The following is a 56,476-nucleotide window of genomic DNA, read 5'->3' as shown; positions in this document are numbered from 1 at the left end:
CGGCTTCGCGATGGTCGTCCACCCCCACGACCCGGACACGATCTTCACGTTCCCGATCGAGGCGGACGGCCGCCGCTTCCCGCCGGAGGGCAAGTGCCGCGTCTACCGCTCCCAGGACGCGGGCGCCACCTGGCAGGCCCTCGGCGAAGGCCTGCCCGACGACTTCTGGACGGCGGTGATGCGCGACGCCCTGTGCACGGACGACGCCGACGTCCCCGGCGTCTACTTCGGCTCCCGCTCGGGCGAGGTCTACGCCAGCCCCGACGAGGGCGAGACCTGGCACCGGGTGGCAGCCCACCTCCCGGACGTGATGTCGGTCCGAGCGGTGGTGATCCCGACGTGAAGGTGAAGGTCCTGATCCCAGGTGTCCTCCGCGCCGCCACCGACGGCGCCGCCCACCTGGACGTGGAAGTCCCGGACCCGGCCACCCTGGGAGCGGCCCTCGACGTCCTGGCGGACACCTACCCTCTGCTCGACCGCCGCCTGCGCGACGAACGCGCCGGCCTGCGCCGCTACGTGAACTTCTACGTCAACGGCGAGGAATGTCGCCGCCTGGCCGGTCCCGCCACCCCACTCCCGTCGGGCGCGGAGATCCAGATCCTGCCGTCGGTGGCGGGAGGCTGACGCCCCCGCCTGGCCGGGTCGCGCCGCACCGGGGATGGCGGCGCAACCCGGCGACGGCCGACTGCCCGGTGGTCGCCGTGGCTGCAGGGCGGCTGGTGTAGCCGGCAGCCGCTGTGACCGGTGTGGGGCTGTGACCGGTGTGGGGCTGTGACCGGTGTGGGGCTGTGACCGGTGTGGGGCTGTGACCGGTGTGGGGCAGTGACCGAAGTGGGGCAGTGACCGAAGTGAGGTGGTGACCGGGTAGGGCGGCAGCCGCTGCAGGGCTGTGACTGGGGTGGGGCGGTGACTGCAGCAGTCGCAGTTCAGCCATCCAGCAACCTTGTGGGCCAGGAAGCAGATGCCGCTTGCCTGCTGCCACTCCAGGTGCCGCCGTCACACCGGTTGCCGCTGCTCCGCTACCGGCTTGCCGATGCTTCGGCTGCCGTCACCCTGCCCGCGCCGTTCCGGCCGCTGCCGCCTCGACCGCAGCCGCCACTCCCGGCGACCGCCGCCACACGTCCACCCGCCCTGGCCGAGTCCAACCCCGGTCGCGCGAGCGGTCAGACCAGCAGCAGCGACTTGCCGAGGGTGGTGCGCTCTTCGAGCGAGCGGTGAGCCTTCTCGGCCTCCGCCAACGGGTACGTCGCGCCGATCACCGGCCGGAGCCTGCCCTGCGCGGTGAGAGTGAGTGCGTCCGTGAGGAGTGCGCGCACGGTCGCCGGGTCGGGTGGGCCGGCCGCCAGCGCGTTGTCCACGTGCACTTGCCTGCGGGCCGCCAGGTCCGGGTCGATGTCGGCGAAGCCGTCCGACGTGCCGTAGGTGACGAAGCGGCCGCCGTCGGCCACCGTCTCGAACACGGCCCTGCCGAGTAGGCCTCCCGCGCCGTCGAAGGCCAGGCTCACGCCGCCCGTCGCGTCGCGGACCCGGTTCTGCCAGCCGTCCAGCGAGTAGTCGACGGCCAGGTCCGCGCCCAGTTCGCGGCTCAGGGCGAGCTTGCGCTCGCCGCGGGCCGCCGCGACGACTCGTGCGCCCGCGTCGCGCAGGAGTTGTACGAGCAGCGAACCCGCGCCGCCCGTCGCGGCTGCCACCAGGACCCAGTCGTCCTTCTCGACCTCCACGCGGCGGGCGAGCATGAGTGCGGTGACGCCGTCGTGCACCAGGGCCGCCGCCTCGGCCGAGCCCAGGCCGTCGGGCACGGCGACGATCTCCTCGGCGGGGAAGAGCATCTGCTCCGCGTAGCCGCCCGGTCCGCGGCTGATGACGTGCCGGCCCACCCACGCCGGGTCCACGCCTTCGCCGACCGAGAGCACGTGGCCCGCACCGCCTCCGCCTGGCACGTAAGGAAGGGTCAGCGGGAAGTACTCGCCGCCCCAGCCGTTGCGCAGCAGGGTGTCGAGGAAGATCACGTCGGCGACCTCCACGCCCACCACCACCTGCCCCGGACCTGCCACCGGCGCGGGAACCTCCTCCGCGCGGAGAACCTCGGGACCACCGAACTCGTGCACACGGACAGCACGCACCGCAACCACATCCCCCACCTAGATCAACCTGGCTCGTCCCACCGTAAAAGCTCCAGTTTGGTGGAGATCAAGCCCGGATCTCAGCAGGCGGCGAAGTCGTCCAGCAGCGCGGAGGCGACCTCGACGTCCGGGCTGAGCTGGCGGTCGGACATGTCCGGGTTGAGCTTCGACTCGGCGGTCTCGAAGGCGGCCCGCAGCGACGGGGTCTGAGGCGTGATGCCGCGTAGCCGCAGGGCGCGGACGGCGGCCACGACCTCGCAGGCCAGGACGAGGCGGAACGCGCTCAGCGAGCGCAGGGCCTGGGACGCGGACTGGAAGGCGAAGCTCGAGTTCTCCTCCTGGCCGCGCGACACGACGGCGTTGCCGATGCTCGCGGGTTCGGCGAGGGTGCGGACCTCGGCCAGCGCGGAGTTGGCGCTGTACTCGAGGATCATCACGCCCGAACTGCCGGGCACGCCCTCGGCGAGGAACGGGCGCAGGCCGGTGAAGCTCGGCTCGACGAGCGTGGCCAGGCGGGCGGTCGAGATGTGGCCGGTGTGCAGCATCGAGAGCCGGAGCCGGTCGAGCGCCTGGCCCAGGTACGCGCTGTGGAACGCGCCGTGGTGGTAGGCGGCGTCGTCCTCCGGGCCGAAGTGGTCGGAGACGATCAGCGGGTTCTCGGCGGCGGCGTTGAACTCGACGTCGAGCACGCGGCCCAGGTCGGTCGCGGCGTCGACGGCCGGGCCGTGGATCTGCGGGAAGCAGCGGTAGCCGAACGGGTCCTGGATGCGCGCGGGCGGGCGTGGTGGTTCGCCGATCAGGCGGCGCATCTCGGCGGCCACCGCCACCTGTCCCGGGTGGGGGCGACCGAGGTGGACGCGTTCGTCGTAGGCCTCGGCGGCTCCGTCCACGGCGAGGAACGACAGCGCGGCGACGACGTGCGTGGCCTTGAGGAGCTGGTGCGCGTCCTGCCAGGCCAGGCCCGCCATGCCGATGGTGAGGGCGTTGCTGCTGATCAACGCCAGCGCGTCGCCCGAGTCGAGCTCGATCGGGTCGGGGGTCTGCGTGGAGCCGAGCCAGTAGCGCTCGCCGAGCAGGGTCAGGCCGGTCTCGGCGAGGGCGGTCAGGTCGCCCGTGCCGATGGCGCCGTACTCGTGGACACCGGGGTAGCAGCTGCTGTTCAGTGCGGCGAGCAGCGCGTCCGCCACGGCTCTGCGCACGCCGGCGCCGCCCGCGAGGAGCTGGTTGAGGCGCACGACCATCATGGCGCGCACCTGCTCCTCGGGGAGCATGCCGCCGAGCCCGCCCGCGTGGCTGCGCAGCAGGCGCAGGCCGTGCTCGGCCCAGCCCTCCGTGCTGACGATCTGGTCGCGGTTCGCGCCGACTCCGGTCGTGCGGCCGTACACCTGTCGTCGCACCACAAGGCGCTGGCTGGCACCCCACGACGCTTCGAGGCGTGCGACACCATCAGCGTGCAGCTCCACCGGCGAGTGGTACCGCGCGACGCGCACCACGTCGTCGGCGCTGAGGGACTGACCGTCCAGCACGACAGGGGAGTCTTCGACCATGGCGCCAATGTGAGCACATAGGGTTCAGAGGTGCTCGTACTGCATGGCCTGTGCACGACCGACGGCGTTCTCGCGCTGTGGGCCGAGGACTCCGGGCTGCCTGCACGCAGTGAGAGCACGCGACGGGACGCACCGCACCCCTTCGCGGCGTCGGCCGAATCGCTGGCCGCCGCGCTCGGGCAGGAACCGCGCAAAACGACCACGCGGGCGTTGCTCCTGCCGTCGTTCGCGTCGGGACCGATGGCGTCGCCCGAACTGGTGCGCGACCCACTGGCGGCGGGACGAGCGCAGCGCGGCAAGGTGCAGCTGCGGCAGTGGGGCGTGCCCACGATCCGCCTCGACGGTGCCCCGGAGCGCGCTGCCGAGGTGCGACTGAGCGACTCCGCGCGGTTCGTGTTCGACGTGGCCGGGTTCGCCGCCGACCTGGTCGACCGCGGCCGCGTGCTGCCGTCGGTCGCACCCGAGCGGGCCGTCGCGCGGTGGGCACCGGTGCTCTCGGGGACGGACTCGGCGCGGTTCGCGGCGCTGCAGGCCGCGATGCCGCCCGCCTGCAGGTGCGAGCAGATCGTCGGCGACCCTGCGGAACTCGTGCGCGCGGCGCTGACGACCGCGGTCGACGAACAGGTGCGGAGCCGGTTGAGCGGCACGACTCTCGCCCCGGCACGACGCGGCCAGGTGACGACGGCGGAGTCCTGGCTCGACGCGTTGACCGGTGAACCCGCGTTCGACGCGGACCCCGTCGAGCTCTACGAACTGCGCGAGCAACTGGACCGCTGGCGCGACAGCGCGGGCAACGAAAGCCCTGTGCGCACCTGCTTCCGGCTGCGCTCGCCGGAGCAGCGCAACGACGACGGGTGGGCCGTCGAGTTCCTCCTGCAGGCCGTCGACGAGCCGAGCGTTCTCGTGCCCGCGCAACAGGTCTGGTTCGCGGACGACGGCGTCCTGCGGCGCTGGATCCCGGCACCGCAGGAACACCTGCTGGCCGATCTGGGCCGCGCGAGCAAGCTGCACCCCGACCTGGACGAGGCGTTGCGCGGCTCGCACCCCGCCGAGATGGAGGTCAGCGCGGAGGGCGCGTACCGGTTCCTGACCGCCGCGCCGGTGCTGGCGCAGGCCGGGTTCGGCGTGCTGCTGCCGTCGTGGTGGCAGCAGACGACGAGGCTCGGTCTGAAACTCACCACGAAGAGCCGCGGCACGGCCGGAACCGTCGCCAAGGAGAGCGAGATCGGCTTGAAGTCCATCGTGGACTACAAGTGGGAGCTCGCCCTCGGCGAGGACACGCTGACCGACGCCGAGCTCGCCGAACTGGCCAGGGCGAAGGTGCCGCTGGTCAAGGTGCGCGGCCAGTGGGTGCAGGTCGACCAGAAGCGGCTCGCCGCCGGACTCGCGTTCCTCAAGCGCGGCGGTGGCCAGATGACCGCCGTCGAGGTCATGCTCCACAGTGGACTCACGGCGGAGGACGAGAGCCTGCCGCTCCCGCTGGTGTCCGTCGAGGCGGACGGCTGGCTCGGCGACCTGTTGTCCGGCAAGGCCGACGAGCAGCTCGAACCCGTCGATCCGCCGGAGAACTTCGGCGCGCGGCTGCGCCCGTACCAGCAGCGCGGCCTGGCCTGGCTCGCGTTCCTCGACAAGATCGGCCTGGGCGCGTGCCTGGCCGACGACATGGGCCTGGGCAAGACCGTTCAGCTGCTGGCGCTGGAAGCCTTGAACCGCGCCCACGGCAAGAGGCCGCCCACGTTGCTGATCTGCCCGATGTCGGTCGTCGGCAACTGGCAACGCGAGGCGGCACGGTTCACCCCAGGCCTCTCGGTGCACGTGCACCACGGCGCGGACCGCCTGAACGGTGACGCGTTGCGCGAAGCCGTGGAAAGCCATGACCTGATCCTCACCACCTACTCGCTGGCCGCCCGCGACGCCGACGCGTTGAGCGAGCTCACCTTCGACCGCGTGGTGCTGGACGAGGCGCAGAACATCAAGAACAGCGCGACCCGCCAGTCCCAGGCGGTGCGCCAGCTCAAGGCACGGCATCGCGTCGCGCTCACCGGCACGCCCGTCGAGAACCGCCTGGCCGAGCTCTGGTCGATCATGGACTTCGCCAATCCCGGTGTGCTCGGCACGGTCAACACGTTCCGCGCCCGCTTCGCCGTCCCGGTGGAGCGCCACAACGACCAGGACGCCGCCGCCCGCCTTCGCAAGATCACCAACCCTTTCGTGCTGCGCCGTGTGAAGACCGATCCGCGCATCATCAGCGACCTGCCGGACAAGGTCGAGATGCGCCAGCTCTGCAACCTCACCCCCGAGCAGGCCTCGCTCTACCAGGCCGTCGTCAACGACATGCTCGAGAAGATCGAGGAAGCGGACGAGGGCGTCGAGCGACGGGGACTCGTGCTCGCGACCATGTCGAAGCTCAAGCAGGTCTGCAACCACCCCGCCCACTTCCTCGGCGACGGCTCCCGCGTCGCCGGCCGCTCCGGCAAGCTCGCGCGCCTGGAGGAGGTGCTCGAGGAAGTGCTCGCCGAGGGCGACAAAGCGTTGTGCTTCACGCAGTTCACCGAGTTCGGCAGCATGCTCGTGCCGTACCTGGCCGCGCGCTTCGACACCGAGGTGATGTTCCTGCACGGCGGCACGAACAAGGCCTCCCGCGACCGCATGGTGGAGCGCTTCCAGGACAGCAAGGGCCCGTCGCTGTTCCTGTTGTCGCTCAAGGCCGGCGGCACCGGCCTCAACCTCACCGCCGCGAACCACGTGATCCACCTGGACCGCTGGTGGAACCCGGCGGTCGAGGACCAGGCGACCGACCGCGCGTTCCGGATCGGCCAGCGCCGCAACGTGCAGGTGCGCAAGTTCGTGTGCATCGGCACGCTGGAGGAACGCATCGACGCCATGATCGAGGAGAAGCGCGCCCTGGCCCAGCTGGTGGTCGGCGCCGGCGAGAACTGGCTCACCGACCTGTCCACCGCGCAGCTGCGCGACCTGCTGACGTTGTCCGGGGAGGCCATCGGTGAGTGAGCACTGGTCCGGCGAACGGCCCCGGTACGGCAAGACCATCAAGGTGGACAACGGTCTCAAGGCCAAGAGCAAGCGCGGCGACATCGGCGCCACCTGGTGGTCGCGCCGGTTCATCGAGGTGCTGGAGTCGTTCGGCATGGGCGGCCGCCTGACCCGGGGCCGCAACTACGCGCGGCAGGGCCAGGTGCTGTCGTTGTCGCTGTCCACGAGCATGGTCATCGCCTTGGTGCAGGGCTCGCGCCCCACGCCGTACAAGACGCGGATCGCGATCAAGTCGTTCACCGGCCAGGAGTGGCAGCGCATCGAGCACGCGCTGGCCGGCAAGGCCCTGTACGCGGCGAAACTGCTGGCCGGCGAGATGCCCGCCGACATCGAGACCCTGTTCGCGTCGCTGGGACTGCGGCTCTTCCCCGCGACGCAGCGCGAGCTGACGATGGACTGCAGCTGCCCGGACTGGGAGGTGCCGTGCAAGCACCTCGCCGCCACCTGTTACCTCCTCGCCGAGTCGTTCGACAACGATCCCTTCGAGATCCTCGCCTGGCGTGGCCGCAGCCGTGAGGACCTGCTCGACCGTCTCCGCGCGCTGCGCGGCACGGTGCGTGCCACCGTGGTCCGCGAAGAGGCGCCGCCGCTGACGAGGTGCCTGGACACGTTCTGGCAGCGGCAGACCACGTCGAACCTCCACTTCGGAGACCCCACGGCGGCGGTGCGCACCGACGCGGTGCTCGATCAGCTCGACGGCGTGCCGATCACCGTGGGCGGGTCGTCCCTGGCCGGCCTGTTGCGCCCGGCCTACCTCTCACTGAAGCCCGAGGAGTAGGCGAGCGTTCCGGCGGCGGACCCGTTGGTCGCTGCGCGGTCCGGGCGCGGTGGCTTGTGGGCGCGCGGAGGGCGAGCGAATCGGGTCTGTCGGTTGCCCTGGGGTCAGTGGACGAGCTTCTGCTGGGAGCGGTTGGCCCACAGGGTCACGCCGGCGCCGGCGAGGCCCACCTGCAGAGCCAGCTCGATCCAGTCGATCCCCCCGGTGTCGGCCACGCCCAGGACCGTGGCGGCCGCGGTGCCCAGCAGGGCGGCGACGATGCCCACGAGGACGGTCGCGAGGAGCGACACGTGTTGCCTGCCCGGGATCACCAGGCGGCCCAAGCCGCCGATGACCGCTCCGAAGAGCAGTGCGGTGAACAAGCCGTCGATCTCCACTGCGTACCCCCTGCGACTCTGAATGCCTGTCACTCCAGAGTCCGCTGTGCTGCGGGTTCGCGAATCAGGTCTTCCCCTGAACGCCCCCTGAGTTCGCCCCCAAGGGCGCGTGTCCCGTAAGTCCGTTCGATGAGAGTCGCGGTCGAGAGACCCGGAGGCGGTGCCGCCGCGGCGCCCTCATACCGGGCGTATTCGGGTGTTGCGGCGGTGCCGCCTCCGGGGCCCTCGGCCGCGACTGTCGCGGACGAGACTTACGGGACACGCCCTAGGAGCACGGCGGCTGTCGCGGAGAGTTCGCGGCCCGGCACGTCCGGGTCGCAGCCCACCCTGGCGAGGCGGGCCCGGATGGCCGTGGGGGAGCGCTCCATGGCGTCGGCCAGGGACCTGATCAGTTTCGGGGAGTCGGTCTCGGACGGGGTGAGCCAGGCGGCGCGCAGGTCGGTGTCGAGGGCTTCGGTCCAGGGCTGGTTGGCGTTCGCGTGGCGGGACGGGCGGGTGCGCAGGCGCGAGTGGGCGCCCAGGACCCGCGCGAGGAGCTTGCCGACCGTGACGCCGCCCTCGACCGGCAGGCGGAGGCGGCCGTCCGCGACCACCTCGCCCGAGTCGAGTGAGCCGCGCAGGTCGAGCACCATCGACTCGTCGGAGTCGGTCGTCGCGCTCAGCCGGTAGTTGACCTCGCCGAGCTTGATCTCGTTGTGGAAGGTGGATGTCATGGGGTCGACGTTAGGGAGGGGGTCTGACGGTTTTTCCGGGGTTGGGCGCCTGGGACCGTTGTGCTGCGGGGAGTTCACTCGAAGGGGTGGTGGCCACGCCCTAGCCCGAGGTCACGGACTTCCGGGCGGTCCCGATGTCGGCGGCGTCCGCGGCGGCGCGCCCCGCGCCCCACCCCGCGGCAGACCGCACCGTCACGCGCGAGGTGCGCGTCCGCGTGAACATCTGCTCGAACAGCGTGTCCACGGCCTGCTTGCGGTCCGCGAGCACCGGCAGCAACCGCTCGTCCGAGGCGATCGGGTCGTCCGGAGCGGCGGGTGCGGCGGCCATCGCCTCCAGCCTCTCCCCGATCCGCGACGCGTACGCCACCAGGAACGACTTCCGGAACGGCCGCGAGCGCGCCTCGCTGCCCTTGCCGGCCCGTCCGCCGACGGCGACCATCGCCCGTGTCGCCTGCACGAGCAGAGACGTCGACAGCAGCTCCACGCTCTCCAGGTCGACCTCGTCACCGACGAGCGCGATGAACCCGAAGCTGTCGTAAGCCACCGCCCGCGAGCGGAAGGCCTCCGACACGACGTGCACGAGCTGCGACTTCTCCTTGAAGTAGCTCTTGTCGAGCCACATCCGCCGCGACGTCGCCTCAGCAGGCAGGTCCGCGTCGAGCATCGCCCGCTCCAGCGCGTGCCGGTTCATCAGCTCCTGCGCCTTGGCCGACAGCGCCTCCGCCTCCTCGGGGAACGCCGTCGACTCGGCCTTCGCCAGCAGGCCGCGCACCCGGTTGAGCACCTTCGGGTCCAGTCCCGCGCGCACGGCCGACATCAGCACGTCGCCCGGCAACGGCAGGATCTGCGGCAACGAGGGCATCCGTCCGAGGAACTTCAGCAGCTCGGCGGCCGTGCGGTTCGCGTACGAGAGCGTCTCGATGTGACGCGTCGCCCACGCCTCGATCAGCGGCCCCTCCCACCACACCGAGGCGCCGATCTCCTCCAGCTGACGCTGCCACCGCGGGTGCACCGTCGCCGGCGCATGCGGCGAACAGGACAAAGCGATCACGTCCACCACGAGAGAGGCGGCCGACTCATCGAGCGAACGCGACACCATCTCGCGCACGTCGTACGGCAGCCAGCCGCGCTGCCAGAGCGCATCGACCGCTTTCACCAGTTCCACGCCATGCAGTATGAGACGTCCGCCATGTGCACAGGTCGGGGACCACCTGGTAGACACGGGATGTGATCGAGCTCCAGTTCCGCGGCCGGACCGTCGTCCGCGACCACGCGCTGGTGATGGCGATCATCAACCGCACCCCGGACTCGTTCTACGACAAGGGCGCCACCTACGCCGAGGACGTGGCCATGGAGGCCGTGCACCGCGTCGTGGACGAGGGCGCGGACATCGTGGACATCGGCGGTGTGAAGGCCGGCCCGGGCGATCTGGTCGACTCCGGCGAGGAAGTGCGCCGCGTCGTGCCGTTCATCGCCCGCGTGCGCGCCGCCTACCCGGATCTGATCATCAGCAGCGACACCTGGCGCGCGGACGTCGGCCGCCTCGTCTGCGAGGCCGGCGCCGACCTGCTCAACGACACGTGGGCGGGCGCGGACCCGCAGCTGGCCGAGGTCGCCGCGGAGTACGGCGCAGGCTACGTCTGCTCGCACACGGGCGGTGCGGTGCCCCGCACGCGTCCGCATAGGGTTAGTTACCCGAACCTCGTCGCGGACGTCATCGCGGAGACGACGTCGCGAGCGGAGAGGGTGGTCGCACTCGGTGTGCCTCGCAAGAGCGTGCTGATCGACCCCACACACGACTTCGGCAAGAACACATGGCACAGCCTCGCGCTGGTGCGGCACACGGACGAGTTGGTGGCGACCGGGTGGCCCGTGCTGATGGCTCTGTCCAACAAGGACTTCGTCGGGGAGACCCTCGGCGTGGAACTGCACGAGCGCGTCGAGGGCACCCTCGTCGCGACCGTGATCGCGGCGTTGGCGGGCGCCGCGGTCTTTCGCGCGCACGAGGTGGCGCGCACCAGACGAGTACTCGAGTCCGTCGCTCGACTCTGAGCTGGAGGTATCAGGTGGACGACGTCTTCGCCCGGTTTTCGGATGACCGGTGGGACGACTTCCTCGACGAACTCGACAAGATCCGCGTGAGCGTGGTGGATCCCGCGGAACGACAGCAGATGAAGGTCACCGCACGCCGCGACGCGCGAGAAGCGGGCTCTCAGCCGTTGCTCGTGCGGATGGCCCTCGCGGACCACTACCTGAACCTGCTCGCCATCGGCGTGTGGGCGGGCGACGAGAGCTGGCGTGCCGATCTGCGCGACCTGGTCATCTCTCTAGTGCCCGCGGACGACGAGTCACATGACGACGCGCTGCTGAGCTCTGTCATCGCCGTGGTGCTCGCACAACTGCTGCAGGACGCGCGCCTGCGCGGTGGTTCCGAGGCCGATGTCATCGCACGGTCGGCGTGGGAGAAGGCCCAGGAGTGGGCCGCCTACGCGGAGGACCGTCACGTGGAACGGCTCTTGTACGCCTCCACAGAGGGCGGTGCGCGCGTCGTGACGGCCTCGGAGGTGCAAGAGGTCATCGAGCTCGCCACGGCCGCGGCGGACGACCAGCACGCCGAGACGATCGCCGCTCTGGAGACGGAAGGCTTCACCGCGGAGTTCATGAACGGCGTGTGGGTGGTGGAGGGCGAGTTCCGCAACGCGGTGCGGGCTGCTGCGCGCGCGATCACGCTCACGGGCCACGGCTGCGTCCTCGCGCGCAACATCCGGTCATCGGCCGTGATGCTGTGGCACGAGAACACGCTCGCCATGGCGGACTCGAAGGTGCCGCGCTGGCGCGTCTACCCGATCCTCGCGCCCGTTACGCCGCAATCGAAGTTTTCAGGCGGTGAAGGCCTGCCGTTCACCCGCGAGACACACCCGTTGGCACCCGCTCCGGAAGTCGTGCGCCGGTTGGCGGACGCCGTTGGCGTCAACCTGTCCCATCTGCTGGCTGCATTGCGGTGAAAGGGTGATCTTTGACTTTCCGCAACCTCGACTCGTTATCTTGGTGTCATGCCCAGATTTGCCGAGTTCGATGTGGAAGGCCTGCGGAAATCCAGCGCCGTAGCGGACTTTCCCTGGTCAGAGACGTGGGTCACGTTGATCCGCGTCGATGCCAAGGGAGTTGTCCGGCAAGCCAAGTCGTTGACGGAGAAAGTTTCTTTGCTGACCGTCGCGTCGGACAAGGACCTCGTCATCGCGTCCTGTCCCGAGATTTACGCGGTCGACGACCTGTCGGCCGCCCGTGCCGCCGTCAGGGCTTCGGTCGCACGCGAAATGATCCCAAGCCTCGGATGAATGACTCCCTCCACTCGGGCTCAGCGGCGAGCACGAGTTCAGGGAAACGCCGGAGGAGCGTTCCGAACGCGATCTCACCCTCGATGCGAGCCAGCCGCGCTCCCACGCAGTAGTGGATCCCGTGACCGAACGCGACGTGTGGGTCTCGGCCCAGCTGCAGCACGTCCGGTTCGGAGTACCGGGACGGATCCCGGTTCGCCGCTCCTAGTGAGACGGCGACCTGCGAAGATTTCGGAATCGTGACCCCTCCGATCACCACGTCGGAAGTGGCGACACGACTCACCCCCATGGCCAGTGGACCGTCGAGGCGCAGGAACTCCTCGACGGCCTCCGGAATCATGATCGGATCGTCGGCCAGCGACCGCCGCGCGGCGGGATCGCGCAGCAGGGCGAGCAGTCCGTTGCCGATGAGCTGCACGGTCGTCTCGTGGCCCGCTGTGATGAGCAACACGAGGTTCATCACCAGGTTCGGTTCGTCGCGGAGCTCGGTGATGACGTCGTCACCGGGCTCCTTGGTGGCCACGAGGCGCTCCACGTACGCGGCGAACCTGCCGAAGGCCTCGGCCATGGTCGCGGGCACGAGCAGCTCCGCGGACAGGTTCCTGATCTCGTCTCTGTCCTCTTCGGGCACACCTAGGAGTTCACAGATGACGGTGATCGGCAGCGGGTAGGCGAACGTCTCGATGACGTCCACCTCCTCCGCGCCCTCCCACGCGTCGAGCAGCTCGTCGGCGATCTCCTCGATGCGCGGCCGGAGGGCCTCCATCCGCCGCGTGGAGAACGCACGTGCGATGGGCTTGCGCAACTGCGCGTGCTCCGGCGGGTCCATGTGGTTCAACATGCCGCCGGGGATGATGGCACTGCTGAGGTCCGGGTGGCTGAGAGCCTGCACGACGTCGTCGTAGCGGCTGATCATCCACGACTTCTGGCCGTCCGGGGTCTCGATCAGCGCGGGACCCCGCTCTCGCCACTCGTCGAAGTACGGGAACGGATCGGTGAAGAAGCTCATGCCGTTCATCGTGGTGTTCGTCCTGCTCAGAGGCATGAGTAGGCGATCACCCATCTTGCCGGCGGGAATCACCTAGCCTGACGGCATGGGGTGGCCGTTCGTGGGCAGGGACGCCGAACTCAGCGCGGTCCGGCGCGCGGTGCGAGGCGCGGGGCTGATCGTTGCGGGCCCCGCCGGCGTGGGCAAGACACGGCTGTTGGACGAAGTCGAGTGCGACGTCCGGCTGCGCGCCACGGCGGCGATGTCGGAGATTCCACTCGGTGTGATGGCGCCCTTCTTGCCGTCGGTGGAGGTCTCGCCGTTGGCGATGCTGACCGCCGCACGGACGGTGCTGCGCGATCGGGTCGTGGTGGTCGATGACGTTCACCTGCTCGACGATGCGTCGGCGGGCCTGCTGCACCAGCTCGTACAACATCGGGAAGCCGTCGTGGTGGCGACGTTGCGTTCGGGCGAACGCGCGCCGGAACCGGTGGTGGCGCTCTGGAAGGACGAACTGCTGCCGCGCATCGAGCTCGAGCCGCTCGGACGTGCGGCGGTGGTCGAGGTGCTGGAGACCGTGCTCGGCGGCGTGCTGGACAGCACGACGGCCGATCGGCTGTGGACTGCGTCCGCCGGAAACATGTTGCTGCTGCGAGAGATGCACTTCGCCGCGCAGTGGGTGTCGCACGGCGGTGTGTGGTCGTTGGACGGACCGCTGCCGTTGTCGCCGCGGCTGGTGGAGCTGATCGAGGCACACCTCGCCGCCGTGCCAGCCGAGGAACGCCGGGTGCTGGAACTCCTCGCGTTCGGCGAGCCACTGGACCTGGCCGCGTCGGAGTCGTTGGACGGCCTCGTGACCGTGACCGACGACGGACTGAGGCTCGCGCATCCGTTGTACGGCGAGGTGTTGCGCGCGCAGTGCCCTCCTCTGCGCAAGCGCAACCATCAGCGGTACCTGGCTTCCGTGCTCGACGATCCGTTGCGAGTAGCGGTGTTGCGCCTGGACAGCGGTACGGCGGACGATCCCGAACTGCTCCTGCGGGCCGCGAATCTCGCCAGTGCGACAGGTGGTGTCGTTCTGGCAGAACGGCTCGCACGGGCCGCCTGGTCCGTCGGTGGTGGTGTCGAAGCCGCACGACAGTTGGCCTTCATCCTGCTGTTCACGGATCGCGCGGAGGAAGCTGAGGAGGTCTTCGCGTCGGTCGCGACCGACGACGACCCGATCGAGGTCCGCACCATGCGCGCGATAAACCTCGGATGGGGACTCGGGCGCACCGAGGAAGCCGCGGAAATGATCATCATGCCGACGGGCAGGGCCGTGTTCCTGTTCTTCGACGGCAAATACGACGACTCTCGTGCGCTGCTCTCGCCCGCGGATCCGGGTGAGGCGGCGATCCTCGCGATGATCGACGTGGTGCAGGGCCGCTACACAGGTTCGTTCCCGGTGGTCCCGCCGAACCCGGACGTGGGGCCGGGCGCCGAGATGAACGCGTTCTCCGAGGTGTTCGTGTACTCCATGCACGGTGAACTGGCCCGTGCGGAACGTCTTGCCCTGCAAGCGCATCGCGAGAAGGCCGAGTGGGACTCCATGCGGTCGATCTGGGCCGTGTCGTGCGCCGGCCTGGCACGAGCTGGTGGCCGGCTGCTCGAAGCACGGCGCTTGCTGCGAGAGGCACGGCCCACACAGCCGTTCGTGCGGCTCTGCGAACTCGCCCACGTGGAGGCGTTGCTGGGCAACGACGCGCGTGCGCTGCTCGCTGAAGCGGAAGCGTTGGCGCCGCCGGGAATGCGCCCGTACGGCACCGGGCTCTGGCAGGCGCGGATCTGGGCGGGCGGGACGTCGCCGTTCGAGGCGGCCGAGAGCGCCAGGACGCACACCGAGTTCGCCGCCGAGGCGATCTTGCTGCACGAGGCGGTGCGGCTCGGGCACGCCTCCGCCGCCCTGGAACGGCTGCGGGAACTCGCCGCCACGACGACCGGGCTGCTGGTCCCGGTGTACGCAGCGCACGCGGAAGCGTTGGTGCGCAAAGACTCCGCAGCACTGGAAGAGGTGGCCGCGCGGTTCGAGAAGGCCGGGTACCTGCTGTTCGCGGCGGAAGCCGCCGCCGAGTCGGGCAACCGCGCGCTGGCCGGACGGCTGGTCGCCCTGTGCGAGGGCGCGCGAACGCCAGCGCTGGCTCGGATGACGTTGGTGCCGCTCACCAAGCGGGAGCGCGAGGTCGCCGTGCTGGCCGCACGCGGGCTCACGAACAAGGAGATCGCCGCCTCGCTGGTGATTTCCGCGCGGACCGTCGACAACCACCTGTCCAGCACGTACGCGAAGCTCGGGATCGCGACCCGCGGCGAACTCGCGTTGCTCCTAACGGATGACCTCGGCGCCGGGGGATAACGCTCGGCGCGGATCCGGACGACAGGCCCGGCATGAGCAACGGGTACGCGGTCGTCGACGTCGAGACCACCGGGCTTTCACCTGGTCAGCACCACCGGGTGATCGAGGTCGCCGTCGTGCACCTCGACGCGTCCGGCCACCGGACCGACGAGTGGTGCACGCTGGTCAACCCGCGCCGCGACCTCGGCGCCCAGCGCGTGCACGGCATCAGCGCCGCGGACGCCCGTCGCGCGCCCGAGTTCGCCGGTGTGGCCGGTGAGCTCGCCGCGAGGTTGTCGGGACGGGTGCTCGTCGCGCACAACCTGTCGTTCGACCTGCGGTTCCTGCAAGCGGAGTTCGCGCGGCTCGGCCACGAACTCTCCGTCCCGGCCGGCCTGTGCACGATGAACCTCGCGAGCCGGTACCTCGGCGCGTCGTCACGGTCGCTCGCCGCGTGCTGTGAGGTCGCCGGCGTGCCGATGGGCACCGCGCACTCCGCGCTGCACGACGCGCGGGCGTCCGCCGGGCTGCTGGCACGATGCCTGGACCGGATCGGGCACGCGGAGCCGGTGCAGTTGACGGTGCCACGGACCGTGAACGCGTTCGCCGTGCAACGCAGCCACGCGCACGGAGCCGAAGAGCACTTCCTGTCCAAGCTCGTGCGGCTGTTGCCCCGCGTGGAGACGGCGTCGGGCGACGAGTACCTCGACGTGCTCGACCGCGCGCTGGTCGACCGGCACCTGTCGCACGACGAGCAGGAAGAGCTGCTCGAAGTGGCCCGTGCGCTCGACCTGGGCCTGCCTCAGGTGATGGAGCTGCACCGCGGCTACCTCGCCGCCCTCGCCGACGCCGCCTGGGAGGACGGCCGGGTGACCGCGGACGAGGAGGCCGACCTGCGGCTGGTCGCGTCGTTGCTCGGCGTGGAGGTCGCCGGTGCGCTGCGCAGGCCGGTCCGGCTCTCGCCGGGTGATCCTGTCGTGTTCACCGGTGAGATGCGCGAGGGCCGTGACGTGTGGGAGAGCCGGGCGCAGTCCGCCGGGCTCACGGTGAAGGCGGGCGTGACGAAGAAGACGGCGGTGGTGATCGCGGCGGACCCGGACTCGATGTCGGGCAAGGCGGACAAGGCGCGTTCGTACGGGATTCCGATCGTGTCCGAGGACCTGTTCGCCGGGTTGCTCGGGCAGCTGGCCGGGTCGGCATGACCGCGGTGGACCGGGTGGCCGAGCTCATCCAGGAACGCAACCGCATCGATGCCGAGCTGTCGTCGTGCATCGGGAGGCCGGCGTTGACCGGGCACCTCGGCGAGTGGATCGCCGCTCAGGTCTTCGGCATCGAGCTGGAGACGTCCAAGGGCGTCAACGGCAGGTTCCGCGGCGGCCGGACGGTGGACGTGAAGTGGTACCCGAAGCGGGAAGGGCTGCTGGACCTGAAAGAGGAGGGGCCTGACCTCTACCTGGTGCTGGCCGGGCCCAAGTCGGCCGCGGCCAGCTCCCGCGGCACGACCAGACCGCTGGTCATCGACGCCATGTACCTGTTCGACGCCGCGGCCATCGTGGCCGACCTACGCGCGCGCGGACGCAGAATCGGCACCGCGTCCAGCGTGCGCACGGAACTGTGGGAGGCCGCGGAGATCTATCCGCGGCGCCACCCGTTGTTCTTCCTCAGCGACGAGCAGCGCGAAATGCTGGCGTCGTTCGGAAGCTAGTCATCGGCCGTGAGACTGTGCCCGTCCCACGTGAAGCGCACGGTCGTGACGGCGTCGTCCCCGTCCGTGCCGGTCGTGAGCTGGTGGATGGCGATGCCGGTCAGCTCCCGGTAGTCGCACCACTCGTGGTCCGACGTGAGCACCAGGTCGAGGTCGAAGTTGACCAGCAGTTCCAGCAGCTGCCCGCGGTTGGTGGCGTCGACGCCGACGAAGACCTCGTCCAGCAGGATCAGGCGGGGTGCGGTCGGGGTGGCGTGGTAGTGCGCGGCCGCCGCCGCGAACAGCGGGAGGTGCAGCACGATGGCCTTCTCGCCGCCGGACAACGCGCCGTGCACGCGTTTGGTGACCGGCACCCAGCCTTCGCCTCGGTCCACCTTCACGACGAACTGGTGCCACGTCGTGTAGTCGAGCACCTGGGCTAGTTGTTGTTCCCAGCCCGTGGCGGAGTCGTGCGCGCGTGCTTCCTCCACGCGCTCGCGGAAGAACTGGTGCAGCGACGCGCGTTCGTCGTCGTTCAGGTCTGAGCGCAGCAGGAGGTCGCGGGCTTCTCTGGTGCCCGGCGGCAGCTGCGGATCGACCTGCCAGTCGAGTTGCACGCGGATACCGGAAGCGGTCTGGACGCGCTCCAGGCGCTGGTTCATCGTGTCGACGAGCTCGGAGGCGCCCTGGATGCGCTGGGCGATGTGCCTGCGGGTGTCGCCGGTCAAGGTCTGGTCGAAGAGGTCGCGTTCGCCGTCCGTGATGTGCGTGCGCACGCGGTCACGTTCGGCCTGCAGAGTTTGAAGCAGCGCGTGCGCGCCCATGCGCGCGCCGTCCAGCGTCGCGGTCAGCACGGTGACGTCGTCGTCGGGGTCGAGCGACAGGTCGATGCGTCCGGCCAGCTGGTGCTGTGCCTGGTGCACGGCGGCACCGAGACGGGACTCGGAGTCGCGGATCAGGCGCGGGTCCACCGGTTCGTCGGGCACCTCACCGGCGTCGGCGGGCAGGTGGCCGCTGGTCAGGTGCCGGTAGCGCGCTTCGGCCGCCTCGTGCACGACGGTGGCTTCCGCGGCGCGTGCGGTGTCGATCTTGCGCTTCTCCTCCAACGTGCCGAGTGTGCGCGCTAGGCCCGTCTGCTTGTCCTGCAGCAGTTCGCGTTCCTCAGCGAGGGCGAGGGCTTTGGCGCGCAACGTGATGAGCTGCTGGTCCAGGGCCTGGAACTCGGAGCCCGCGGCGCGTTCGACGGTCTCCAGCGTGATGGCGAGGTCGGCGGCCTCCTGCTGACGGGCTGCCGTCGTCTCCTCGGCCTCGTCGGCCAGCGCGCTGCTCGTCGAGGCACGGCTGCCGGCCTCGACCGACAGCGCCTCGGTGGTGAACGCGTCGTGGCGGTCGTCCAGCCAGCGGTGGGCCGCGGTGGCGAACGCGGCCAGCGCGTCCGCGTCCGGGACGTCGGTGGTGGCGGGGTGCTGGGCGACGACGGCCTCGGCGTCCGCCACCCGCTGGGCCGCGGCCGCGACGGCGTCCTTCCTCGCCGCGCACCGCAGCTGCGCCTTCGTCCGCTGCTCCTCGGCGATCTCGATCGGGTCGTTCGAGGGTTGCCTGGCCATCTCACCGGCGAGCGTCGCGCGGCGCACGGCGATCTGGTTCAGCGCGGCGTCCACACCGGACAGATCGGTGGCGAGCTGCTCGATCAGGCCGGTCAGCTCGGCGATCCGGCCCGCGCGGGCCCGTTTGCGCGCGTCCGCACCGATGTAGGTGGGGAAGTCCTTGGTCCAGCGGCCGTGCGCGTTGGCCAGGCGCCACGTCCCGTCCGCGCCGATCGCGACGGCGTGACCCGTGGCCGTGTCGCCGAACGCGACGCCCTCCAGGAACCGGCGGCAGCGCTCGTCGTCGGTGACGAGCACCTCCAGCAGCGTGTAGCCGGGAGCGGGAGGTGCCAGCGACGGTTCGGCGAAGCGGTCCCGGTCGGTCGTGCCGAACGAGTTGTCCGGCGTGATCCACGCGTCGAGCAGGCCCGAGGCCTCCAGGGCTGCCTCGACCGCGCCACGCACGGGCAGCGGCGTGCCAGGACGGAAGTCGACCAGACGCCACAGAGGGGCGCCCGCGGCGTGAGAGCGGTACTCGTCGTCACGCGTGTACGGCGCGGGCGGCGGTACATCGACCTGATTGGCGAGCTTCTCGCGGATGGAGTTGTACTGCGAGAGCTGACCGTTCAACGCCGTGCGCGTCTCCTCCAGACGCGCCTCGATGCGGCTGAACTCCTCGCGAGCGCGTGCGGCGGCCTCGACGACCTCGCCGTGCTCGGAGACGTTCAGCTCGGAACAGCCGTGCGCCCACGTGTCGAAGTCCGCCCGGAACTTCGCAAACGCTTGCTCGAACGTCCTCTGCGCCGCGGCTTCCGCCTCCGTGGCGAGGTCCAGCTCGTCACGCGTCTCCTCGAGCCGTTGGCGTGCGGCATTCCGTGCGTCGACGGCTTTCTCGTGCGCGGCGATGGCACGACTGATCGAGTTGATCTCGGTGGACCGGGACTCGACGGCGGCGGTGAGCAGCTGGCGGCCCGACCGCGCGTCGGCGTGCGTCTCGATCTCCTCGAACACCGACGGCATGCCCGCGTGCTCGGCGGCTTCCCGTGCGATCACCGCGGAGCGTCGAAGCTCATCGGCGCGTGCGGCCGCATCGGACTTGGCCTGCTCCGCCCGTTCCTCGTCGGCAACGGCACGCGCGCGGAGCTTCACGGCGTGCGCGGTGGCCTCCGCGGCACGCTGGTTCGCCGCGGAAAGCTGCTGCCGCAACAGGTCGAGCTGCTTGCCCTCCTGGTACGCGGGCAGGTCGGAGATGCCGGAGATCTCCGCGTCGACCGCGCTCGCCTCGCGTCCCAGTGCCGCGAGCTGCTCGAACGCCTCGTCGGTCAGCGTGATCTGCCGCTGGTAGCGGTGTTCGCTCATCCGCGCGGCCCGCGTCAGGTCCTCGAGCTGCTCGGTCGCCGACTCCAGCGTCCGTGCGGCCACCCCGAGAACGCGCTGGGCGTAGACGCGCTGCACGTCCGCGAGCCGTTCGGCGGTGGAGATCTCCTCGTCGAGCCGTCGCAGTTCCTCGCGCTGGCGGTCGAGCCGTTCGAACCCCTCGGCGATCTCGGTCAGATCGGACTGGTCCAGCGGCGGAAGTGCCTTGGACAGCAACGAGGACAGCACGCTCGGGTCGAGCCGCTCGGACAGCTTCGGCGTGCGCAGCTGCAGCAGCGCGGTGATCAGCGAGTCGTACCGTTGCTCGCTCACGCCGGGGAACAACGTCGTCCGCACCGTGTGGCGGTAATCGGCCGGTGAGGCGTGTACGACGCCATGATCGCCGATCGCGGTGATGAGATCGGTCTTGGTCAACGGGCGCCCGGCCTCGTTCACCAGCGCCAGGTCACCGATCCTGAGCGACGTCGTGAAGTACGTGGCGGTGACGTTCGTCGTGTTCGTGGTGGCCTGAAGCCGCGCACCGCACGTGAACCACTGCTCGCCGTGCTGGAACTCCAGCCACACGTACCCGACGCGCGTGCTGCCCTGGTTGCCCTCGCCCATGAGGTTCCAGTGCATCGTGCGGTCCGCGCTGCCGAACGTCGACAGGCGGTGCGGACGCAGGTTCGCGTCGAACAGGTACGGCAGCAGCAGCTCGAGCGCCTTCGACTTGCCCGTGCCGTTGGGGCCTCTGAGCAGCAGTCTGCCCTGGTAGAACGAGAAGATCTCGTCGTAGTAGCGCCAGACGTTGATGATGCCGGCGCGGCTCGGTTGCCACCGGTCAGTCATTGAGCTCCTCGACCGCGTACCTGGCTGCGGCGGGCAGCCTGTGAACGGTGCCGTTGTCCGTGCGCGCGAGCCCGAACGCCGCCAGCAGTTCGAGCGCGTCCGCCGCGAGCCTGCCCGCGCCACCGTCCGACTGGTAGGCCTTCGCCCACGTGCGGAACTTCGTGAGCAGCTCGCGTACTTCCTCGACCAGGTCCTCCGTCGTGGCAGGGCCCTGTGCCAACCGGTCGAGCAACAACAACGCGGCGACCTTCGCGTGGTTGTCGTCGTCCGGGAACCTCGTGTCCGTGGCGATCGCGTCGGCGTCGACCACGAGATAGCCCTCGGCGCGTTCCTCCAGCGTGCACCCGGCGAGCCGGATGCCCGTCTGGACGACCTTGCGCCCGGCGGGGGACGTCAGGAACCCGAGCTGGCTCGCGTTCAGATCTTCCCTGTACAGCACGGGATCGTCGATGAGCCTGCGCATCACGGAGTGCCGTTGCCACAGGCTGCGGTGCGCGGTGTCGTAGCGGGTCTCGCGGGTCAGGCCGGCGATCGTGTCCACTGTGGAGGGCGGCACCGGTGCGGCCAGCAGGCGGGTGATGAGCGTCGGGTCCGCGCGGACGTGCTCGCCGCTCTCGACGGCACCCTGGTCCTCGAGGAACGTCAGGACGTCGTTGAACGCGTTGCGGTCGCTGCGCCTGGCCGGGTCGAACTGGATGCCGTCCTCGGCGGCGGCGTGCTTCGTGCGGGTGGTCAGCTCGTCGAGCGTGCTCACCGGCGCCGCCAGCAGTTCCGCGCACACCAGGCACAGCAGCGTGTACCGCCGCCGGTCGAACGCCGGCCGCGTGCGGTCGGGCCGTTGCGTCACCTTGAACAGGCGCGCGTAGCCGGCGCGCGGCTCGACGACCACCCGCCAGCCGCAGTAGTAGTCGAACCACTTCGTGATCGGCTCGCGGCGCCGTCTGATGAGGTCGAAGCCGTCGTGGTCCTGCGTCGCGGTCAGCAACGGACGCGCGAGCAGCAGACGAACGCCACGCGCCACCTCTTCGCTCTCCAGCCGTGCGAGCTGGTTCCCCGTGCGGCTCATCGGCTCTGCACGTCGATCACGTAGTCGGGCCCGCTCAGCGTGCCCTTCTGGGTGGTCATGGTCGCCCAGCCGCGCGCGTTGCGCAGGTTGATCTGCATCCGCCCGTCGCTGGTGCCGGCCGTGCGCGTGCCGGTGCTGTCCGGATCGCTGCCCAGCGCCCTGCCGACCAGGTCGATGAGCCGGTGGAACGTGTCGTGGTCGAGGTTGGTGAGCGTGGAGATCCGGATCGCGCCGTCGGTCTGGATCTGCGACCACGCGTACTCGAGCTCGGCGCGTTCCTTCTCCGCCTGCTCACGGCGGTTGCGGCGCACCTCGTCGACGTTGCGGACCTTGCCGGTGGCACCGATGTGCTCCTGCTTCCCGGTCGCGCGCAGCTGCGGCGACACGGGCACCGGCGGCGTGTTGTGCCACGCCTCGCCGCTCGGCAGCAGCTCACCGTCAGCGTGCGCGAGGTGCGCGTGCCGCGCCGGCCACAACCCGAACGCGGCGTTGAACAGCTCGTGCGCATCGTCCTCGGTCTCGGTCCGCGCGAACCACCGCGCGAGCGCCCTGAAGTCGGCCGCGGTGTTCGTGGGCTTCTTGCGCTGCTCGCTGATCCGGTCGAGCACCCGCAGCAACTGCACGATCGCCTTGCGCGACACGTCCTGCAGCTCCTCGACGCGCGGCGGGTTGTCGCAGAACCAGGTGCGGAGGCTGCTCCACTGCTCTTTCCTCTGCTGCAGCCACTGGTCCGGGACGAGCCCGGCACCGTTGCGCGCGCGTTCGTGCAGCTCGGCGGCGTCGATGGCGCTGACGGCCTCGCGGATCTTCTGCTTGCGCGCGTCCAGCTCCGCGATGAAGTCCCGCAGGTACGTCACCGTCGTGCGCTTGACGTCCTGGAACGTGGCCAGGTCGGCCTGGTCGTCCCTCAGGAGCCTTTGCAGGTCCGCGTTGAACCGCGTAGTGCCGGTCTTGAACGCTTCGAGATGGCCTTCGAGCTGCGTGAGCGTGGTGAACGCCTGACGATCGTCCAGCGGCTTGCGCAGTTCGTCGAGGTGGTCCGCGATGGCGTCGAGCACGACGGTCTGCAGCGCGCCGTCGGTCGTGAGCGTGTGGACGGCGTGCCGGACGCCGGCGTACGCGGCCTCGCCGGGTTTCGTCAGCCCGTACCGGTGCTGCGACGCGTCGAGCAGGCCCCATCCACGCAGAGCAGTCAGGGACGCGGTGAGCTCCTCGTCCGTCACCTGCTCGGACCAGCCGACGCTCCGCAGCCGTTGCTGCACGTCATCGGCGGTGAGGACGGTCTGCAGGCACTCGTTCGCCACCCCGAACACGCGCATCACTGCGGTGTGCAGCTCCGCCTGGTCGGTCGTGGTGAAGCGGAACAGGTCCGCGGGCACCGGTGGAAACGTCGTCACCTGTGCCACCGTAGCTTGTCGCAGTAGGGCTTTCGGGTGACAGGGTGGGAGGCCATCAGGGCTCCAGATCGCTCAGGAGGTCGTCCGGCACGAGTTCTTCCTCGATGCGACGGCCCGTATGACTCATCGCTTGTGCCAGGGGCGGGATCCCAGCGTGCTTCGACTGGCGTCCCTGTGAGCGGACGGCCCACATCATGTGGTGAGCAGGTCGACATCCAGTCTCTGACACTTTTGGCCAAACGCTACGAGCCGCCGATTCAGCCTGTCATCGATCGCAGGTGATCCTGAGTCTCCTGGTCCTCGGAGTAGACACAAACACCGCGCATGCCCCTGGTGAGCAGCACCTTGTACGTGTTGCGGACCAGCCGGTTGAAGTGGAGCTCGTCGGCCTTCTTCACGGCGGGATCGTGCGAGTACTTCCGACGCGACTCCCAGTGGTCCTCGCGCCAGACGAAGTCGTTCCCGAAGATCACGCCGGCCCAGTCGTACTCGAAGCCCTGAGCGGTGTAGATGCAGCCGACCTGGCCGAACCCGCGTTCGTCACTGGCCCAGAAGTGTGCCGCGGGCGCATCTGGAACGCGCTTCTCCGGCTTGACGTTCCACGGCCGGTGCCAGTCGCCGATCTGGACGTCCGGCACAAGAACCTTCGTGCCGTCCTTCGTAACCGGATCGCTCCACTTCCAGCAGTACCCGGCCGCGATGCGAGCGGTGCCGCCCTTCTTCTCCTGCTGATCGAGCAGCCACGATTCCATCTCCCGTGGAGACTCGGCGCTGCGCACGACGAACTCGTCGTCGGTCCGTGTGACCAGCTTGGACCACGGGGTGGGCTTCCCCTTGATGCCCAGCAGCTTGGCAACCCACGCGTCGAAGAACTCCGACCCGCCGCAGCGGAACTGCCCGCCGAGCTCAACCACCTCGACCTCGCAGCCCACGGCCTTCGCAGCGGCCTCGATCTCCACCCGCGATCCCATCTCGCCGGGGCGCACCGTCTGGTTCTCGTCGAGCAGGAAGACCGGCACCCAGGCGGCGTCGATCAGTTCCTCGATCTGTCTGCGAGCCCTCTCCCTGGCCTCCCGCCTGGAGTAGCGGTTGAGGCTGGTCTCCCGGATGCGGTGCGCCTCGTCGCAGATCAGCACGTGGAGTCCGCGTTGCTCGGCTTCGATGAAGTTGTTGAAGTACTTGAACATCTTCTGAACCCGCGGATTGCGGCGACCCGCGTGCTTGCGCATGGTGTTGGTGAACGAGCTGGAACCCGTCGCGTGGAAGACCTCCCTGCCCTGCCGTGCAAGTTCGCCGAGCAGGCTCAGCGCGATAATGCTCTTGCCGGAGCCAGGTCCCCCGAGCACGATCACCACGGTCTGGGTGCGCGACGCACGGGCCTTTTCCACTGCCATCGTGACCAGGCGGTAAGCGACCCGCTGCTGGTCCAGGAGCACGAACTGTTCGCGTTCCTGGATCTCCTTGGCCGCTGCGGCGAGCAGCGGCTTCGACGGGGCGTGCCGCATGCCGAGGAACTCGTCGGCGGCCTGTCGAGCGCCATCGCGCGTGGCCGAGTCGCTGTCGAGCAGCGCGCGGAGCCGGTCGACCAGCCTGCTCTTGCTGTCGAGGGTGTAGAGCTCCCCGAACTCGTCGACCGCGTACTGCGAGATCCGCCAGACTCCGGCTTCGCGGGCGTTGTGCAGATATGCCAGGCCGTGCACGGAATCCGGCTGTTCGGCGAGCGCCGGCGTCGAGTCCACGAGGTACTCGCAGTACTGCCGAACCTGCACGACCGGATGCAGGACTGGCTGCGTGTAGTGCTCGATCTGGACCAAATCTTCGCCGTAGGGTTCGGCCTTCGACCACTGCTTGAGCTCGACCAGCACGTAGGACGGCCTACCGTGCTTGGGGTTCTGGCCGCACACCACCACGTCCACGCGCATCGGGCTGTGCGGCAGCTTGTGCTCCAGCAGCACCTCGACGTGGCCGAGACCGGCGTCGACGAGGTCGGTGAGGAAGGCGGGCAGGCTGTTGCGCCAGGACCGCACCTCGCCGTTGCCGACACCTGCCTCGAACTGGATCCGCGCCTTGTCCGCCAGCATGGTGTGCAGCCTGTCGGCCAAGGCGTCGGCGAGCAGCGACTCGGCGCTCTGACGGACGAGAGCCACAGATTTCCCCCCATTTGGGCACGCGAGATCCACGTGCGGGTGGGGGCAGCGACGAGGTGCCGTGTCCGGTCACGCTCGGTGCCCGTCGGGCCGCAGTCAGCAGATTACCGGCAAACGATCAGATCCGTGGAGAGTCGCCACTCGCGTTCCCGGTGCAGAATTCCACTCCCGAGACTGCTATCGCAGCACGTGCAGTCGCACAGGCTCGGCCAGAACGACCGCCGCTCCCTCACAGTTTGCCAACCGTGCTGCGACGGTGGCCTTAGCGAGCCGTACAGGTAGTGCGGCAGCAAACTTCAAACCTTTGACTGCGCGGGGGTCGACGTCCGGCAGAGCCAGTGCTCCCGTGTCGGCCGGGGTCAGCAGCGAGGAGTCGCTGGTGAACCCTCTGCTGCACACCGTAGGTGCCGGTGACGATCGCGCTGCAACTCCAGCGGGTGCCCAGGAGGAACCAGTTGCGCTCGCACTGGCTTGGGCGACCGCGGCGCCTCGGGGCCGTGGTTCTCCCAGAAGAGCAGGAGGAACGCGGCACCGTATGGGCAGAGGGCGAGCCAGCGGTGGTGATGTCCTTTCACACCAACGGCTTCTTGTCGCGGAACATGCGGAACGTGACGAACAGCGCGACTACCGGAATGCCCATGAGGGACAGCATGTACGCGACCTTGTTCGGGTCTCTGCGTTCGGCGAGTGCCCACTCCTCGCTTGACTGGGAGGACCGTCCGGAACGTACGCGGTTGTTCGTCATCGGCACGCGGTTGCCCATGTCGGCTGGCGTGAGCGAGGAGTTCTTGTTGCTGTACGGGTACTGCTTGCCATCGTCAGCGACGATGGTGGCGTTGCAATGCCAGAGGGCGCCAAAGGCCCACCAGTTGCGTGCGCACGAGATTCTCTCCGCGTAGCCCTTCGGATCGCCGCCCGAGCCGGCTTCGCCGTCGAAGAACAACGTGCCTGCGTGGGCGGTGTAAAGGGCGACGATCCAGAGGACGGCCGCGATGGCGATCCGCTTCGGTTTGGTCACGAGCCTTCCTTGGAGTCTTTGTGGCCGCCGCCTTCAGCCTTGTTCAGCTCTTTCGACAGCTCCTTCGCCGGATGGACGAGGTCGCCCCAGTTCGGCATCAGGTGGCTGATGTCCCTGCTGGACACCGCGCGCACCCAGTTCTGGCCGTCTAGCAGGCCCTTGCTCATCGGCGCGTCCACCCGGTCGGCCGCACGGCCGAGGCCGGACTGGGGGTCGCCCATGTTCTCCTTGCGCGTGGTCAGAGAGGGCTGGTTCATCCTCTCGTAGAAGTCCTTGACCGCCTGCTTGCGGGCCGGGCCGTTCTCCTTCACGCGGGCTGCCCAGTCGTCGACCTTCTGGGTGGTTCGCTGGGCGATGTCGTCGACCTTGTTCATCGCGTTGTCGACACCGTCTTGGATGCGCCTGCTCGCGTTGCCGAGGCCGTCGCCGACGTTGTCGAGGGAGTCGGCCCTGGACACCCTCGTCGCCGAGTCGGAGGCGAGTTCTGCCGCCTGCTGGTTGCCGTAGCGGCTGTTCGGCATCTGCCTGCTCAGGGCCGCGAGGTCATCGGCTTGCTTGCGCATCGCGCCAGCGGCCTTCTTCGCCAGCGAGCCGAGCTTGTCCAACGCCTTGAACAACTTGGCGACGAACCGGGCGATCTTGGTGCCGATCTCGACCGCCTTGGTGACGGCTCGGGTGATGAAGGCTGCGATGGAGGCGCCCGCGGTCGGGATCGCCGACGCAGCGGCCGGAATGCCCCACATCAGCAGGGTGCCTGCCAGGTCGGCCAGCAGATCGCGGATCAGCGCCCTGGTCGCGGCCACCACCGCGCCGGCCACCTTGATCTTGTTCGCGGCGGACGAGGCGGCTGCTGAGGACCCGCGGAGTTGCGCCACCAGTTTGGTGCAACGGGTGCCATAGGCATCAGCCGCATCGCCCGTCCACTCGGCGAGCGTCTTGGCATGGGACTCGTAGGCGTTGGCCTCGTCGCTCAGGCGTTTGGCGATGTTCTCCCACGTGGTGCCGATCGCTTCGATGGCAGGTGGATCACCCATGAGCTTGTCGAACGGTTCCCGGATGAAACCGACGTTCTCGATGATCCAGCCCACGACCGACGAGGCCAGCGTGCCCAACGGGTCGGTGAGGAAGCCCGCGACGTCCAGTGCCAGCGCGGCACCGTCGATGCCCAGCGCGACCGGGTCGATGGTCTTGCCCTCGGCGAAGGGCGTGACCAGGTCCTCGGCGGTGTCGAACATGCCTGCGCCGGCGAGCCGCTTCTTGTCGTCTTCCTTCTGCGCGACCAAGGGGTTGCTCATCGGTCCACCCCCTGCATGGCGGTGCGGTTGCCCTCTTCAGCCTGCTGGTAGGTATCGGCCGTCGAGGACAGCTCGTCTCCGGTTGCCTCGAAGGCCTTGGGGAGGGCGGCGAGAAGGGCCTTGGCGTCGTCGAGTTCCTCGTTGAAGATCCACGACCACGCTTGGCAGAGTTCCCCCATCACGTTCGGACCAAGGCTCATCTGGGAGGCGGACACTGCTTGCTGCAGGGAGGGCGAGACCTGGCCGATGAGCATCTTGCCGTGAGCCGAGACGGTCTCGGCCTGGGTCTGGAAGCCGGTCATCGCAGCACCGAGCTTCCGCCGAAGTCGTCGTCATCGCCCTGGGGTGGCGTGGGACGGCCCGGCGCGGGCTTCGGTTTCTCCACAGTGCCAGCCGGGTCGATCACGGCGATGCCCCGCTCGACCTGTTCGCGCAGGAAGGCCATGCCCTCGCCGTCGCCGAGGATCGGGCGCATCGTGTCCTCGATCTTGCGGGCGGCCTCGACCTGGGCGCGGCGGATGGTGTCCATGATCGTGCGGCCCAGGGCGGTGTGGCCGAGGTCGTCGGCGCGCGGGGTGAGCTGAAGTGACTCGATTCGGCCGCCAGAACCCACGGTGACGATGACCGAGCCGTCAGGGCTCTGTGCCTCGGTGCGGGATTCGCGGAACGCCGTCTGAATGGCGTTCGCTTGTTCCTGGGCCTGGTGCAGGCGCTGTTCGAAGTTCGCGAGGAACGCGTGCGGATCGGTCACGATCGAATGATCGCATTCGTGCGAACTCTGCGCGCACGGTTCGGCACAATGCGTGCATGGTGAAGCCGCTCATCACTCGGGAGATGCGGGAACGCGCTCGCCGCGCGCCCAACAGCTGGTTGCACGTGACCGATCCAGGCCACGACGGCGCCTCCGCCGAGGCTGTGATCGGGCGTTATCTCGTGGACGCGCGCGGAGAGATCACTGATCAGTACGTGCCGAACCCTCGGTATCGGGCGCGTGAAATCACTTTCGAGAACGACCTCGAGTCGTTGATGTACCTCGTGCACCGCGGGTATGCGGACAAGGCGGAACTGGTCTACGCGGTGCTGGCGGCCGAGCTCGTGCTGCCCGCCGATCCCGCTCGCGAACCGAGAAAACATCTCGTCATGCGCGAAGACGTTGTGGACGTCTTTGCTTCGGAGCAGGCGCGGCCGCATGACTGGCCGCCGCATTGGCAACGCTTTCGTGGAGTGGAGCTCGCTGTGGTCGTGGGCGCGTTGGGGCGGCCGGTCACGTTCCTGCTGACCGGACAGGGCAGGGTGCAGTTCGAGGTACCGGGCGATCTGCTCGTCGACGGGCTGCGCGAAGTGATCACGATGGGGTGATCCGCGTGGTGGCGCCGAGCCACGAACGGACCCCGTTGCGCCGATCGGCCTAATCTCGCCGCCATGCGGACGAGGCTGACCCCCATGCAACAGGCGGTGGTGGATGCCGGGCGCCCGTTGCCGCAGCTCACCGATCCGCTGGAGGTCGAGCTCCAGGTCAGTGCGTTCGTGGGGCCGTTCGCGGACAACGAGGAGCTGTGGGAGGTCGTCGTCCGGCACCTGGAGGAGGTGCCGAGCCGGCGCAGTGCGGCGTTGCTGACGGCGCTGGGACACCTGTTGCCCGGGCAGTCCGGGGTGTGGGCTTTGGAGGCCGCGCGTCGTCAGGCTGAACCGAGGTGGGATCTGGGAGCGCTCACGTTCGGGGAGTGCTGGATCGGTGACCGATCGATCGACGCGGGATATCTGGCACTGCTGTGCAGCTATTCGTACGGCGACTCGCCTCACGCCATGGTCTTCATGATCGATGAAATCAGTGGCAGCCTCACGCGGCACGCGTTTCTGACGCGGCAGGTGGAGGAGGCGCTGGCTCGGCTGCGGGACGAGATGCGGCTGGAGCTGATCACGCCGGTGGCTGCTCATTGGCTGCTCAGCCGCAGTTACGACCGGTTCGAGCGGCGGCCTGGGCTCGGCGTGAGCATGGACGTGCACCAGACCCGGTTGGTCGCGCGAAGGCGAATCGCACTCGCGATGAATTAGGTGCCTGTGCGAATCGCAACGTGATGATTCATCCGACTGTGCACAGTGTCTGTAGCTCGATCGTGGGTCGGCTATTACTGTCCGGGTTGTCGATCACAGGGCGGAGGGATGGGTCGTGGCCGCTCTTGCCGGGAGTGATGACCAGGCCCTCAGTCGTGTCCCTGACCAGGCGCGGCACCCGTGGTTGTCAGTCGCGACCCAGCGCTTCGGGCAGACGACCGCGCTGAGCCAGTTGCTGCTGGGCGCGACGCTCGGCTTCGGCATGACGTTCTGGGACGCGTTCCTCGCGCTCACGATCGGGGCCGTGCTGCTCAACGCCGTGGCGATCACGGTCGGGGTCATCGGGCAGCGGGAGGGGCTCTCGACGGCGATCCTGAGCCGGTGGACCGGGTTCGGGCACGCCGGCTCGGCCATGCTCGGGTTGATCATCGCCCTGTCGTGCACCGGGTGGTTCGGGGTGCAGACGGGGCTGGCCGGGGCGATGCTCGCGGGGGTCGCGGGGGTGTTGCCGGCGCCGGTGTGGTCGTTGCTCTTCGGGATCGTCATCACGGTCATCGCGGCTTATGGCGTGCGGTGGATGGCGTGGACGTCGTACGTGGCGGTGCCCGCGTTCCTGTTGTTGCTCCTCTACCTCGTGCTGAGCAACGTCAACGATGTCGGCGCCACGTTCAACAGTCCGCCGCCGGGGTCGTCGATCGGGATGTTGACGGCGATCACGCTGGTCACGGGCAGTTTCATCGTCGGGGCGGTGATCTCGCCGGACCTGACGCGCTTCCACCGCGACGAGCGGGACGTCGTCAAGCAGACGGTTCTGGGGATCACGGCCGGTGAGTGGGTCATCGGCCTGGCCGGGGTGGTTCTCGCGCACGGGCTCGGCACCACGGACGTCGTGGGTGTGATCAGTGCGTCCGGCGGGTGGATCGGCGCGCTGATCGTGATCACGGCGGTGCTGAAGATCAACGACTGGTACCTCCGCTCGGCCTCGCTCGGGCTCGTGAACTTCTTCGACGCCGTGTTCGCGCTCCGGATCAGCCGGACGCAGGTGACCGTCATCGTCGGGTGCGCGGGCAGTGTTCTCGCGGCCGCGGGCATCGCGCACCAGTTCAGCCACTTCCTGGCGCTGCTGGGCGTGGTGTTCCCGCCCGTCACCGGGATCATGGTCGCCGAGTACTTCGTAGTGCGGCGGTGGCGCAACGAGATCATCTCGACGCGGCCGCACGTGCCTCGTTCGGCGCCCTCATGGGTGCCCGCGACGGTGCTCATCTGGCCCGCTTCGACTGTGCTGGGCGAAGTGCTGCCGTTCGGACAGGCCAGTGTGAACTCACTCGTGCTCGCGTTCGCGCTGTACGTCTGCGCCGGGCGGCTGGACCTGCTGCGCATGAGGACGCGCCGGGCCACCAACCGTAAGGTGGTCGAGGAAGCGTCGGCCGCCTGAGGGGTGGACATGCACATCGGTATCGACGTCGGCGGCACGAACACCGATGCCGTTCTCGTCGAGGGCCGCCGGGTCCTGGCCGTGTGCAAGGCGACGACGACGGCCGACGTGACGACGGGGATCGTGGAGGCGGTCGGTGGGCTGCGGCACGCGTTCGAACCGGCGGCGATCACCGCGGTCATGATCGGCACGACGCACTTCGTCAACGCCGTCGTGGAAGGCCGGGGGCTGGCGCGGACGGCGGCCGTCAGGCTCGGACTTCCCGCCACCACGGCACTTCCGCCGTTCGTCGACTGGCCGGAGCAGCTGCGGCAGGCCATCGGCGGGCACGCGTACCTGTGCCACGGCGGTCACGAGTACGACGGCCGGGTCATCTCGCCGCTCAAGGAGGACGAGCTGCGCGCCGTCGCCGCCGACATCGCGGACAAGGGCGTGCGGTCGGTCGCCATCACCTCGGTGTTCTCGTTGGTCAGCAGCGAGTTCGAACGCCGGGCCGCGGAGGTCCTCACCGCCGAGGTGCCGGGACTGCTGGTGAGCTTCTCGCACGAGATCGGGCGGCTCGGCCTGCTGGAGCGGGAGAACGCGACGATCATCAACGCCGCCCTGCGCGTGCTCGCCGAGCAGATCGCCGACGGACTCGTGGAATCCCTGACGGCACAGGGCATCGACGCTCCGCTGTACCTCAGCCAGAACGACGGCACGCTGATGGACCTGGAGTACGCGCGCTGCTACCCGGTCGCCACGTTCTCCTCGGGTCCGACGAACTCCATGCGCGGCGGCGCGTTCCTGTCCGGGACGGACGACTGCGCGGTGGTCGACGTCGGCGGCACGACGACCGACATCGGCGTGCTGCACAACGGTTTCCCGCGTGAGGCGTCGTCCGAGGTGCTCATCAGCGGCGTGCGCACGAACTTCCGGATGCCCGACGTCCGTTCGGTCGGTCTCGGGGGCGGCAGCGTCGTGCGGCAGCGGCCGGAGGTCCGGGTGGGGCCGGACAGCGTCGGGTTCCGGTTGTCCCGGCAGGCCCTGGTGTTCGGTGGTGACACGCTGACGGCGACGGACGTCGCGGTCGCCGCGGGGCTCGCCGACATCGGCGACGCGAGCCTCGTGCGGCACCTCGACCGCACGCTCGTGCGGTCGGTTCTCGACCACGTGGGCGACCGGATCGCCGCGCAGGTCGACCGCATGCGCACGAGCCCGGCGCCGTTGCCCGTCGTGCTGGTCGGCGGTGGCAGCGTGCTCGTGCGGGACGGGATCGAGGGCGTCAGCGGCATCGTCAGGCCGGAGCACCACGCGTTCGCCAACGCCGTCGGCGCCGCGATCGCGCAGGTCGGCGGCGAGGTCGACCGCGTGTTCACGATGGAACCCGCGCGGCGCGGCGAGGTGCTCGACGCGGCCCGGCAGGAGGCCGTCGACAAGGCGGTCGCGGCGGGCGCGGACGCCGGCACCGTGCGGATCGTCGAGATCGAGGAGGTCCCGCTCGCGTACCTGCCGGGGAACGCGAGCCGCGTGCGAGCGCGTGCGGTGGGTGATCTGCTGCTCGGCCACTAAAGTCCCGCCCATGCACCTGCTGCAGCCCGACGAGGTGGACCGGCTCGCGCTGGGTGTGGTCATGCTCGGCAGCGGTGGCGGGGGCGGCGAGCAGGAGACCCACGCGTTCGCCGCGATGCTGCGGCACGAGATGCGGCAGAGCGGACCGATCACGATCCTCGAGCCGGGGGAGGCCGACCCGGACGGCTACGGCGCGCGGGTCGGGCTGCTCGGCGCACCGACCGTCATGATCGAGAAGCTGCCCTCCGGCCTGGAGGCCGAGGAAGCCCTGAAGGCGTTGCAGGCACACGACCCCACGCCTGTCACGGCCGTCATCGGGTGGGAGATCGGCGGGTGCAACGGCCTGTTGCCGCTGCTCCTGGCCGCGCGACTGGGCCTGCCGTACGTGGACGTCGACGGCATGGGGAGAGCGTTCCCGCGGATCGACCAGACGACCTACGACGCGGCCGGCCTGCCCACGACCCCGCTGGCCATCACCGAACCCAGCGGCAACCGGGCTGTGCTCGACTCGACCGGCATCGAGAAGCTCGCCCGCACGGTGATGGTCGACTTCGGCGGCTGGGCGATGATGGTCGCGAAGCCGTTGAAGCTCGCGGACGCGGTCGGAGCGGGCGTGACGGGCTCGCTCGCCCGTGCCCTGGAACTGGGCGAGATCTGGTCGCGGCACTCGGACTCCGTCGGCGAACGGGCCAAGGCCTCCGGTGGTTTCCTCGTCACACGGGGAAAGGTCGTCGAGGTGTGGCGCGAGTCGGTCGGCGACTTCCCGCGCGGAACGGTGGCGCTGCGACGGCTGGACGCCGACGATGCGTACGTGCGCCTGGAGATGCAGGGGGAGTACCTCGTCGCGCTCGCGGACGGCGAGGCGCTCGTGACGACACCTGATCTGCTGTGCTGCCTGGACGCCGAGACCGGCCACCCGCTGTCGGCGGAACGACTCGGGTTCGGCGCGGTCGTGGACGTGGTAGCGCTCCCATCACCGGCGCAGTGGCTGCCCGCGGAGATGCTCGGCAGGGTCGACCCGAGGGCGTTCGGCTACGACCTCGACTACGTGCCGTTCCGGGACGCCGGGTGATCGACGACGCCGGTTCCCTGACCGTGCGCGATCTGCTGGAGATCGGCGTCTTCGACGACGCGACCCTGCTGGCGGGCGAACGCGGTGTGGGCACCGAGGTCGCGGACGTGCGGCTGGCGGCGGACATCACCGCCGTCGAGGCGTGCTCGGCCGGAGACCTGGTGATCCTGACCGGCCACCAGCCGTACCTCGTCGAGGTGGCGCTGCGCCGGGCGTACAGCGCGGACGTGCGGGCCGTCGTGCTGGTGAAGCCGTCGACCGGCGCGTACCAGGCTCCCTCCGCCGCGACGATCTCGTTCGCGAACCGGCTCGGCGTGCCCCTGCTGCAGGCCGTCGCGGACGACCCGCTGCTGGTCGCGGACGCGTTGCGCACGGCCGTGCGACGTCCCGAGGTCGCGGCGGCCCGGCTGCTCAACGCCGTCACAGCGCGGCTGGGGCGCAGCCGACCGGATCCGCGTTCCGTGATCACGATCCTGTCCGGCGAGCTGCACGTGACGTGTGCCGTGATCAGCGCGGACGGCACCGCGATCGAGGGGGTGTCGCCGCCGGGCCTGCCCGCGGAGCTGCTGGCCGGCTCCGTCGCCGCCACCGCCGAGCTGCCCGAGGGCTTCGCCGTGGCCGTGCCGGTGGAGACCGACCGGACGGGGCACGTGCACCTGTGGCTCGTCTCGCACGCCCGCGGCCGCAACAGGCGCTGGGCCGAGACGGTCCTGCAGATCAGCCAGGTGGCGTCGTGGGCGCTGGGCAGCTGGGTCGCCGCCGAACGCCTGGAAGCCGAGCGCCAGGCCCGTTCCCGCGGCTCGCTGCTGTCCGAACTGCTCGCCTCCGGTGACGACGTGCCGCCCCAACTGGTGCAGCAGGCCGTGCTGGCCGGGTGGCGCCTCGACGGCTGGCACACGGGCGTCTACGTGGTGCCCGCCGCGCCGGGCGTGCCCGACACCACCGGCACCGAACGGCTGCGCGTCGAGCTGTCCCGCCGCGGCCTGCACGGCCAGCTGGTCGAGGGCGCGGAGGGCTGGTCGTTCTGGCTCACCAACGACTCCGAACCGCCGCAGTCGCAGCACCGCGAGCTGACCGCGAAGATCGCCCAGGTGCTCGGCGGCTGCCAGCTCGTCGCCGGCATCGGACGGCCGCACCCCGGCGTCACCGGCGTGGGCAGGACGCTGGCCGAGGCCCGCGAGGCCGCCGCGATGACCGGGTCGGCGAAGGTCGTGCACGTCGACGAACTGGGTGTGCGGCGCCTGCTGTCGATGGCGGCCGAGACCCCGGCGCTGGTCGACCAGGCCGCGCGCCTGCTGGCACCGCTGACGGGCGTGGAGGACGGGCAACTGCTGCGCACCCTCGCCGTCTACCTGGACGAGGAGTCGGTGACCTCGTCCGCGGCCGTGCGGTTGAAGGTGCACCGGAACACGGTTGCGCAGCGGATCAACCGGGTCGAGCAGCTGCTCGGGGTCAGCCTGCTGAACCCGGACGAACGGCTGGCGGTGCACCTGGCCTGCCGGGCGGTCCGCGCTTCGGACGAGGTCACGTAGGCACGAACGCGGGCAGCACGGCGTCCACCTCGAACCCGCCGTCGTCCGTGGGGCCGGCGGTGAGGGTGCCGCCGACCATCTCGACGCGTCCGCGCAGGCCCAGCAGCCCGTTGCCGGATCCGGTCAGCACCAGGCCCGGTGCGGCCGTCGGCCTGGTGTTGCGGATGACCGCGCGGACACTGCTCGGTCCACAGTGGATGGTGATCTCCGTGAGGGCGCCCGGCGCGTGCTTGTGCACGTTCGTCAGCGACTCCTGGACGACCCGGTACATCGTGCGGCGCACGGCGGGGGAGATGGTGTCCGCGTCGCCGTGCTCGGTCAGGGTGATCTCCAGGCCGGTGGCGGCGGAGTCGGCGACGAGCCGGGAGAGCCGGTCCGGCAGCACGTCCGGGATGCGGGCGGCGCGGCCGGAACGCAGCACACCGACGAGGTCGCGCAATTCGGCCAGCGACTGGCAGCCCGCGGTGCGCAGTTCCTCTGCCGCCTGGCGCACGCCGTCGTCCCTCGCCGCCATCCGCAACGCGCCGGCGTGCAGCACCATCAGGTTCAGCCGGTGCGTCACGACGTCGCGCATCTCGGCGGCGAGCCTGGTGCGTTCGTCGGCGCGGGCCTGCTCGGCCTGCAGCTCGCGTTCCCGCTCGGCCAGCTCGGCCGATGCCCGCGCGAGCCTGCGCCGCGTGCCGACGTAGAGGCCCGCGAGCACGGCGATCACGATCACGCTGGGACCGATGACGCCGACGGACGCCATCGACGCGTAGGCCGGCGTCACGCGGCTGACGATACTGCCGGTTTTGTGCCTTGGATCACCTACTGGAGCAGGGGGTTGAACCTACTTTCGCAGGTGGCGACACCCGACTATTCCGCCTGCCGGACACGTGTGTCCGTTCCCTGCACGTCCTTGCGGAACAGGGAACGACTTGTCGAACTTCGGGGAGTCCAGCGGTATTCGAACTCGTTCCGGTCGCCCTGCACGGTTGCGCTCTCGTACGCTGTATGGCAACATCGGTTAGGTGATCTACTGACCCCGCTTCCAACATCCGTTCCCGAATTCCTTCGGCGGTGGGGGTCCCTCGTGTCAGCTCAGTTGACGATCAAGAAAATCACCAGGAACTACGCGTACAAGCGCGTGCTCGACGACGTGTCCCTGGCGGTCCGGCCGGGCGAGAAGCTCGGCGTGGTCGGGGAGAACGGCTCGGGCAAGTCGACGCTGCTGCGGTTGATGGCCGGGCAGGACGTGCCGGACGACGGTGAGATCACCGTGGTGGCGCAGGGCGTCGGCTATCTCGGGCAGGTGCTCGACCTGCCTTCTCGGGCGACCGTCGGCGACGCGATCGACGCCGCTCTCGCCGAGATCCGCTTGCTGGAGCGGGAGATCTCTGTCGCGGCACAGCAGGAGAGGCTCGACGAGCTCGGGGAGTTGCTGACGGCCTTCGAGTTGCGCGACGGCTACTCCGCCGACGCGCGGGTCGAGGCCGCGATGTCCGCACTCGGTGTGAGCCTCGGGCGTGAACGCGCGCTCGGCACCCTGTCCGGAGGGGAGCGGGCCAGGCTCGCGCTCGCGGGAGTGCTGTCGGCGGAGCCGGAACTGCTGCTGCTCGACGAACCCACCAATCACCTGGACGACGAGGCGTTGTCCTGGCTGGAGAACAGGTTGCGTCAGCACCGGGGCACGCTGGTCGTGGTGACGCACGACCGGCTGCTGCTGGAACGGGTCACGACGGCGATCGTCGAGGTCGAGAACCAGTCGATCACCCGCTACGGCAACGGTTACGCCGGCTACGTCGCCGAGAAGCGAGCGGCGCGGCAACGGTGGGAGCAGGCCTACGCGGAGTGGGTCGGCGAGATCGGACACTGGACGCAGTGGCGCGGCACGACGGCACACCGCGTCGCGCCGGGGCGACCGATACCTGACCACAACAAGTGCAAGTACAACGGCGACGGCCGGCGTGTGCAGGCGTCGATCAGGACGCGGGTGCGCAGCGCGTCCGAACGGCTGGAACGGCTGCGCGCCGATCCGGTGCCGAAGCCGCCGGAACCGTTGCGCCTCAACGCCCCGCTGAACGCGGCGGTGCGCGAGGGCGCGCTCGTCGAGTTCGGGGAGCTGAGGATCGAGGCGGGGCGGCGGTTGCTGGTGACCGGGCCGAACGGCGCCGGCAAGTCGACGTTGCTGGACGTGCTGGCGGGTGTGCTCGAACCGGACCACGGCACGGTCGTGCGCAACGGTGTCATCGGGTACCTTCCGCAGGAAACCGTCGTGCACCAACCGGAACAGCCTGTTCTGCGCGCCTTCGGCGGGAGTGCGGACCGGCTCGATGCGCTGGGGTTGTTGCGCAGGGAGGACTTCGCGACCCCGGTGGGCGCGTTGTCGGTCGGGCAACGGCGGCGGCTCGCTCTCGCGCGGTTGCTCGGCCGGGAGTTCGACGTGCTGCTGCTGGACGAGCCGACCAACCACCTGTCGCTCGCCCTGGTGGAGGAGCTGGAAGCGGCGCTCGCGGACTACGCCGGTGCGGTCGTCGTGGCGTCGCACGACCGGTTGCTTCGTCGGCGGTGGAAGGGAGAGGAGCTCAGAATGGCTCGTAGCAGTCGAACGTCTCGATGGCGCTGATCAGTCCGTCGCGCGTGTCCACGAACTGTGCGATGTGCGCGACGAGCTGCTTGCCGTTGCGGAGCACACCGGTCCAGGTCAGGCGCAGGATCGCAGTGCTGCCGGACACCAACGCCGAGTGCACGTCGTACTTCTGGCTCGCCAGCAGTCCGGCGCCCTTCTCCGAGTTCGCGATCATCTCGTCGAGGGACGACCGGGCGCCGTGCGGCTTGATCAGGTTCGGCCGCTCGAAGGTGACCGCGTCGGCGGTGAAGTGGCGGCGCAGCACGGGACCGGACTCCCCGGTCTCGAGCGCGCGGTGCAACGAGGTGGCGAGAACGATTGGACCCATACTCACAACCATAGTTGTACAACCTTGGTTGTCAATGTGAGGATCGTGCGGTGGACCTGATGGAGATCGACCTGGCGACCCTCGCCTACCTCACCGGCAGCTCCGCGAACGACGCGATCCTCAAGCGGCTGCGCGAGATCGGGCACGAGGGCGTCCGGGTCTCGCACGGGTACCTGATCCAGCACCTCGTCGAGAGCGAGCCGAAGGTGGGTGAGCTGGGCGAGCTGCTCGGCGTCACCCAGCAGGCGGCCTCGAAGCAGTTGCTGGAGCTCGAACGCCTCGGCTACGTCCGGCGCGTGCCCGACCGCGTGGACGGCCGGATCAGGCGCGCTCAGCTGACCGACCGGGGCCGGCGGCTGGTCGAGGACAGCCGCCGGCTCCGGCGTGAGCTGGACGTGCACGGCGATGAAGAGGTCAAGCGCGCGCTGATCCGGCTCCTGGTCGCTACGGGCGGCGCCGAGAAGGTGCTGAAGCGCCAGGTCGTGCCGGACGCCTAAAGGCCGGACGCTTGGGGACGGAAGACCGGCTCGATGCCGTAGTTGCTGCCGAACCACGTGTCGGCCGGGAAACCGCCGCTGTAGCTGTACACGCCGGCGTTCACCGGGATCTTGAACGGCGTCTGCACGAGGTTGCCGGCGAAGTAGTTCTCCGTGACCTTGTAGCCACCCGCGGGCGTGTAGTACGAGACGACGTACTCGGTGCCCGCGACCACGGGAACCGGTGTGGTGAAGGTGATCCGCTGGCTGTAGGCCGCGCCGGGAGCCTCCTGCTCGGCCAGCAGCGTGCCGTTCGACCAGACTCGGGCGGTCACGGGGCCGGTGTAGCTGCCGCGCTTGAGGATCAGGGCCGTGATCGAGCCCGGACGGTCGACCGCGACGCGCATGCCGAGCTCGACGGGCTGCTCGTCGGGGTCGTTGACCGCCGGGTTGTGCGTGTCGTGCAGGAAGAGCGAGGTCTCGTGCTCGAGCGCGGGAACCGTTGTGCCGCCTACGTGGATGGTCCGGGACACGGTGGCCGGGCCGGTCGTGGACGCGGTGCGGGCACGGGCGTGGATCGTCAGCGGGCCGGGGACGGACGGGAAGAGCAGGACCGACCACCGTTCGCCGCGCGCGTCGACGGGGGTCCAGTTGGTGCCGTGGTCGGTGGAGAAGTCGACCTCGGTGATGCCGCCCGCCTCGCCGTTGACGGCGCCGCCGATCACGAGCAACGGCTGGTTCAGCGGGACGGAGACCTCGGCGGTGGGCGAGAAGATCATCGCCACCGGGTTGTCCGCGGCGAGGGCGGGAGTGGGAGAGACCAGGACAAGTGCCAGCAGCAGTACTGCTATTCGTCTCATGTACGGCGAATCGTCCTCGGTAATGGCGCAGTTACGGTGGTCCGCTGTTCGGTCGTGCACCCGTTCGGCTGACGGTCGTACCCGTGTCCGCCAGACGTCGTTGACGAGTACATGACCTGTGACAACGAAGTCCCGGTCCCTGCAGCCGGGGCACCGGTTCGTCGTCGGCAGTTCCTCACGTTCCTGGTGGCCGCGCCGGTGCTCACCGTCGCGGTTCCCGGCACGGCCGAGGCCGTCATCCCGACGCTGCCGCAACCGGCCGAGATCCTCGATCTCGGCGACGTCCTGATCCTGGCCGGTACCCCGACCGCGGGCGCACTCGCCGTGCTCAGCGTCGGTGAGGACGGCGTCGTCACCCTCGACCTGCCCCGCGCCGAGGTCGGTCAGGGCATCACCACGGCCTGCGCGATGCTCGTCGCGGAGGAGCTCGACCTGCCCCTCGGCCAGGTCCGCGTCACGCTCGCCGACGCGCGGCCCGAGTTGCTGATGAACCAGCTCACGGGCGGTTCCAACACGATGCGGTCGGTGTACGGCCCGGTTCGCCACGCGGCCGCGGCCGCACGGGCCCGGCTGCTCGCGGCGGCGGCGGAGCAATACGGTGCCGACGTCTCCAGACTGTCCACTCGCGACGGTGCGGTGATCCTCCCGGACGGGCGCCCGGTCCTGTACGGACTGCTGACGTCCGCCGCCGCACAGCTCACCGGAGTCTTCGCCGCGCAACCGAAACCGGCGTCGGAACACCGGCTCGTCGGCACGCCGCAGTCACGCATCGACGCCCGCGCGATGGTCACCGGTCAGTTCCGGTACACGCTCGACCAGGACGTGCCGGGTGCGATGCCGGCGGTCGTGCGCAGGCCGCCGACGATCAACGGCTCGGTGAAGTCGGTCGACTCCACGGCGGCCAGGACCATGCCCGGTGTGCTCGCGATCGGGGTCGTGCCGACGGGCGTCGCGGTCGTCGCGGAGACGTTCGGGCAGGCCATGGCCGCCCGTGACGCGCTGAAGGTCACCTGGAACCCCGGCACGATCGACGCCTTGTCGGACAAGGAGATCCGCGCCAAGCTGAAGGCCGCCGCACTGCCGTTCGTGGTGCCGCCGCTGCTGACCCAGCACCTGGACATGGAGTTCGACTTCGCGTTCGTCAGCCACGCGCCGATGGAGACGAACTCGGCGATCGCGGACGTTCGTGACGACCGGGCCGAGATCTGGGCCGGGTTGAAGTCGCCGATCGTGGCGCGGCAGACCATCGCGGCGGCCATCGGCCTGCCCGAGTCCGCGGTGACGGTGCACGTGGTGCAGGGCGGCGGCTCGTTCGGGCGCAGGCTGTTCTTCGACGCCGCGATCGAGGCCGCACAGATCTCGAAAGCGTTGCGCCGCCCGGTGAAGCTCATGTGGAGCCGCACCGACGACATGCGGCACGGCCGGGCGCGCGCCGCCAGCCACCACAAGCTGCGCGCGACGTTCGCGCTCGGCAACGTGCTGACGTTCGAGCACCGCGTCGCCTCGGTCGAGACGGACTTCCGGCACGGCCTCGGCGAGGTCCTCACCGCCACCGCCGCGTCGCTGCCGGTCGCGGGCAACCTGTCGTTCGCGCAGACGGTGTTCCTCACGACGTGCAAGGTGCCGTACAACTTCGGCGTGGTGACTTCGCTGCTCAACGAGGTGCCGCTGCGCATGCACACCGGGTCGTGGCGGTCGGTCTACTCGGCCAACACCCGTGGCGCGGAAGAGGTCCTGGTCGACCAGCTCGCGGCGAAGATGGGCAAGGACCCCGTCGCGTTCCGCCGCGAGTACCTGAAGACCGCCCGTCAGCGGGCTGTGCTCAACAAGGTCGTGGCGGAGGGCGATTGGGGCCGTGCGATGCCCAAGGGCTTCGCGCAGGGCATCGCCTTCCACGACGAGTACAAGTCGTGCACGGCCTGCCTGGTCGAGATCGACGCCCGAGACCCGCGGAACCCGCGCGTGGTCAAGGCGGTGATCGCGGTCGACGTCGGCCGCCCGATCAACCCGCGCGGCCTCGAAGCGCAGATGCTCGGCGGCCTGACCGACGCCATCTCCACCACGTTGCGCGCCGGTCTGCACATCGACAAGGGCCTGCCGCTGGAAGGCTCGTACTCGCAGTTCCACTACGCGCGCCAGAAGGACACCCCGAAGGACGTGCGGATCTTCGTGATGCCGGCGACCGGCGAACCGGGTGGCGCGGGCGAGCTGGGCGTGCCGGCCGCGGTCGGTGCGATCGCCAACGCCTACGCGCGGGCGACCGGCGTGGTGCCGCGCAGCTTCCCGATCATCTTCCCGGTCGACTTCGAGCCGTTCCCGCGCTGAAGGAGCGTCCCCTGTGCCTACCTACACGTTCGTCGTCAACGGGAAGCCGGTCACCGTCGACGCTCCCGCGGACCTGGCGCTGCTCTGGGTGCTGCGCGACAAGCTCGGCGTGCGCGGCCCGAAGTTCGGCTGCGGCATCGGTGTGTGCCGCGCCTGCACGTCCCACCTGAACGGTGCGGAGATCCAGCCGTGCGTGACGCCGGTGGCCGAGTGCGCCGGGCAGGAGGTGACCACGATCGAGGGACTGGCGTCCGGTGAGGACCTGCACCCGGTCCAGGAGGCGTGGCTGGAGCAGGACGTCGCGCAGTGCGGCTACTGCCAGCCGGGGCAGATCATGGCCGCGGCGGCGTTGCTCCGGACGAAGAAGGAGATTTCGGACGAGGACGTCGACCGGATCGCGAACGTGTGCCGTTGCGGTACCTACTTCCGCATCCGGCAGGCCATAAAGTCGGCGGCGGCCAAGATGTAGGAGTCAGCCGGATGGGTGCCGGCGCAGGAGGATCCCTTGCTGGCGCTGTCCGTTTTGCTGTTGGCCGCCGTGCTGGTGTGCGCGGTCGTCAGGCCGTGGGGCTGGCCGGAGGCGGCGGTCGCGGTGCCGGCGGCGGTGCTCGTCGTGCTCGCCGGGGCGTTGCCCCTCGACCACGTCGAGGACGAGGCGGTGCGGCTGGGGCCCGTGATCGGGTTCCTGGCCGCGATCCTCGTGCTCGCGCAGCTCTGCGACGACGAGGGGCTCTTCCAGGCCTGCGGTGCCTGGATGGCACGTGCGTCCGGCGGCAGGCCGAAGACGTTGCTGGGCGGGGTGTTCGTCACGGCCTCGGTGACGACGGCGGTGCTGAGTCTCGATGCGACGGTCGTGCTGCTGACGCCGGTGGTGTTCGTGACGGCCGCGCAGCTCGGTGTCCGGCCGAAGCCGCACGTCTACGCGTGCACGCACCTGTCCAACAGCGCGTCGCTGCTGCTGCCCGTGTCGAACCTGACGAACCTGCTGGCGTTCGCGTCGAGCGGGCTGAGCTTCACGCGGTTCGCGGCGCTGATGGCGTTGCCGTGGGTCGTGGCGATCGCGGCCGAGTACGTGGTGTTCCGGCGGTTCTTCCGCACCGATCTCGACGCGCCGGTGCACGCGCCCAAGGAGCAGCCGCAGCAGGAACTGCCGGTCTTCGCGCTGGCCACGGTCGGACTGACGCTGGCCGGGTTCGTGGTCGCTTCGGCCACCGGCGTCGACCCGGCGTGGGCGGCCTGCGCCGGTGCGCTCGTCATGGCGGTGCGCGCGCTCGTCCGGCGCCGCACCACGGTGGTCAAGGTCGTGCGGGCGGCGTCGGTGCCGTTCCTCGCGTTCGTGCTGGGCCTCGGCATCGTCGTGCGGGCGGTGGTCGACAACGGGCTGGACGACGTCCTGCGGCTCGCGATCCCGGGTGGCGACGGCCTGCTGGCGTTGCTCGGGGTGGCCGCGGTCGCCGCCGTGCTGGCCAACGTGATCAACAACCTGCCCGCGGTGCTCGTGCTGCTGCCGCTGGTCGCGCCGATGGGGCCGGGTGTGGTGCTCGCCGTGCTGCTGGGCGTGAACCTCGGCCCGAACCTCACCTACGCCGGGTCGCTCGCCACGTTGCTGTGGCGGCGGATCGTGCACGATCACGACACCGAGGTGAACCTGCCGGAGTTCACGAAGCTCGGTCTGCTCGCCGTGCCTGCGACCCTGATCGGCGCCGTCGTGGCACTGTGGGCGTCCCTGCACGTGATCGGAGGATGACCATGACGGTGGTCGTGTGGATCGCCGACGACACCTGGCAGGACTGCGTCGACGCGGCCCGCGCCCACTCGGACGACTTCCTGTTGCTGCACGTCAGCGACCACGACGTGCCCGGCGCGGCACACGGCGCGTTCGCCGGGCTGTTCGGCCGCGGCCACTCCTCGCGCGACCCCGGCACCCGCGTGGACGACCTCGCCGCGGGCCATGCCGCGCAGCTCCTGGACGCGGCAGCGGAACGCCTGGGGCTTCCGTGCGCGAAGGAAGCGCGCATCGGCCGCGTCGAGCACGAGGTCGTCGCGGCTGCTCGGGAAGCGTCCCTGCTGATCCTCTGCCGCGACGGCGACGTGAGCCACGCCGGTCCGCGCAGCCTCGGTCCGGCGACGCGGTTCGTCGTCGACCACGCGCTCTGCCCGGTCCTGCTCGTCTGGCCGTCATAACTACGTAGACGCAAACTTGCGTACACGCACTTTTTGCGCCTACTGTCGGTGGCATGCGCGCCAAAGGCATCGCGTACGACACCGGTTTCGTGCGCCACGGAGAGATCTCGCTGCAGCGGTTCGACCTGGACGCGGTCAGGCGGGACCTGGCCGTCATCAGGGACGACCTGCACTGCAACGCCGTCCACCTGGTCGGCGGTGATCCGGAACGGCTCGAGCGGGCCGCGGAGATCGCCGCCGGGCTCGGGCTGGAGATCTGGTTCTCGCCCTACCCGCTGGAACTGACCCCCGCCGAGATCCTGGACCTGCTCACCGACTGTGCGCGACGAGCCGAGCGGATCCGGATGGCCGGTGCCGAGGTCGTGTTCGTGACCGGCGTCGAGCTCAGCATCATGAACTCCGGCTTCCTGCCCGGGGACGACGTCACGGATCGCCTGTCGCAGCTGCTGGGGCAGCCACGGCGAATGCAGGAGGCCGGTGCGAAGCTCAACGAGTTCCTCGCCCAGGCCGTCGCGGTGGTGCGGGAACACTTCCGGGGCAGGCTCACCTACGCCTGCATCCCGTTCGAGAACCCCGACTGGGACCTGTTCGACATCAAGTCGTTCGAGCTGATCCGCTCGGCCGAAGTGGCTGACGTCTACGCCGAGAGCATCAGGAACGTGGTGGCGCAGGGGAAGCCGGTCGCCATCACGGGCTTCGGCACGGCGGCCTGGCACGGTTCGGGTGCAGTGGCGCCGCGCAGCATGGAGATCGTCGAGCACGACGAGGCCGGAACGGCGGTCCGGGTGAAGGACGGCTACGTGCGAGACGAGGCCGAGCAGGCCACCTACCTGCGCGAGGTGCTGGAGACCTTCGAGGCCGAGGGGGTCGACGGCGCGTTCGTCTACATGTTCGCGCTCGGCAGTTACCCGCACCGGCCGGACGACCCGACACGTGACCTCGACATGGCGAGCCCCGGTGTCGTGAAGGTCTTCGAGGACCTGTCGTGGGAGCCCAAGGCCGCGTTCGGTGCGGTCGCCGAGGTCTACGCCCGGATTTAACCGCTTGGCGCGCGTGGTGCCGCCAGCCAGACTCGGGTGCACCATGAGCAGCAGATTGCGAGCGATCGCCCACGACACCGTCGCCATCGCGGAGCGAGGCTCCTACTCCACCGCCGCGGGCGAGGTCTCGATCGCCGTCGCTCCCGCCGTCGCGGGAACCCGGCTCCACCTGCCGGACGAGGTGCTGTCGCTGCCCGCGGAGACCGGCGGTGTCCGGATCGACGTCACCAACGAGTCCACTTTGGACGCGACCCGGCGCCTCGGTGGCGACGTCGCGGCGCTGAACTTCGCCTCCGCGCGCAACGCCGGAGGCGGGTTCCTCAACGGCGCGCAGGCGCAGGAGGAGAGCATCGCCCGTGCGTCGGCGATCTACCCCTGCCTGCGCGCCGCCGGTGACTTCTACGCCTACCACCGCGCCCACGACGACCTCACCTACAGCGACCGCGTGATCTACTCGCCGCGCGTGCCGGTGTTCAAGGACGACGGGGGAACCCTGCTGCCGCAGCCGTACGAGGTCTCGTTCCTCACCGCCGCCGCGCCGAACCGGTCCGCGATCCTGCGCAACCAGCCCGAACGCGCCGACGACATCCCGCTCGCGTTGCTGCGGCGGGCCATCCGCGTGCTGCACGTCGCGGCGTCGCACGGGCACCGCCGGCTCGTGCTCGGCGCCTGGGGGTGCGGGGTCTTCGGCAACGACCCCGCCACCGTCGCCCAGGTCTTCCGGATCGCGTTGCGGGACAACCGCTTCTTCGACCACGTCGTCTTCGCGGTGCTGGACCGCCGGAAGGGGACGCCGACGTTCGGCGCGTTCGCCGACGCCCTCGCCTCTGCTCGGTGACTCCGACGCACGCTCGTCGACCAGGCCTCTGACCTGCAGTGAGCCAAAGTGGCATCAAGCTGAGCCAGAATTGCTTGCTGGTGGCACCACCGTGTGCCATAGTGATGCCATGGATCTGACCCCGTATGTGGCTTCTCTCGGCCGCGAGCTGCTCACCGCCGTCGAAACCGGTGGCGAGGAAGCGGGCGCGCTGGTCGAGCGGCTGACCGTGACGATGGAGTCGGCGATCCGGCTGGCGCTGCTCGAGGCGCTGTCCGCCGCCGCCGACGAGATCACCGCGGACCTGGCACCGGACTCGGTGCAGGTGCTGCTGCGGGGCCGTGATCCGAAGTTCGTCGTGACGCGCCGGGCGCCGGAGCAGCCCGCCGCCGTCGCGCCGGAGCCCACGCCTGCCGCACCCGCCGAGGACGTGGCGGCCGGCTTCGACGACGGCACCACCGTGCGCATCAACGTCCGGCTGCCCGAACCGCTCAAGGCCGCGATCGACGAGGCCGCGGCCAAGGAGGGCCGCTCGGCCAACGCCTGGCTCGTGCGCGCCGCGTCCGCGCAGCTGAGCCCGAAGCGCGACACCATCGCCGAAACGATCGAGAACAGCATCACCGGCTCACAGCGTTTCGTCGGCTGGGTCCGCTAGCACCAGCCCGGCACCACATCGCCCCGACCTGCGGGGATGTTCCACCGACACCTTCTGAGGGGACAGCCATGCCTTCTTACGACACGCCGGAACCGATTTCCGTACTGCTCGACGTCTACGCGGGCCACGTCCAGATCGTCGCGACCGACCGCACGACCACCGCGGTCGACGTGCGGCCTTCCGACTCGCGCGACTCGTCGGACATCGAGGCCGCGCAGAAGACCAGGGTCGACTTCGCCGACGGCACGCTGATGGTGCGCGGGCCGAAGCGGACGTTCGACTTCTCCAGGAAGACCAGGTCGGTCGACGTCGTGGTCGAGCTGCCGGCCGGGTCCAAAGTGGACCTCGACGTGACGGCGGGCAGTGTCCGCACGTCCGGGGTTCTCGGCGTGACCGAGGTCGACCTGTCCGCGGGCAACATCCACCTCGACCGCACCGGCCCGCTGAGGGCCGACACCGGTGCGGGCCAGGTCAAGATCGGTACCGTCACCGGCAACGCCGAGGTCAAGACCGGCAGCGGCCACATCCGCGTCGGCAAGGTCAACGGCGCGTTGGTCGTCAAGAACTCCAACGGCCACATCGACGTCGGCACGGTCGAGGGCGAACTGAGGGCCCGTTCTGCCAACGGCGACATCAACGTCGAACACGCGTCGGCCGTGGTGGAGGCCCGCACCGCGATGGGGTCCATCGCGGTGGCCGAGGTCGTCAGCGACACCGTCACGCTCAACACCGCGATGGGCGGCATCGAGATCGGGATCGCCCAGGGCACCGCGGCGTGGATCGACGCCAAGACCTCGTTCGGCCGCGTCACCAACACGCTCGAGGGCAGTGACGGTCCCGGCAACTCCACGGAGACCGTCAAGGTCACCGCCCACACGTCCTTCGGCGACATCACCGTCCGCCGCAGCTGAGGGGAACACCATGAACGCGATCAAGGCAACCGGCCTGCGCCGCTCCTACGGCGACAACGAGGTGCTCAAAGGCGTCGACCTGAACGTCCAGCGCGGCACCGTCTTCTCGTTGCTCGGCGCGAACGGCGCCGGCAAGACCACCACCGTCAAGATCCTCTCGACGCTCATCCGCGCGGACGGCGGCAGCGCGTCCGTCGCCGGTCACGACGTGGCGAGCGACCCGGACGCCGTTCGTGGCGCGATCGGCGTCACCGGCCAGTTCTCCGCCGTCGACAACCTGATGACCGGCCGCGAGAACTTGAAGCTCATGGCCGACCTGCACCACCTCGGCAAGGTGGACGGCAAGCGCAGGACGGAGCAGTTGCTGGAGCAGTTCGACCTGGTGGACGCGGCCGACAAGTCCGCGTCGACCTACTCCGGCGGCATGCGGCGCCGGCTCGACCTCGCCATGACGCTGGTCGGGTCGCCGCAGGTGATCTTCCTGGACGAACCGACCACCGGCCTCGACCCGCGCAGCCGCCGCACGATGTGGCAGATCGTGCGGGAGCTGGTGGCGAGCGGCGTGACGATCTTCCTCACCACCCAGTACCTGGAGGAGGCCGACGAGCTCGCCGACCGGATCGCCGTGCTGGACCAGGGGAAGGTCGTCGCCGAGGGGACCGCGGACGAGCTCAAGCGCCGCATGCCCGGCGGTCACGTCCTGTTGCAGTTCACCGATCCCCGGCACCTCGAATCCGCCATCCGGATCGTGGGCGACTCCTCCCGCGACGGTGAGGCGCTCGCCCTGCGCGTGCCCAGCGACGGCAGTGTCCGCTCGCTCAAGGCTTTGCTCGACCGGCTCGACGACAACTCGGTCCTGGTCGACTCGCTCAGCACCCACACGCCCGACCTCGACGACGTCTTCCTCGCCCTCACCGGCAGCCCCGACAAGGTGGTCCAGGCATGAGCTACGTCCTGACCGACTCGGCGACGATGGTGCGCCGCAACCTCACGCGGATGATCCGCTACCCGTCGCTGACGTTCCAGCTCCTGATCATGCCGGTCGTGTTCCTGCTGCTGTTCGTCTACGTCTTCGGCGGCACGCTGGGCGCCGGGCTCGGCGGAGCGGGCGGCGGGCGGGGGGAGTACCTGAACTACGTCACGCCGACGATCATCCTGATGTCGATCACCGCGGCCGTGCAGGGCACGAGCATCTCGATCGCGATGGACATGACCGAGGGAATCGTGGACCGGTTCCGCACCATGAAGATCGCCAGGGTGTCCGTCCTCACCGGACACGTCGTCGGCAGCCTGGTCCAGACGGTCCTCGCCATGTCCGTCGTCTTCGGCGTCGCGGTCGCGATCGGGTTCCGCCCGCAGGCGGGCCCTCTCGGCTGGCTCGTGATCGCCGGGCTGCTGGTCTCCATGTCGTTCGCGATGATCTGGTTGTCCGCAGCCCTGGGCCTCGCCAGCAAGTCCGTCGAGTCGTCGAGCAACGTCGGCCTGCCGCTGATCCTGCTCCCGTTCTTCGGCAACGGTTTCGTTCCCACCGACTCGATGCCGGCCGTGTTGCGCTGGTTCGCCGAATACCAGCCGTTCACCCCGTTCATCAGCGCCCTGCGTGGTCTGCTCGTGGGCACACCGATCGGCAACAGCGGCTACCTCGCCTTCACCTGGTGCCTCGTCATCGGGGTCGGCGGCTACCTCTGGTCCAAGAAGCTCTTCAACCGCGAATCCACCCGCTGAAGGAGATACCGGTCATGTTGCAAGGCCTTCCCATGGAGCGCGACGTCACCCCGTTCGCCCCGCCCAGCCAGATCTCGCTGGTGCGCGAGACCCGCCCGGTCAGCCCGATGCTCTTCCCCGACGGCCACGAGGGGTGGCTCGTCACCGGCTACGAAGCCGTCCGGCAGGCACTGGCGGACACCAGGTTCAGCAGCAGACAGGACCTCGGCATCATCCACGTGCCGTTCCCGACGCCCGGCATGCCGGAGATGACCGAACCGGTCCCGCAGACGCCCGGCCTGTTCATCAGCATGGACCCGCCGGACCACACCCGGTTGCGCCGCAAGCTCACCGGCGCGTTCACCGTCAAGCGGATGAAGGCCCTCGAAGAGGGCATCGTCGAGATCACCGAACGGCAGCTGGACGCGCTGGCGGAGCTCACCCCGCCGGTCGACCTCGTCCAGGAGTTCGCACTCCCGGTGCCGTCTCTGGTGATCTGCGAGATCCTCGGCGTGCCGTACGCCGACCGCGACACGTTCCAGCACAACTCCTCCAAGTTCATGGAGAGGCAGGTGACCCTGGAGGACAAGATGGCCGCGTACATGGCGATGAACACGTACCTGTACGAGCTCGTCACCAGCAAGCGCGCCGAACCGGGGGACGACCTGCTGTCCGATCTCGCGCAGGACGAGGACCTGAGCCTCGAGGAACTGACCGGCATGGCGTTCCTGCTGCTGCTCGCGGGCCACGAGACGACCGCGAACATGCTGGCGCTGGGCACCTTCGCGTTGCTCGAGCACCCGGACCAGCTGGCGGCACTGCGGGCGAACCCGGAGCTGATCCCCGACGCCGTCGAGGAACTGCTGCGCTACCTCGCGGTCGCCGACGTCTTCTTCCGTTACGCCGCAGAGGACATCGAGTTCTTCGGCGAGACGATCCGCGAGGGGTCGATGGTCGTCCTGTCGCTGCTGGCGGGCAACCACGACCCGCAGCGTTACGAGCACGCCGACACGCTCGACGTGCACCGCAACGCCCGTGGGCACCTCGCGTTCGGGCACGGTGTGCACCAGTGCCTCGGCCAGCAGCTGGCCCGCATCGAGATGCGCGCCGGGTTCGAGGGACTGCTGCGCCGGTTCCCCTCACTGGAACTCGCCGTGCCGGCCGGTGAGGTGAAGCTCAGGACCGACATGAACATCTACGGCGTGCACGCCCTGCCGGTCACCTGGGCGTAGCTGCCCGTCAGACGGTGAAACCACCGTCTGCGTTGATGCTGGCGCCGGTGACGTACGCACCGGTCTCCCCAGCCAGAGCCGCGACGACAGCGGCGATCTCCGCTGGTTTTCCGTAGCGCCCCAACGCGGTCAGGCCGCGGATCGTGTCCGCCATCGGCCCGTCGGCCGGGTTCATGTCGGTGTCGGTGGGGCCGGGGTTCACGACGTTCGCCGTGATGCCCAGCGGACCCAGTTCACGCGCCAGGCCCTTCGTCATCCCGATCAGCGCGGTCTTGCTGGCCGAGTACAGGGCGAAGCCGGGAAACGGCGCGTACACGGCGACATTGCTGCCGATGCTGATGATCCGGCCACCTCCACGCATGTGCCGTGCCGCCGCACGCGCCGCCAGGTACGGCGCGCGCACGTTCACGGCCATCGTGTGGTCGAACTCCTCCCGGCCGATCTCCTCCAGCGGTCCGACCTGGAAGACCGCCGCGTTGTTCACGAGCACGTCGAGCCGTCCGAAGTGGACCGCGGTCTCCTCGACCGCGGCCACGACGGCGTCCGGGTCGGCGCTGTCCGCCCGGATCGCGAAACCGTTGTCCGGCTTGGTGTTCTGGTACGTGACCGCGACACGTGCGCCCAGCGCCGTGAGCTTCTCGGCCACGGCTGCGCCGATGCCGCGGCTCCCGCCGGTGACGAGAGCCGCTTTCCCCTCAAGTGATCCCATGCCGAACAGCCTGCTGGAACCGCGGCCGGGATTCTGGCGGGAATCGGACCGTCAGTTGGCGCCTCGGGTGTACGCCCACGCGGTGCGGTTGAGGGTGTCCTCGATTCCCGTGAAGCCCTCGTTGGGGTTGAGCACGTCCTCGTGGAAGTCGACGTCGACGTCGTCCGCCGTGCCACCGATGCCGTCCGGCCCCACGCCGAACATGCCCTTCGGGTTGCCGCCCTGGTCCATGATGGCGTCGAGCGCGTTGAACTGGTCCTGGTGCCAGCTGCCCGACATGTGCCCCGCCTCGTGCGCGGTGATGTTGCCGATCGCCCGGCCGATGAACGCGATCTTGTCACTGGCCGGCGTGATGTAGGCGTTCAGCGACGTCTGCGACTGGGAGGCGGGTGCGCTGAGGATGTCGAGCAGCACCAGCGAGGTCTCCTCCTTGCCGAAGTTGCCCGCGTCGATCGACTGCGCGATGCCGACGGTCGGGATGCCGGACTCGGCGATCGAACCGCCGACGACCACGCGGCTGACGTTCTTCTGGCCCCACGGGTCGGCGTGGTCACGGCTGTTCAGGATCCGCACGGCGAACCGCCTGTTGGTGCCCTTCGCGGCCAGGTCGTGCTCTATGTTCTCGCGCACGGTCGCGACCACGCCGTCGATCACGGCGTTCTCGTCCGCGCCGGTGAGACCCCAGCCGGGCAGGAACTTCCGCAACGGCGAGAGGTCCTTGTTGCCCGCGGGGTCGGCGCCGAAGATCCGGGTGTTGACCCGCGCTCCGTCGAAGTCGAGGAAGAGCGTCAGCACCTCGGGCCGCTGGTTGAGCTCCGAGCCGGGACGGTAGGCCTCCACCGTGACGTCGTAGCGGCCGTCACCGTTCTCGACGCCGACGGTGTAGCGGCCGTCCTTCGGTGCCACGAAGTCCGCGACGGCGTTGCCGCCGGCGGGCATCGGGGAGTTCTCGGCGTACAGGAAGCTGATGTCCTGCGACGAACCGAAGACCTCACGCCCGGCGGGATCGTGGACGACGACCCTGGTCGCCTTGCCCGCCGCCGACGCGCCCAGCACGTCACCGGCCTTGAGGTCGACGGAGAAGTAGTCCCTGTCCGCGGGGCCGCCACCTGTCGCGATGGTCAGGTCGTACGCGCCCTCGGTGAGGACGCGCTTCCCGGTGCCGGGCTTCATCGGGTCGGCCGGGATGCCGCCGGGTCCGGCCGCCGCGACCATCACGTAGACGTCCTGTCCGGCGGCCACGGGGACCCGCAGCCTGCTGTCCGTGCTGCCCGCGAGGTTGTCGTGCTGGTCCAGGAGTTGTCCCGTCGCGTCGAACGCGGCGAGCAGGGTGTCGAGGTCGCCCGACGGCGTGTCCGTCTCGAGGAGGACGATCCGCCCCTCGGTGCCGCCGGACAGCTTGTAGAAGTCGTGGTCACCGCTGCCGTCGCCGCCGCTGCCGTACGGGCCGTCGCCGATCTTGCCGCTGGTGCGCACGGCCCTGTCACGGGCGGGCACACCGGTGTCGCTCGCGAGCGGGACGGCGTCGTTGGTCTCGGCGAACGGTGCCACCACGGGGATCGTGGGGTCGCCCGCCAGGTCTCCGGTGAGCGTGAGCTTCGGGTTCTTGCCCCTGCCGGTCCCGAACCCGGCCACGTGCTCCGCCTGCGAGGGCACGTCGTTCGCGCCCTGCCCGGTCTCCTTCTCGGTGTACGTCAACGGCTGGCCCGCGCTCTTCGCGGCCACCCGCGACTGCTTGCGCGACTCCCGGTTCCGCTGCACCGCCGCCCAGTCGACCTTCGCCTCCGCCGGCAGGAAGGCCAGCATCGGGTCGGGCTGGAAGAGCGGTGCCGCGGGCTCGGCCGCCGACTGCCCGCCGGCGACCAGAGCCAGTGCCATACCTGCCGTGAGCACGCCGAACAGATGTTTTCGCATGTCCAGTCCCCCAGTTCGGTCCTTCAACCGAGGAAACCAGCGACGTGCGAGCCGGGCGAGCGTTTTGGTCAGCCTTTGTCCACTTCAGGACATCCGTGGATCAGACGGTGGCCTTGCGCATCGGTTGCGCGACCTCGTGCAGGTGCTGCAGCACGTACCCGTAGGAGCGGAACAAGCCGCACTGGGCGTAGGAGATCCCGTGCTGTTCGCAGAACTTGTGCACGATTGCCTGCGCGTGCTTCAGGTTCGGTCGCGGCATGCTGGGGAACAGGTGGTGCTCGATCTGGTAGTTCAGCCCGCCGAGCAGGATGTCGGTGAACCAGCCGCCCCGGATGTTGCGCGAGGTCAGCACCTGCTTGCGCAGGAAGTCGAGCGAGTGCCCCGCCGACAGCACCGGCATGCCCTTGTGGTTGGGGGCGAAGGAACATCCCATGTAGAAGCCCCACAACGCCTGGTGCACCAGGATGAACGCGACGGCGTACACGGGGGAGAGGACCCAGAACACGACCGCGAGGTACACCACGACGTTCGCGATCATCACGGTCCGCTCGCGGCCCGAGTAGCGGATCGAGTGCCAGTGCAGCGCGAAGCCTTCCAGCAACAGCAGCGGGAAGAACAGCACCGCCTGGTGCGAGGCGATCCACCGCAGCGGTCCGCGCTTGGCCGCACCCTGGCGTTGTGTGAACGCCAGCACCGAGATGTCGACGTCCGGGTCCTCGTCCTCGTGGTTGGGGTTGGCGTGGTGGCGGCTGTGCTTGCCCACCCACCACTCGTAGCTGACGCCGACCAGCCCGCTGTGGGCGTAGCCGGTGATCTCGTTCCACTTCTTCGACGCGAAGATCTGCTTGTGGCCCGCGTCGTGCCCGATGAACGCGAGCTGGGTGGACATCACGGCCAGCACGACCGCCACCGCGAGCTGCCACCACGAGTCGCCCAGCAGCGCGAACGCCACCCAGGCCGCCGCGTAGACCACGAGGTTCACGCCGATCCGGGTGAAGTAGTAACCGCGCCGCCGAGCAAGCAGGCCAGCCTGCTTTATCTCGGTGGACAACTGGGCGAAGTCGCTCGCCTGCCGGAGTGCCATTCGCGCAGAATGCCTGATCGCGGCGACGAAGTCATGCACGGCCCATGAAGTCGTTACCAACCACACCGGTCACACCGGCGTCGGCAGACCTACCAGCTCACGAGGCAGAAGGGGTGGCCGGCGGGGTCCGCGTACACGTGGAACCGCTCGCCACCCCCTTCGAGCCTGCGCGCGCCGAGGGCCAGCACCTTCTCGCCCGCCGCCGCGAGGTCGTCCACCCGCACGTCGAAGTGCATGTGCGCGGTCTCGTCCGGCCACTTCGGCGGTTGCCAGCCCTCGACGCGTGCGAACGCGACGCCGGGCCGGTCCGGGGCGTCACCGATGACGACGAACGTCCCGTCGTCCTGCACCCGGATCATGCCGAGCAGGTGCTCGTAGAACTCCGCGAGGCCCTGCGGGTCAGGGCAGTCGATCACCAAGCCGTGCCAGCGTCCGATCATGCGCGGGATGCTGACACGGATCCAGGACAACCGGCGCCCTGGTTCACACGAGCGACATCGCCATCACCTTCGGTGTGGTCGGCGCCTTCGACCCTCCCGACGGCTCCACGGTCAGCGCGACCTCCTGTGCTCCGGTCAGCCCGCTGACGACGACCGGTGACGACCGCGAGTCGAGCAGCCCGGCCGGGTGCGGCCCGTCGGCGCCGATCAGCCAGATCTGGTAGGCGTGACCGTTGGGTGCCTGCGGCAGGTCCTTGGCGAGGAATAGAGCCTCGTCGCGGCTCGCCGACACGACGGCGGTGCCGGTGGCGCCGTTCGGTGCCCTGCCGTTGATCAGCTTCGCGTCCGGCGTGGACAGGAAGTCGGAGAACCGGCTGTACTCGCTGGAGAGCTGCGCCAGCTGCCGTTCCTGGTCGGACTGCGAGTAGTCCACGGTCACGAACACCGCGGCGACGAGGCAGGCGGCCGCGAGCAGCCCTCCCGCCCAGCGCTTGCGGCGCGGGTCCGGCACGCGTGCCGTGTGCGGGGACAGCTGGCGGGTCTCGGCCGCTGCCGCGAGCACACGGGCACGGAGCTGGGGCGGTGGCGGGGACTCCACCGCGACGCCCAGCCGCGCGGCCGTGGCCGCGAGCTCGGTGACTTCGATCGCGCAGCTCTGACACCGGGTCAGGTGCGCCTCGAAAGCGGTCCGTTCGAGGTCCGACAACGCGTTCACGGCGTAGGCGCCGGTGAGCGTGTGCAGATCAGCGGATGTGGTCCTCATCCGGTCACCCCCATGCAGTCCCGCAGTCGGATCAGGCCGTCGCGCATCCGGGTCTTGACCGTGCCGAGCGGAACGCCCAGCAGGCTCGAGACCTCCGGATAGGAGTAGCCCTGGTAGTAGGCGAGCAGCACGGACTCCCGCTGCAGCTCGGTCAGGAAGCTCAGGCACCGGCGCACCTGGCGTTGCTCCAGCCGGCCGTCGACCTGCTCGCTCACCTCGTCGAACGGCCTGGCCGGGTCGAGGCGGGCCGCCCGGTCCTCGCGGTGCGTGGCGGCCTGGGCGGACCGGACGCGGTCCACGGCCCGGCGGTGCGTCAGCGTGAGGATCCAGGTGTTGGCGCTGCCCCGGTCGGGGTCGAACCTGGTCGCGGTCCGCCACACCTCGAGCATCACCTCCTGGAACACCTCCTCCGACTGCGCCTGGTCCCGCACGACACGCCTGATCAGCCCGAACACCGAACCGGCCATCACGTCGTAGAGCCGTTCGAACGCGGCCTCGTCACCCCGTGCGACCAGCGCGAGCAGGTCGTCGGCGGTCGGGCCGACGTCACGAGGGGTGCTCTGCAGGCTTTGCAGCGCCCGCTCACGCTCTGGCATCCCAGGTCCTCTCCTCGGCCGTTGTCCCCTAGGTGTTCGCAGCAGGGGCGCCGATGGATCGGTCCGGAATGCGTCATCACATCGCGGGCCGGCGGAACTTCTTCCAACCGCCCTGGAAAACCCCTCGTCAGTCCGTTGTGGACGGTGTGGTTGGTAACGGATTCATAACCACACCCATCCGCTTCCCGGGGGGCGGCGAATCACCGGTAGCAACTGCTCGATCACCCCTTGGAGATGTCTCGTCATGAACATGACCGTCCGCAACACCGTCCTGGCCGTCGGCGCCGTCTCGCTCGCCCTGTTCGGCGCGGCGTGCGGCTCGGGTGACATGGCCAGCAGCGGCGGCACTTCCAGCGCCGCGCCCACCACGACCACCCAGTCCTCGGCCGCGATGGCCGACCCGGCTGCCAACCTCGTCGGTCCTGGCTGTGCCGACTACGCGAAGCAGGTCCCGTCCGGTGCGGGTTCCGTGAGCGGCATGGCCGCTGACCCGGTCGCCGTCGC

The 56,476-nt window shown here is 69.7% G+C and carries 52 protein-coding genes and 1 pseudogene (1 of these 53 cut by a window edge); 30 read left to right on the top strand and 23 right to left on the bottom strand.

What is annotated here, in order from left to right:
• Both DFR72_RS28195 and DFR72_RS28190 read left to right on the top strand, forming a co-directional pair.
• Positions 1-343 carry the final stretch of a WD40/YVTN/BNR-like repeat-containing protein gene (locus DFR72_RS28195; RefSeq protein WP_090068476.1) on the top strand. 737 nt of this gene lie to the left of the window's left edge, so only the last 343 of its 1,080 coding nucleotides appear in the window; its start codon lies beyond the left edge, outside the window; its stop codon occupies positions 341-343.
• Positions 340-624 (top strand): MoaD/ThiS family protein, encoded by a 285-nt coding sequence (locus DFR72_RS28190; protein ID WP_090068478.1) that lies wholly within the window; start codon positions 340-342, stop codon positions 622-624. Before DFR72_RS28195 ends, DFR72_RS28190 begins: the two co-directional genes overlap by 4 nt.
• A gap of 539 nt (positions 625-1,163) precedes the next feature.
• On the opposite strand, the gene DFR72_RS28185 is transcribed toward DFR72_RS28190, so the two are convergent.
• Entirely contained in the window at positions 1,164-2,123 is a 960-nt protein-coding gene (locus tag DFR72_RS28185; protein WP_090068480.1) for a zinc-binding dehydrogenase, read from the bottom strand.
• 80 nt (positions 2,124-2,203) lie between these two features.
• Positions 2,204-3,670 carry an aromatic amino acid ammonia-lyase gene (locus DFR72_RS28180; RefSeq protein WP_090068482.1) on the bottom strand — a complete coding sequence of 489 codons (1,467 nt, stop codon included), beginning with the start codon at positions 3,668-3,670 and terminating at the stop codon, positions 2,204-2,206.
• 30 nt (positions 3,671-3,700) lie between these two features.
• Between DFR72_RS28180 and DFR72_RS28175 the strand changes: the two genes are divergently transcribed.
• Both DFR72_RS28175 and DFR72_RS28170 read left to right on the top strand, forming a co-directional pair.
• Positions 3,701-6,679 (top strand): DEAD/DEAH box helicase, encoded by a 2,979-nt coding sequence (locus tag DFR72_RS28175; protein WP_090068484.1) that lies wholly within the window; start codon positions 3,701-3,703, stop codon positions 6,677-6,679.
• The gene (locus tag DFR72_RS28170; RefSeq protein ID WP_090068486.1) at positions 6,672-7,499 is read left to right on the top strand and encodes an SWIM zinc finger family protein; all 828 of its coding nucleotides are present in this window, start codon (positions 6,672-6,674) and stop codon (positions 7,497-7,499) included. The genes DFR72_RS28175 and DFR72_RS28170 overlap by 8 nt, the downstream gene beginning before the upstream one ends.
• Positions 7,500-7,603: 104 nt before the next feature.
• Here the strand turns inward: DFR72_RS28170 and DFR72_RS28165 are convergent, their stop codons facing one another.
• From DFR72_RS28165 to DFR72_RS28155, 3 genes are all read right to left on the bottom strand, one after another.
• On the bottom strand, positions 7,604-7,876 hold the full coding sequence (locus DFR72_RS28165) for a GlsB/YeaQ/YmgE family stress response membrane protein (protein ID WP_090068488.1): 273 nt from the start codon (positions 7,874-7,876) through the stop codon (positions 7,604-7,606).
• Between the two features lie 251 nt (positions 7,877-8,127).
• The gene (locus tag DFR72_RS28160) at positions 8,128-8,589 is read right to left on the bottom strand and encodes a hypothetical protein (RefSeq protein WP_090068490.1); all 462 of its coding nucleotides are present in this window, start codon (positions 8,587-8,589) and stop codon (positions 8,128-8,130) included.
• Positions 8,590-8,689: 100 nt separating this feature from the next.
• On the bottom strand, positions 8,690-9,754 hold the full coding sequence (locus DFR72_RS28155) for a DUF2786 domain-containing protein (RefSeq protein ID WP_090068492.1): 1,065 nt from the start codon (positions 9,752-9,754) through the stop codon (positions 8,690-8,692).
• A 62-nt stretch (positions 9,755-9,816) separates the two neighbouring features.
• Here DFR72_RS28155 and folP point away from each other — a divergent pair, with 62 nt between their 5' ends.
• From folP to DFR72_RS28140, 3 genes are read left to right on the top strand one after another with little or no spacing between them, the layout of a single operon-like run.
• Positions 9,817-10,641: a dihydropteroate synthase gene (folP, locus tag DFR72_RS28150; RefSeq protein WP_090068494.1), complete on the top strand. Its 825-nt coding sequence runs from the start codon at positions 9,817-9,819 to the stop codon at positions 10,639-10,641.
• Between the two features lie 14 nt (positions 10,642-10,655).
• Positions 10,656-11,594 carry a hypothetical protein gene (locus DFR72_RS28145; protein WP_090068496.1) on the top strand — a complete coding sequence of 313 codons (939 nt, stop codon included), beginning with the start codon at positions 10,656-10,658 and terminating at the stop codon, positions 11,592-11,594.
• 48 nt (positions 11,595-11,642) lie between these two features.
• Positions 11,643-11,927 (top strand): hypothetical protein, encoded by a 285-nt coding sequence (locus DFR72_RS28140; protein ID WP_084401906.1) that lies wholly within the window; start codon positions 11,643-11,645, stop codon positions 11,925-11,927.
• On the opposite strand, the gene DFR72_RS28135 is transcribed toward DFR72_RS28140, so the two are convergent.
• Positions 11,884-12,972: a cytochrome P450 family protein gene (locus tag DFR72_RS28135; protein ID WP_170176421.1), complete on the bottom strand. Its 1,089-nt coding sequence runs from the start codon at positions 12,970-12,972 to the stop codon at positions 11,884-11,886. The genes DFR72_RS28140 and DFR72_RS28135 overlap by 44 nt on opposite strands.
• A 49-nt stretch (positions 12,973-13,021) precedes the next feature.
• Between DFR72_RS28135 and DFR72_RS47570 the strand changes: the two genes are divergently transcribed.
• The 3 genes from DFR72_RS47570 to DFR72_RS28120 are packed head-to-tail and all read left to right on the top strand — an operon-like array spanning position 13,022 to position 16,988.
• Positions 13,022-15,304 (top strand): helix-turn-helix domain-containing protein, encoded by a 2,283-nt coding sequence (locus tag DFR72_RS47570; protein ID WP_090068500.1) that lies wholly within the window; start codon positions 13,022-13,024, stop codon positions 15,302-15,304.
• Between the two features lie 32 nt (positions 15,305-15,336).
• A complete protein-coding gene (locus DFR72_RS28125) occupies positions 15,337-16,485 on the top strand; it encodes an exonuclease domain-containing protein (RefSeq protein WP_090068502.1) in 1,149 nt (382 codons plus the stop codon).
• On the top strand, positions 16,482-16,988 hold the full coding sequence (locus tag DFR72_RS28120) for a hypothetical protein (RefSeq protein ID WP_090068503.1): 507 nt from the start codon (positions 16,482-16,484) through the stop codon (positions 16,986-16,988). Before DFR72_RS28125 ends, DFR72_RS28120 begins: the two co-directional genes overlap by 4 nt.
• Here DFR72_RS28120 and DFR72_RS28115 read toward each other — a convergent pair.
• The 8 genes from DFR72_RS28115 to DFR72_RS28075 all read right to left on the bottom strand — a co-directional run bounded on the left by DFR72_RS28115 (position 16,985) and on the right by DFR72_RS28075 (position 28,432).
• Entirely contained in the window at positions 16,985-20,758 is a 3,774-nt protein-coding gene (locus DFR72_RS28115; RefSeq protein ID WP_090068505.1) for an SbcC/MukB-like Walker B domain-containing protein, read from the bottom strand. The two genes, DFR72_RS28120 and DFR72_RS28115, sit on opposite strands and share 4 nt — an antisense overlap.
• The gene (locus DFR72_RS28110) at positions 20,751-21,824 is read right to left on the bottom strand and encodes a TIGR02678 family protein (RefSeq protein WP_090068507.1); all 1,074 of its coding nucleotides are present in this window, start codon (positions 21,822-21,824) and stop codon (positions 20,751-20,753) included. The genes DFR72_RS28115 and DFR72_RS28110 overlap by 8 nt, the downstream gene beginning before the upstream one ends.
• Positions 21,821-23,221, bottom strand: coding sequence for a TIGR02677 family protein (locus DFR72_RS28105; protein ID WP_245983578.1), 1,401 nt, complete (start codon positions 23,219-23,221; stop codon positions 21,821-21,823). Before DFR72_RS28105 ends, DFR72_RS28110 begins: the two co-directional genes overlap by 4 nt.
• A gap of 257 nt (positions 23,222-23,478) precedes the next feature.
• Positions 23,479-25,368, bottom strand: coding sequence for a DUF2075 domain-containing protein (locus tag DFR72_RS28100; protein ID WP_245983577.1), 1,890 nt, complete (start codon positions 25,366-25,368; stop codon positions 23,479-23,481).
• A gap of 571 nt (positions 25,369-25,939) precedes the next feature.
• Positions 25,940-26,386, bottom strand: a complete 447-nt coding sequence (locus tag DFR72_RS28090; RefSeq protein WP_090068511.1) for a DUF6346 domain-containing protein — start codon at positions 26,384-26,386, stop codon at positions 25,940-25,942.
• Positions 26,383-27,681, bottom strand: coding sequence for a WXG100 family type VII secretion target (locus DFR72_RS28085; RefSeq protein WP_090068513.1), 1,299 nt, complete (start codon positions 27,679-27,681; stop codon positions 26,383-26,385). Before DFR72_RS28085 ends, DFR72_RS28090 begins: the two co-directional genes overlap by 4 nt.
• Entirely contained in the window at positions 27,678-27,983 is a 306-nt protein-coding gene (locus DFR72_RS28080) for a hypothetical protein (RefSeq protein WP_090068515.1), read from the bottom strand. Before DFR72_RS28080 ends, DFR72_RS28085 begins: the two co-directional genes overlap by 4 nt.
• Positions 27,980-28,432: a YbaB/EbfC family nucleoid-associated protein gene (locus tag DFR72_RS28075; protein ID WP_170176420.1), complete on the bottom strand. Its 453-nt coding sequence runs from the start codon at positions 28,430-28,432 to the stop codon at positions 27,980-27,982. Before DFR72_RS28075 ends, DFR72_RS28080 begins: the two co-directional genes overlap by 4 nt.
• Before the next feature lie 56 nt (positions 28,433-28,488).
• Between DFR72_RS28075 and DFR72_RS28070 the strand changes: the two genes are divergently transcribed.
• The 6 genes from DFR72_RS28070 (at position 28,489) to DFR72_RS28045 (ending at position 35,326) form a co-directional block, all read left to right on the top strand.
• Positions 28,489-29,040 carry a hypothetical protein gene (locus DFR72_RS28070; protein WP_090068519.1) on the top strand — a complete coding sequence of 184 codons (552 nt, stop codon included), beginning with the start codon at positions 28,489-28,491 and terminating at the stop codon, positions 29,038-29,040.
• A 63-nt stretch (positions 29,041-29,103) separates the two neighbouring features.
• Entirely contained in the window at positions 29,104-29,736 is a 633-nt protein-coding gene (locus DFR72_RS28065; RefSeq protein WP_090068521.1) for a hypothetical protein, read from the top strand.
• A gap of 184 nt (positions 29,737-29,920) precedes the next feature.
• A complete protein-coding gene (locus DFR72_RS28060) occupies positions 29,921-31,171 on the top strand; it encodes a purine-cytosine permease family protein (RefSeq protein WP_245983576.1) in 1,251 nt (416 codons plus the stop codon).
• Between the two features lie 9 nt (positions 31,172-31,180).
• Entirely contained in the window at positions 31,181-32,722 is a 1,542-nt protein-coding gene (locus tag DFR72_RS28055; RefSeq protein WP_090068653.1) for a hydantoinase/oxoprolinase N-terminal domain-containing protein, read from the top strand.
• Positions 32,723-32,732: 10 nt separating this feature from the next.
• Entirely contained in the window at positions 32,733-33,794 is a 1,062-nt protein-coding gene (locus DFR72_RS28050) for an S-methyl thiohydantoin desulfurase family protein (protein WP_090068525.1), read from the top strand.
• Positions 33,791-35,326 carry a helix-turn-helix domain-containing protein gene (locus DFR72_RS28045; protein ID WP_090068527.1) on the top strand — a complete coding sequence of 512 codons (1,536 nt, stop codon included), beginning with the start codon at positions 33,791-33,793 and terminating at the stop codon, positions 35,324-35,326. Before DFR72_RS28050 ends, DFR72_RS28045 begins: the two co-directional genes overlap by 4 nt.
• On the opposite strand, the gene DFR72_RS28040 is transcribed toward DFR72_RS28045, so the two are convergent.
• Positions 35,319-36,095 carry a sensor histidine kinase gene (locus tag DFR72_RS28040; RefSeq protein WP_245983575.1) on the bottom strand — a complete coding sequence of 259 codons (777 nt, stop codon included), beginning with the start codon at positions 36,093-36,095 and terminating at the stop codon, positions 35,319-35,321. The genes DFR72_RS28045 and DFR72_RS28040 overlap by 8 nt on opposite strands.
• 303 nt (positions 36,096-36,398) lie before the next feature.
• Here DFR72_RS28040 and DFR72_RS28035 point away from each other — a divergent pair, with 303 nt between their 5' ends.
• A complete protein-coding gene (locus DFR72_RS28035) occupies positions 36,399-37,931 on the top strand; it encodes an ABC-F family ATP-binding cassette domain-containing protein (RefSeq protein WP_090068529.1) in 1,533 nt (510 codons plus the stop codon).
• Here DFR72_RS28035 and DFR72_RS28030 read toward each other — a convergent pair.
• Positions 37,891-38,262, bottom strand: coding sequence for a nuclear transport factor 2 family protein (locus DFR72_RS28030; protein ID WP_090068531.1), 372 nt, complete (start codon positions 38,260-38,262; stop codon positions 37,891-37,893). The genes DFR72_RS28035 and DFR72_RS28030 overlap by 41 nt on opposite strands.
• A 59-nt stretch (positions 38,263-38,321) precedes the next feature.
• On the opposite strand from DFR72_RS28030, the gene DFR72_RS28025 reads away from it, so the two are divergent.
• On the top strand, positions 38,322-38,759 hold the full coding sequence (locus DFR72_RS28025) for a MarR family winged helix-turn-helix transcriptional regulator (protein ID WP_245983617.1): 438 nt from the start codon (positions 38,322-38,324) through the stop codon (positions 38,757-38,759).
• On the opposite strand, the gene DFR72_RS28020 is transcribed toward DFR72_RS28025, so the two are convergent.
• Entirely contained in the window at positions 38,756-39,598 is an 843-nt protein-coding gene (locus DFR72_RS28020; protein ID WP_090068534.1) for a DUF4082 domain-containing protein, read from the bottom strand. The genes DFR72_RS28025 and DFR72_RS28020 overlap by 4 nt on opposite strands.
• Positions 39,599-39,709: 111 nt before the next feature.
• Here DFR72_RS28020 and DFR72_RS28015 point away from each other — a divergent pair, with 111 nt between their 5' ends.
• From DFR72_RS28015 to DFR72_RS27965, 11 genes are all read left to right on the top strand, one after another.
• The gene (locus DFR72_RS28015) at positions 39,710-41,923 is read left to right on the top strand and encodes a xanthine dehydrogenase family protein molybdopterin-binding subunit (protein WP_090068536.1); all 2,214 of its coding nucleotides are present in this window, start codon (positions 39,710-39,712) and stop codon (positions 41,921-41,923) included.
• A 13-nt stretch (positions 41,924-41,936) separates the two neighbouring features.
• Positions 41,937-42,392, top strand: a complete 456-nt coding sequence (locus tag DFR72_RS28010; protein WP_090068538.1) for a (2Fe-2S)-binding protein — start codon at positions 41,937-41,939, stop codon at positions 42,390-42,392.
• Positions 42,393-42,407: 15 nt separating this feature from the next.
• Positions 42,408-43,670, top strand: a complete 1,263-nt coding sequence (locus DFR72_RS28005; RefSeq protein WP_090068540.1) for an SLC13 family permease — start codon at positions 42,408-42,410, stop codon at positions 43,668-43,670.
• Between the two features lie 2 nt (positions 43,671-43,672).
• Positions 43,673-44,107: a universal stress protein gene (locus tag DFR72_RS28000; RefSeq protein ID WP_090068542.1), complete on the top strand. Its 435-nt coding sequence runs from the start codon at positions 43,673-43,675 to the stop codon at positions 44,105-44,107.
• A 53-nt stretch (positions 44,108-44,160) separates the two neighbouring features.
• Positions 44,161-45,147: a glycoside hydrolase family 113 protein gene (locus DFR72_RS27995; protein WP_090068545.1), complete on the top strand. Its 987-nt coding sequence runs from the start codon at positions 44,161-44,163 to the stop codon at positions 45,145-45,147.
• A 43-nt stretch (positions 45,148-45,190) separates the two neighbouring features.
• Positions 45,191-45,985 (top strand): TIGR02452 family protein, encoded by a 795-nt coding sequence (locus DFR72_RS27990; protein ID WP_090068547.1) that lies wholly within the window; start codon positions 45,191-45,193, stop codon positions 45,983-45,985.
• A gap of 109 nt (positions 45,986-46,094) precedes the next feature.
• Positions 46,095-46,619: a ribbon-helix-helix protein, CopG family gene (locus DFR72_RS27985; protein WP_090068549.1), complete on the top strand. Its 525-nt coding sequence runs from the start codon at positions 46,095-46,097 to the stop codon at positions 46,617-46,619.
• 68 nt (positions 46,620-46,687) lie between these two features.
• Complete coding sequence (locus DFR72_RS27980; protein ID WP_090068551.1) at positions 46,688-47,530, top strand: DUF4097 family beta strand repeat-containing protein; 843 nt, start codon at positions 46,688-46,690, stop codon at positions 47,528-47,530.
• A 10-nt stretch (positions 47,531-47,540) separates the two neighbouring features.
• Positions 47,541-48,476, top strand: a complete 936-nt coding sequence (locus DFR72_RS27975; RefSeq protein ID WP_090068553.1) for an ATP-binding cassette domain-containing protein — start codon at positions 47,541-47,543, stop codon at positions 48,474-48,476.
• Positions 48,473-49,255: an ABC transporter permease gene (locus DFR72_RS27970; protein WP_090068555.1), complete on the top strand. Its 783-nt coding sequence runs from the start codon at positions 48,473-48,475 to the stop codon at positions 49,253-49,255. Before DFR72_RS27975 ends, DFR72_RS27970 begins: the two co-directional genes overlap by 4 nt.
• A 14-nt stretch (positions 49,256-49,269) precedes the next feature.
• Entirely contained in the window at positions 49,270-50,466 is a 1,197-nt protein-coding gene (locus tag DFR72_RS27965; RefSeq protein WP_211335558.1) for a cytochrome P450, read from the top strand.
• Positions 50,467-50,473: 7 nt separating this feature from the next.
• Here the strand turns inward: DFR72_RS27965 and DFR72_RS27960 are convergent, their stop codons facing one another.
• The 6 genes from DFR72_RS27960 to sigK form a co-directional block, all read right to left on the bottom strand.
• A complete protein-coding gene (locus DFR72_RS27960; RefSeq protein WP_090068559.1) occupies positions 50,474-51,175 on the bottom strand; it encodes an SDR family NAD(P)-dependent oxidoreductase in 702 nt (233 codons plus the stop codon).
• Positions 51,176-51,226: 51 nt separating this feature from the next.
• Positions 51,227-53,089, bottom strand: a complete 1,863-nt coding sequence (locus DFR72_RS27955; RefSeq protein ID WP_143086833.1) for a hypothetical protein — start codon at positions 53,087-53,089, stop codon at positions 51,227-51,229.
• Between the two features lie 100 nt (positions 53,090-53,189).
• Positions 53,190-54,173, bottom strand: a complete 984-nt coding sequence (locus DFR72_RS27950) for a fatty acid desaturase family protein (RefSeq protein WP_090068563.1) — start codon at positions 54,171-54,173, stop codon at positions 53,190-53,192.
• Between the two features lie 89 nt (positions 54,174-54,262).
• Complete coding sequence (locus DFR72_RS27945; RefSeq protein ID WP_090068565.1) at positions 54,263-54,613, bottom strand: VOC family protein; 351 nt, start codon at positions 54,611-54,613, stop codon at positions 54,263-54,265.
• Positions 54,614-54,656: 43 nt separating this feature from the next.
• Positions 54,657-55,376 (bottom strand): anti-sigma factor, encoded by a 720-nt coding sequence (locus DFR72_RS27940; protein ID WP_090068567.1) that lies wholly within the window; start codon positions 55,374-55,376, stop codon positions 54,657-54,659.
• Positions 55,373-55,972 carry an ECF RNA polymerase sigma factor SigK gene (sigK, locus tag DFR72_RS27935; RefSeq protein ID WP_090068569.1) on the bottom strand — a complete coding sequence of 200 codons (600 nt, stop codon included), beginning with the start codon at positions 55,970-55,972 and terminating at the stop codon, positions 55,373-55,375. The genes DFR72_RS27940 and sigK overlap by 4 nt, the downstream gene beginning before the upstream one ends.
• A gap of 244 nt (positions 55,973-56,216) precedes the next feature.
• Between sigK and DFR72_RS47565 the strand changes: the two are divergent.
• Positions 56,217-56,476 (top strand): annotated as a pseudogene (locus tag DFR72_RS47565) (fasciclin domain-containing protein); the annotation flags it as partial.

This window comes from Lentzea flaviverrucosa, from assembly GCF_003350445.1.
GTDB lineage: Bacteria > Actinomycetota > Actinomycetes > Mycobacteriales > Pseudonocardiaceae > Lentzea > Lentzea californiensis.
The sequence above is the reverse complement of the archived record's forward strand: the minus strand, read 5'-3'. Positions and strand labels throughout refer to the sequence as shown.

What these genes read in the sequence shown, in the direction of transcription:
- DFR72_RS28055 (WP_090068653.1), top strand. Translation starts at nt 31,181, where the DNA reads ATGCACATCGGTATCGACGTCGGCGGCACGAACACCGATGCCGTTCTC.
- DFR72_RS28180 (WP_090068482.1), bottom strand. Translation starts at nt 3,670, where the DNA reads ATGGTCGAAGACTCCCCTGTCGTGCTGGACGGTCAGTCCCTCAGCGCC.
- DFR72_RS28135 (WP_170176421.1), bottom strand. Translation starts at nt 12,972, where the DNA reads ATGCCTCTGAGCAGGACGAACACCACGATGAACGGCATGAGCTTCTTC.
- DFR72_RS28125 (WP_090068502.1), top strand. Translation starts at nt 15,337, where the DNA reads ATGAGCAACGGGTACGCGGTCGTCGACGTCGAGACCACCGGGCTTTCA.
- DFR72_RS28065 (WP_090068521.1), top strand. Translation starts at nt 29,104, where the DNA reads ATGCGGACGAGGCTGACCCCCATGCAACAGGCGGTGGTGGATGCCGGG.
- DFR72_RS27995 (WP_090068545.1), top strand. Translation starts at nt 44,161, where the DNA reads ATGCGCGCCAAAGGCATCGCGTACGACACCGGTTTCGTGCGCCACGGA.
- DFR72_RS27940 (WP_090068567.1), bottom strand. Translation starts at nt 55,376, where the DNA reads ATGAGGACCACATCCGCTGATCTGCACACGCTCACCGGCGCCTACGCC.
- DFR72_RS28115 (WP_090068505.1), bottom strand. Translation starts at nt 20,758, where the DNA reads ATGACTGACCGGTGGCAACCGAGCCGCGCCGGCATCATCAACGTCTGG.
- DFR72_RS28110 (WP_090068507.1), bottom strand. Translation starts at nt 21,824, where the DNA reads ATGAGCCGCACGGGGAACCAGCTCGCACGGCTGGAGAGCGAAGAGGTG.
- DFR72_RS28000 (WP_090068542.1), top strand. Translation starts at nt 43,673, where the DNA reads ATGACGGTGGTCGTGTGGATCGCCGACGACACCTGGCAGGACTGCGTC.
- DFR72_RS47570 (WP_090068500.1), top strand. Translation starts at nt 13,022, where the DNA reads ATGGGGTGGCCGTTCGTGGGCAGGGACGCCGAACTCAGCGCGGTCCGG.
- DFR72_RS28025 (WP_245983617.1), top strand. Translation starts at nt 38,322, where the DNA reads ATGGAGATCGACCTGGCGACCCTCGCCTACCTCACCGGCAGCTCCGCG.
- DFR72_RS27955 (WP_143086833.1), bottom strand. Translation starts at nt 53,089, where the DNA reads ATGCGAAAACATCTGTTCGGCGTGCTCACGGCAGGTATGGCACTGGCT.
- DFR72_RS27970 (WP_090068555.1), top strand. Translation starts at nt 48,473, where the DNA reads ATGAGCTACGTCCTGACCGACTCGGCGACGATGGTGCGCCGCAACCTC.
- sigK (WP_090068569.1), bottom strand. Translation starts at nt 55,972, where the DNA reads ATGCCAGAGCGTGAGCGGGCGCTGCAAAGCCTGCAGAGCACCCCTCGT.
- DFR72_RS28050 (WP_090068525.1), top strand. Translation starts at nt 32,733, where the DNA reads ATGCACCTGCTGCAGCCCGACGAGGTGGACCGGCTCGCGCTGGGTGTG.
- DFR72_RS27950 (WP_090068563.1), bottom strand. Translation starts at nt 54,173, where the DNA reads ATGGCACTCCGGCAGGCGAGCGACTTCGCCCAGTTGTCCACCGAGATA.
- DFR72_RS28085 (WP_090068513.1), bottom strand. Translation starts at nt 27,681, where the DNA reads ATGAGCAACCCCTTGGTCGCGCAGAAGGAAGACGACAAGAAGCGGCTC.
- DFR72_RS27990 (WP_090068547.1), top strand. Translation starts at nt 45,191, where the DNA reads ATGAGCAGCAGATTGCGAGCGATCGCCCACGACACCGTCGCCATCGCG.
- DFR72_RS27980 (WP_090068551.1), top strand. Translation starts at nt 46,688, where the DNA reads ATGCCTTCTTACGACACGCCGGAACCGATTTCCGTACTGCTCGACGTC.
- DFR72_RS27960 (WP_090068559.1), bottom strand. Translation starts at nt 51,175, where the DNA reads ATGGGATCACTTGAGGGGAAAGCGGCTCTCGTCACCGGCGGGAGCCGC.
- DFR72_RS28140 (WP_084401906.1), top strand. Translation starts at nt 11,643, where the DNA reads ATGCCCAGATTTGCCGAGTTCGATGTGGAAGGCCTGCGGAAATCCAGC.
- DFR72_RS28015 (WP_090068536.1), top strand. Translation starts at nt 39,710, where the DNA reads ATGACCTGTGACAACGAAGTCCCGGTCCCTGCAGCCGGGGCACCGGTT.
- DFR72_RS27965 (WP_211335558.1), top strand. Translation starts at nt 49,270, where the DNA reads ATGTTGCAAGGCCTTCCCATGGAGCGCGACGTCACCCCGTTCGCCCCG.
- DFR72_RS28080 (WP_090068515.1), bottom strand. Translation starts at nt 27,983, where the DNA reads ATGACCGGCTTCCAGACCCAGGCCGAGACCGTCTCGGCTCACGGCAAG.
- DFR72_RS27975 (WP_090068553.1), top strand. Translation starts at nt 47,541, where the DNA reads ATGAACGCGATCAAGGCAACCGGCCTGCGCCGCTCCTACGGCGACAAC.
- DFR72_RS28160 (WP_090068490.1), bottom strand. Translation starts at nt 8,589, where the DNA reads ATGACATCCACCTTCCACAACGAGATCAAGCTCGGCGAGGTCAACTAC.
- DFR72_RS27945 (WP_090068565.1), bottom strand. Translation starts at nt 54,613, where the DNA reads ATGATCGGACGCTGGCACGGCTTGGTGATCGACTGCCCTGACCCGCAG.
- DFR72_RS28070 (WP_090068519.1), top strand. Translation starts at nt 28,489, where the DNA reads ATGGTGAAGCCGCTCATCACTCGGGAGATGCGGGAACGCGCTCGCCGC.
- DFR72_RS27985 (WP_090068549.1), top strand. Translation starts at nt 46,095, where the DNA reads ATGGATCTGACCCCGTATGTGGCTTCTCTCGGCCGCGAGCTGCTCACC.
- DFR72_RS28030 (WP_090068531.1), bottom strand. Translation starts at nt 38,262, where the DNA reads ATGGGTCCAATCGTTCTCGCCACCTCGTTGCACCGCGCGCTCGAGACC.
- DFR72_RS28120 (WP_090068503.1), top strand. Translation starts at nt 16,482, where the DNA reads ATGACCGCGGTGGACCGGGTGGCCGAGCTCATCCAGGAACGCAACCGC.
- DFR72_RS28020 (WP_090068534.1), bottom strand. Translation starts at nt 39,598, where the DNA reads ATGAGACGAATAGCAGTACTGCTGCTGGCACTTGTCCTGGTCTCTCCC.